The organism is Agromyces sp. PvR057 (genome assembly GCF_040547485.1).
Lineage (GTDB): Bacteria > Actinomycetota > Actinomycetes > Actinomycetales > Microbacteriaceae > Agromyces.
In genome coordinates, this window is the sequence record NZ_JBEPPT010000001.1 from 792480 (window position 1) to 848622 (window position 56143).

Annotated in this window: 50 protein-coding genes and 1 pseudogene (2 of these 51 only partly in view); 30 read left to right on the plus strand and 21 right to left on the minus strand. The window is 72.3% G+C overall.

The window, feature by feature from the left end; translation table 11 throughout:
- Window positions 1-475, plus strand: the 3' portion of a protein-coding gene (locus ABIC29_RS03565) for a class I SAM-dependent methyltransferase (protein WP_199471315.1). Its footprint begins 116 nt before the window's first position; only the last 475 of its 591 coding nucleotides appear in the window; its start codon lies beyond the left edge, outside the window; its stop codon occupies window positions 473-475.
- A gap of 54 nt (window positions 476-529) precedes the next feature.
- Here the strand turns inward: ABIC29_RS03565 and ABIC29_RS03570 are convergent, their stop codons facing one another.
- Window positions 530-1291, minus strand: a complete 762-nt coding sequence (locus tag ABIC29_RS03570; RefSeq protein WP_354242801.1) for an EI24 domain-containing protein — start codon at window positions 1289-1291, stop codon at window positions 530-532.
- 69 nt (window positions 1292-1360) lie between these two features.
- On the opposite strand from ABIC29_RS03570, the gene ABIC29_RS03575 reads away from it, so the two are divergent.
- Window positions 1361-2206 carry an alpha/beta fold hydrolase gene (locus ABIC29_RS03575; protein WP_354242804.1) on the plus strand — a complete coding sequence of 282 codons (846 nt, stop codon included), beginning with the start codon at window positions 1361-1363 and terminating at the stop codon, window positions 2204-2206.
- A gap of 25 nt (window positions 2207-2231) precedes the next feature.
- The gene (locus tag ABIC29_RS03580; protein WP_055855585.1) at window positions 2232-2579 is read left to right on the plus strand and encodes a DUF2834 domain-containing protein; all 348 of its coding nucleotides are present in this window, start codon (window positions 2232-2234) and stop codon (window positions 2577-2579) included.
- On the opposite strand, the gene ABIC29_RS03585 is transcribed toward ABIC29_RS03580, so the two are convergent.
- Window positions 2576-3661 carry a trans-sulfuration enzyme family protein gene (locus tag ABIC29_RS03585; protein ID WP_354242807.1) on the minus strand — a complete coding sequence of 362 codons (1086 nt, stop codon included), beginning with the start codon at window positions 3659-3661 and terminating at the stop codon, window positions 2576-2578. The two genes, ABIC29_RS03580 and ABIC29_RS03585, sit on opposite strands and share 4 nt — an antisense overlap.
- Window positions 3662-3826: 165 nt before the next feature.
- Between ABIC29_RS03585 and ABIC29_RS03590 the strand changes: the two genes are divergently transcribed.
- Entirely contained in the window at window positions 3827-4234 is a 408-nt protein-coding gene (locus tag ABIC29_RS03590) for a DoxX family protein (protein WP_055855588.1), read from the plus strand.
- Between the two features lie 368 nt (window positions 4235-4602).
- On the plus strand, window positions 4603-4908 hold the full coding sequence (locus tag ABIC29_RS03595) for a DUF1540 domain-containing protein (RefSeq protein WP_354242810.1): 306 nt from the start codon (window positions 4603-4605) through the stop codon (window positions 4906-4908).
- Window positions 4909-4983: 75 nt separating this feature from the next.
- On the opposite strand, the gene ABIC29_RS03600 is transcribed toward ABIC29_RS03595, so the two are convergent.
- Complete coding sequence (locus ABIC29_RS03600; protein WP_354242813.1) at window positions 4984-5817, minus strand: MBL fold metallo-hydrolase; 834 nt, start codon at window positions 5815-5817, stop codon at window positions 4984-4986.
- 89 nt (window positions 5818-5906) lie between these two features.
- Here ABIC29_RS03600 and ABIC29_RS03605 point away from each other — a divergent pair, with 89 nt between their 5' ends.
- From ABIC29_RS03605 to ABIC29_RS03615, 3 genes are all read left to right on the plus strand, one after another.
- Window positions 5907-6635: an NUDIX hydrolase gene (locus tag ABIC29_RS03605; protein ID WP_354242816.1), complete on the plus strand. Its 729-nt coding sequence runs from the start codon at window positions 5907-5909 to the stop codon at window positions 6633-6635.
- A gap of 4 nt (window positions 6636-6639) precedes the next feature.
- Window positions 6640-8109: a phytoene desaturase family protein gene (locus ABIC29_RS03610; protein ID WP_354242819.1), complete on the plus strand. Its 1470-nt coding sequence runs from the start codon at window positions 6640-6642 to the stop codon at window positions 8107-8109.
- Between the two features lie 95 nt (window positions 8110-8204).
- Window positions 8205-9659: a lipase maturation factor family protein gene (locus ABIC29_RS03615; RefSeq protein ID WP_354242822.1), complete on the plus strand. Its 1455-nt coding sequence runs from the start codon at window positions 8205-8207 to the stop codon at window positions 9657-9659.
- A 6-nt stretch (window positions 9660-9665) separates the two neighbouring features.
- Here the strand turns inward: ABIC29_RS03615 and ABIC29_RS03620 are convergent, their stop codons facing one another.
- Complete coding sequence (locus ABIC29_RS03620) at window positions 9666-11048, minus strand: MFS transporter (protein ID WP_354244583.1); 1383 nt, start codon at window positions 11046-11048, stop codon at window positions 9666-9668.
- A 208-nt stretch (window positions 11049-11256) separates the two neighbouring features.
- On the opposite strand from ABIC29_RS03620, the gene ABIC29_RS03625 reads away from it, so the two are divergent.
- From ABIC29_RS03625 to ABIC29_RS03635, 3 genes are all read left to right on the plus strand, one after another.
- A complete protein-coding gene (locus ABIC29_RS03625) occupies window positions 11257-11823 on the plus strand; it encodes a MarR family winged helix-turn-helix transcriptional regulator (RefSeq protein WP_354242825.1) in 567 nt (188 codons plus the stop codon).
- A gap of 143 nt (window positions 11824-11966) precedes the next feature.
- The gene (locus tag ABIC29_RS03630) at window positions 11967-13082 is read left to right on the plus strand and encodes a serine/threonine-protein kinase (RefSeq protein WP_116080883.1); all 1116 of its coding nucleotides are present in this window, start codon (window positions 11967-11969) and stop codon (window positions 13080-13082) included.
- 73 nt (window positions 13083-13155) lie between these two features.
- Window positions 13156-14277, plus strand: coding sequence for an AI-2E family transporter (locus ABIC29_RS03635; protein ID WP_116080884.1), 1122 nt, complete (start codon window positions 13156-13158; stop codon window positions 14275-14277).
- A gap of 61 nt (window positions 14278-14338) precedes the next feature.
- Here the strand turns inward: ABIC29_RS03635 and ABIC29_RS03640 are convergent, their stop codons facing one another.
- Window positions 14339-15886 carry a peroxidase family protein gene (locus tag ABIC29_RS03640; RefSeq protein ID WP_158551754.1) on the minus strand — a complete coding sequence of 516 codons (1548 nt, stop codon included), beginning with the start codon at window positions 15884-15886 and terminating at the stop codon, window positions 14339-14341.
- A 245-nt stretch (window positions 15887-16131) separates the two neighbouring features.
- Window positions 16132-17490, minus strand: coding sequence for a GNAT family N-acetyltransferase (locus tag ABIC29_RS03645; RefSeq protein ID WP_158551755.1), 1359 nt, complete (start codon window positions 17488-17490; stop codon window positions 16132-16134).
- 45 nt (window positions 17491-17535) lie between these two features.
- Between ABIC29_RS03645 and ABIC29_RS03650 the strand changes: the two genes are divergently transcribed.
- Window positions 17536-19371, plus strand: a complete 1836-nt coding sequence (locus ABIC29_RS03650; RefSeq protein WP_116080887.1) for an ABC transporter ATP-binding protein — start codon at window positions 17536-17538, stop codon at window positions 19369-19371.
- Window positions 19372-19960: 589 nt separating this feature from the next.
- Here ABIC29_RS03650 and ABIC29_RS03655 read toward each other — a convergent pair.
- From ABIC29_RS03655 to ABIC29_RS03670, 4 genes are all read right to left on the minus strand, one after another.
- On the minus strand, window positions 19961-20839 hold the full coding sequence (locus ABIC29_RS03655) for a sugar phosphate isomerase/epimerase family protein (protein ID WP_354242830.1): 879 nt from the start codon (window positions 20837-20839) through the stop codon (window positions 19961-19963).
- Window positions 20836-22179 carry a dihydrodipicolinate synthase family protein gene (locus ABIC29_RS03660; protein ID WP_354242833.1) on the minus strand — a complete coding sequence of 448 codons (1344 nt, stop codon included), beginning with the start codon at window positions 22177-22179 and terminating at the stop codon, window positions 20836-20838. The genes ABIC29_RS03655 and ABIC29_RS03660 overlap by 4 nt, the downstream gene beginning before the upstream one ends.
- Before the next feature lie 2 nt (window positions 22180-22181).
- Window positions 22182-23375: a Gfo/Idh/MocA family protein gene (locus tag ABIC29_RS03665; RefSeq protein ID WP_354244586.1), complete on the minus strand. Its 1194-nt coding sequence runs from the start codon at window positions 23373-23375 to the stop codon at window positions 22182-22184.
- Window positions 23376-23876: 501 nt separating this feature from the next.
- Window positions 23877-24944 (minus strand): LacI family DNA-binding transcriptional regulator, encoded by a 1068-nt coding sequence (locus tag ABIC29_RS03670; protein WP_116080889.1) that lies wholly within the window; start codon window positions 24942-24944, stop codon window positions 23877-23879.
- Window positions 24945-25187: 243 nt separating this feature from the next.
- Between ABIC29_RS03670 and ABIC29_RS03675 the strand changes: the two genes are divergently transcribed.
- On the plus strand, window positions 25188-26543 hold the full coding sequence (locus tag ABIC29_RS03675; protein ID WP_354244589.1) for a Gfo/Idh/MocA family protein: 1356 nt from the start codon (window positions 25188-25190) through the stop codon (window positions 26541-26543).
- 135 nt (window positions 26544-26678) lie between these two features.
- On the opposite strand, the gene ABIC29_RS03680 is transcribed toward ABIC29_RS03675, so the two are convergent.
- The 4 genes from ABIC29_RS03680 to ABIC29_RS03695 are packed head-to-tail and all read right to left on the minus strand — an operon-like array spanning window position 26679 to window position 31366.
- The gene (locus tag ABIC29_RS03680) at window positions 26679-28205 is read right to left on the minus strand and encodes an aldehyde dehydrogenase (NADP(+)) (RefSeq protein ID WP_354242836.1); all 1527 of its coding nucleotides are present in this window, start codon (window positions 28203-28205) and stop codon (window positions 26679-26681) included.
- 58 nt (window positions 28206-28263) lie between these two features.
- Complete coding sequence (locus tag ABIC29_RS03685) at window positions 28264-29328, minus strand: mandelate racemase/muconate lactonizing enzyme family protein (protein WP_116080891.1); 1065 nt, start codon at window positions 29326-29328, stop codon at window positions 28264-28266.
- The gene (locus tag ABIC29_RS03690) at window positions 29325-30380 is read right to left on the minus strand and encodes a 5-dehydro-4-deoxyglucarate dehydratase (protein WP_116080892.1); all 1056 of its coding nucleotides are present in this window, start codon (window positions 30378-30380) and stop codon (window positions 29325-29327) included. Before ABIC29_RS03690 ends, ABIC29_RS03685 begins: the two co-directional genes overlap by 4 nt.
- Entirely contained in the window at window positions 30377-31366 is a 990-nt protein-coding gene (locus tag ABIC29_RS03695; RefSeq protein ID WP_354242840.1) for an NAD-dependent epimerase/dehydratase family protein, read from the minus strand. Before ABIC29_RS03695 ends, ABIC29_RS03690 begins: the two co-directional genes overlap by 4 nt.
- A 182-nt stretch (window positions 31367-31548) precedes the next feature.
- Between ABIC29_RS03695 and ABIC29_RS03700 the strand changes: the two genes are divergently transcribed.
- Both ABIC29_RS03700 and ABIC29_RS03705 read left to right on the plus strand, forming a co-directional pair.
- The gene (locus ABIC29_RS03700) at window positions 31549-32571 is read left to right on the plus strand and encodes a LacI family DNA-binding transcriptional regulator (RefSeq protein WP_354242843.1); all 1023 of its coding nucleotides are present in this window, start codon (window positions 31549-31551) and stop codon (window positions 32569-32571) included.
- Window positions 32571-33695 (plus strand): M24 family metallopeptidase, encoded by a 1125-nt coding sequence (locus ABIC29_RS03705; protein WP_502915461.1) that lies wholly within the window; start codon window positions 32571-32573, stop codon window positions 33693-33695. Before ABIC29_RS03700 ends, ABIC29_RS03705 begins: the two co-directional genes overlap by 1 nt.
- Window positions 33696-33733: 38 nt before the next feature.
- On the opposite strand, the gene ABIC29_RS03710 is transcribed toward ABIC29_RS03705, so the two are convergent.
- Entirely contained in the window at window positions 33734-34537 is an 804-nt protein-coding gene (locus tag ABIC29_RS03710; RefSeq protein WP_354242849.1) for a CPBP family intramembrane glutamic endopeptidase, read from the minus strand.
- A gap of 130 nt (window positions 34538-34667) precedes the next feature.
- Window positions 34668-35075, minus strand: a complete 408-nt coding sequence (locus ABIC29_RS03715) for a TetR-like C-terminal domain-containing protein (protein ID WP_354242852.1) — start codon at window positions 35073-35075, stop codon at window positions 34668-34670.
- Window positions 35076-35186: 111 nt separating this feature from the next.
- On the opposite strand from ABIC29_RS03715, the gene ABIC29_RS03720 reads away from it, so the two are divergent.
- The 14 genes and pseudogenes from ABIC29_RS03720 (at window position 35187) to ABIC29_RS03785 (ending at window position 49422) form a co-directional block, all read left to right on the plus strand.
- Window positions 35187-36137, plus strand: coding sequence for a DUF6807 domain-containing protein (locus tag ABIC29_RS03720; RefSeq protein WP_354242855.1), 951 nt, complete (start codon window positions 35187-35189; stop codon window positions 36135-36137).
- On the plus strand, window positions 36134-36889 hold the full coding sequence (locus tag ABIC29_RS03725) for a cupin domain-containing protein (RefSeq protein ID WP_354242858.1): 756 nt from the start codon (window positions 36134-36136) through the stop codon (window positions 36887-36889). Before ABIC29_RS03720 ends, ABIC29_RS03725 begins: the two co-directional genes overlap by 4 nt.
- Complete coding sequence (locus ABIC29_RS03730) at window positions 36886-37992, plus strand: Gfo/Idh/MocA family protein (RefSeq protein WP_354242861.1); 1107 nt, start codon at window positions 36886-36888, stop codon at window positions 37990-37992. Before ABIC29_RS03725 ends, ABIC29_RS03730 begins: the two co-directional genes overlap by 4 nt.
- Window positions 37989-38309, plus strand: coding sequence for a glycoside hydrolase family protein (locus ABIC29_RS03735; RefSeq protein WP_354242864.1), 321 nt, complete (start codon window positions 37989-37991; stop codon window positions 38307-38309). The genes ABIC29_RS03730 and ABIC29_RS03735 overlap by 4 nt, the downstream gene beginning before the upstream one ends.
- Before the next feature lie 251 nt (window positions 38310-38560).
- Complete coding sequence (locus tag ABIC29_RS03740) at window positions 38561-39874, plus strand: ABC transporter substrate-binding protein (RefSeq protein ID WP_116080900.1); 1314 nt, start codon at window positions 38561-38563, stop codon at window positions 39872-39874.
- Between the two features lie 168 nt (window positions 39875-40042).
- Window positions 40043-40951, plus strand: coding sequence for a carbohydrate ABC transporter permease (locus ABIC29_RS03745; protein WP_354244592.1), 909 nt, complete (start codon window positions 40043-40045; stop codon window positions 40949-40951).
- The gene (locus ABIC29_RS03750) at window positions 40948-41862 is read left to right on the plus strand and encodes a carbohydrate ABC transporter permease (protein ID WP_354242867.1); all 915 of its coding nucleotides are present in this window, start codon (window positions 40948-40950) and stop codon (window positions 41860-41862) included. Before ABIC29_RS03745 ends, ABIC29_RS03750 begins: the two co-directional genes overlap by 4 nt.
- Window positions 41863-41869: 7 nt before the next feature.
- Window positions 41870-42595 (plus strand): hypothetical protein, encoded by a 726-nt coding sequence (locus tag ABIC29_RS03755; protein ID WP_354242870.1) that lies wholly within the window; start codon window positions 41870-41872, stop codon window positions 42593-42595.
- Between the two features lie 3 nt (window positions 42596-42598).
- The gene (locus ABIC29_RS03760; RefSeq protein ID WP_354242873.1) at window positions 42599-43801 is read left to right on the plus strand and encodes an alpha-L-fucosidase; all 1203 of its coding nucleotides are present in this window, start codon (window positions 42599-42601) and stop codon (window positions 43799-43801) included.
- Window positions 43802-43986: 185 nt separating this feature from the next.
- Window positions 43987-44262: pseudogene (locus ABIC29_RS03765) on the plus strand (Crp/Fnr family transcriptional regulator); the annotation flags it as partial.
- 290 nt (window positions 44263-44552) lie between these two features.
- Window positions 44553-46649 (plus strand): beta-galactosidase, encoded by a 2097-nt coding sequence (locus ABIC29_RS03770; protein ID WP_199471322.1) that lies wholly within the window; start codon window positions 44553-44555, stop codon window positions 46647-46649.
- On the plus strand, window positions 46646-47761 hold the full coding sequence (locus ABIC29_RS03775; RefSeq protein WP_354242876.1) for a glycerate kinase: 1116 nt from the start codon (window positions 46646-46648) through the stop codon (window positions 47759-47761). Before ABIC29_RS03770 ends, ABIC29_RS03775 begins: the two co-directional genes overlap by 4 nt.
- 279 nt (window positions 47762-48040) lie before the next feature.
- A complete protein-coding gene (locus ABIC29_RS03780; RefSeq protein WP_354242879.1) occupies window positions 48041-48394 on the plus strand; it encodes a GntR family transcriptional regulator in 354 nt (117 codons plus the stop codon).
- A complete protein-coding gene (locus ABIC29_RS03785) occupies window positions 48391-49422 on the plus strand; it encodes a DUF1648 domain-containing protein (RefSeq protein ID WP_116080905.1) in 1032 nt (343 codons plus the stop codon). The genes ABIC29_RS03780 and ABIC29_RS03785 overlap by 4 nt, the downstream gene beginning before the upstream one ends.
- A 118-nt stretch (window positions 49423-49540) precedes the next feature.
- Here the strand turns inward: ABIC29_RS03785 and ABIC29_RS03790 are convergent, their stop codons facing one another.
- The 5 genes from ABIC29_RS03790 to xylA form a co-directional block, all read right to left on the minus strand.
- Window positions 49541-50836 (minus strand): sugar ABC transporter permease, encoded by a 1296-nt coding sequence (locus ABIC29_RS03790; RefSeq protein ID WP_354242883.1) that lies wholly within the window; start codon window positions 50834-50836, stop codon window positions 49541-49543.
- On the minus strand, window positions 50833-51585 hold the full coding sequence (locus tag ABIC29_RS03795; RefSeq protein WP_116080907.1) for an ATP-binding cassette domain-containing protein: 753 nt from the start codon (window positions 51583-51585) through the stop codon (window positions 50833-50835). The genes ABIC29_RS03790 and ABIC29_RS03795 overlap by 4 nt, the downstream gene beginning before the upstream one ends.
- Before the next feature lie 118 nt (window positions 51586-51703).
- Window positions 51704-52762 carry a sugar ABC transporter substrate-binding protein gene (locus tag ABIC29_RS03800; protein WP_354242886.1) on the minus strand — a complete coding sequence of 353 codons (1059 nt, stop codon included), beginning with the start codon at window positions 52760-52762 and terminating at the stop codon, window positions 51704-51706.
- Between the two features lie 294 nt (window positions 52763-53056).
- On the minus strand, window positions 53057-54451 hold the full coding sequence (locus tag ABIC29_RS03805) for an FGGY family carbohydrate kinase (protein ID WP_354242889.1): 1395 nt from the start codon (window positions 54449-54451) through the stop codon (window positions 53057-53059).
- A gap of 95 nt (window positions 54452-54546) precedes the next feature.
- Entirely contained in the window at window positions 54547-55737 is a 1191-nt protein-coding gene (gene xylA, locus ABIC29_RS03810) for a xylose isomerase (RefSeq protein ID WP_116080910.1), read from the minus strand.
- Between the two features lie 113 nt (window positions 55738-55850).
- Here xylA and ABIC29_RS03815 point away from each other — a divergent pair, with 113 nt between their 5' ends.
- Window positions 55851-56143, plus strand: the start of a protein-coding gene (locus ABIC29_RS03815) for a LacI family DNA-binding transcriptional regulator (RefSeq protein WP_199471325.1). 742 nt of this gene lie beyond the right edge of the window; only the first 293 of its 1035 coding nucleotides appear in the window; its start codon is at window positions 55851-55853; its stop codon lies beyond the right edge, outside the window.

The window sequence follows — 56143 nt, forward strand, 5'->3', positions numbered from 1 at the left end:
CCCGGATGTCACGTGGACCGGCCTCGAACCCGACGCCGGCCGTCGCACCGAACTCGCGACGCGCGCACGCGAGTGGCGGCACGCGTCGACCCCGCTCGACGCGACGGCCGAGCGCATCCCGCTGCCAGACGCCTCGGTCGACGCGGTCGTCGGCACGTACGTGCTCTGCTCGGTGACGGATGTCGCGGCCGCCCTCGCCGAGGTGCGCCGGGTGCTCGTGCCGGGCGGTCGGGTCGTGTTCGTCGACCACGTCGCCGCGCCGCGGGGCACCGTCAAGCGCGTCGTGCAGAACGTGGCGACCCCGATCTCGACGTGGCTCGACCACGGATGCCACTGGAACCGCGACCCCGAACCCGAGCTCGCGGCCGCCGGGTTCGCGAGCGCCGACGTGCGGCGCCTGCGGGTGCGCTCGATGCCGTTCGGCCCCGTGCCCGTGCTGCTCTACGAGGGCGTCGCTCCCGCGCCGGTCGAGTAGCGGAGCGCATCGAGACCCTGTTCGTCGGCGCTGGTCTCGATGCGGCGCAAGCGCCTACTCGACCGGCGGCGTCGCCGCTCGTGCGGCGACGTCGTCGAGCACGGTGCGCGCGAGCATCGTGGCGCCGGCGACCGCCGCGGGCATCGTGAAGATCGCGCCGAGGGGCACCATGAAGCAGAGCTGCGTCGCGATGCCGAACCCGAGCAGGCGCACGCGGTGGCCGCGCAGCAGCGCCGCGCGCTCGGCGGCCTCGATGCCGCGTGCCTCGAACGCACGGCCGGTGAGCTCCCAGGCGAGCAGCCGGCCCGAGAGCACGACGCCGAGCACGGGGGCCAGCACGCCGCCGATGAGCGGGATCAGGCCGCTGAGGCCGACGCCGAGCGAGACGAGCACGCCGAGCGCGATGAACGAGACCGCATCGCCGGCCGAACGCCAGAACCCGATGCCGTCGCCGGTGGGTTCGCCGCCGAGATCCTGCTCGACGGCGAGCCAGATGCGCTCGTAGAACGGGTCGCCGACCATGAGGGTGAGCCCGGTGAACGTCACGGCGGCGAGCACGGTGGCGCCGCCGAGCAGGAGTGCGCCGATGGCGGTGCGGGTGAGCGTCGCCCACGGCTCGACCCAGTCTGCGGCGAACGGGGTCGCCCAGACGGTGATGCCCGGCAGGCTGACCCCCAGCGCCACCAGGCCCGCGAGCACCACGACCCAGACGATCGCGGCGGGCACGAGTCCGAGCAGCATGGCGCCCGGCTGCCGCCGCCAGAAGCCGAAGCCGCGCAGCAGCATGCGCACGCCGAGCAGGAACCGTTGCACCATCGGGGAACAGCCTAGGCTGGCCCGGTGACGGCCAGCCACCGCAGCACCCACCCCGATCGAGGAAGCCGAATGCCGAGCCCAGTGCCGATCGCGCTCGACGTTCCCCTCGCCGACGGGCGCGTGCTTCGCGCCTACGACACCGGTCCGGTGGCGGATGCCGCGGGCGGGCGAGTGCTGATGTGGCACCACGGGTCGCCGCAGACCGGTGCCCCGCTCGAGCCGGTGGTGGCCGCAGCGGCGGCGCGCGGCATCCGCGTGATCTCCTACGCCCGGCCCTCGTACGGCGGATCGTCGCCGCGGCCGGGTCGCGACGTCGCCTCGGCGGCCGACGACGCGGTGGCGGTCGCGGATGCGTTCGACGTCGACCGGTTCGCGAGCATGGGCGCCTCGGGCGGCGGCCCGCATGCGCTCGCGGGCGCGGCGCGGCATCCGGATCGCGTCACCGGCGTCGTGACCCTGGCGGGCATCGCCCCGTTCACCGACCGCTTCGACTGGTTCGCCGGCATGCGCTCGCCGGGCGGACTGCACGCCGCGCAGCAGGGGCGCGCCGCGCGCGCACGCTTCGCCGAGGTCGACGAGTTCGACCCCGAGCAGTTCCTGCCGGTCGACTTCGCGGCCCTCGACGGCGCCTGGTCCGACCTCGGGGCGGATGTCGCGAAGTCGGCCGCGTTCGGCGACGACGGGCTCATCGACGACGACGTCGCGTTCGCGAACCCCTGGGGCTTCGAACTCGCCGAGGTCGCCTCGCCCGTGCTCGTGGTGCAGGGCGAGGGCGACCGGGTGGTCCCGCGCACCCACGCCTCGTGGATGCTCGCGCACCTGCCCGACGCCACGCTCTGGATGCGCCTCGACGACGGGCACGTCTCGGTGCTCGGCGTCGTGCCCGACGCGATGGACTGGCTGCTCGCGCGCTGACCCGAGCCGCACCAGACTGGGTCGCATGAGACCCCGATGGACGCCGCTCGCGATCACGTACCTCGTCATCAGCATCGCCGGACTCGTCGCCGCGATGACCTTCAACGTGCTCGCGGCGGTCGCGATGCAGGACTTCCTCGCGGCGTGGTTCGGCGGCGGGCCCGCCGTCTCGTCGCTCACCGTCGACCTGCTCGGCGTGGCGGTGGCCGGCAGCATCCTCATCATCGTGGAGGCGCGGCGCCTCGGCATGCGCTTCGGCTGGCTCTACGTGGTCGGCTCGGCGCTGACCGCGTTCACCTTCACGTTCCCGCTGTTCCTCGCGATGCGGGAACGGCACCTCGCCGGGCTCGACGCGGCGGCACGAGAGGGCTAGGCGCCGAGCGAGTCGAGTGCCGAGACGAGGTCGCGGTACAGGTCGTCGACGTGCTCGAGGCCGACCGAGAGGCGCACGAGGCCGTCGGGAATGGTCGGCTGCTCGAGCTGCCAGCGACGACGGCGCTCGAAGGTCGACTCGACGCCGCCGAGGCTCGTGGCGTGCACCCACAGCGCGGTGCGCTGCACGAGCGCGTCGGCGGGCTCCTTGCCGCCGTGCACCACGATCGAGATGATGGCGCCGAAGCCGGGGTAGCGCACCTCGTCGAGGGCGGGGTGGCCCTGCAGGCGGGCGGCGAGCTCGGCGGCCGAGGCCTGCGCGCGCTCGAGGCGCACGGGCAGGGTTCGCAGGCCGCGCAGCGCCAGGTAGGTCTCGAAGGGCCCGGGGATCGCGCCGAACATCGACCGGTAGGCCGTGACCTTCTCGGCGAGCTCGTCGGATGCCGCGACCACGGCGCCCATGAGCACGTCGCTGTGGCCCGAGATGTACTTCGTCGCCGAGTGCACGACGAGGTCGGCGCCCGACTCGAGCGGACGCTGCAGGAGCGGCGTCGCGAACGTGTTGTCGACGGCGACGAGGGCGCCGTGCTCGTGCGCCGCGGCGACGAGCGCCGGGATCTCGGCGAGCTCGAGCGCGGGGTTCGTGGGCGACTCGATCCAGACGAGCGCGGCGCCCTCGATGGAGGCGGCGACGGCGGCCGTGTCGCTGATGTCGACGTAGACGACCGAGAGGCGGCCCCGCACCGCGAGCTGGTCGAGCTGCGCGACCGTGCCCGTGTACGAGTGGCGGGGCGCCACGACGGTGCCGCCCTCGGGAACCAGGTCGAGCACCGCGGTGATCGCGGCCATGCCCGAGGCGAAGGCGACGGCCCGGCCGCCCTCGAGCCCGCCGAGCGCCTCCTCGAACGCGGTCCACGACGGGTTGCCGTAGCGCGCGTACTCGAGGTCGCCGCCCGCGACGTACGTGGAGGTGAGGTGCACCGGCACGTTCATGGGCTGGTCGGGCACGTGCGGCGGCCGACCCGCGATGATGAGCCGCGTCTCGGGGTGCAGCGCGGGCGCCGCGGTCGTCGGTTCGTGCACGGTGGCCTCCGGAAAGCGCAGGGGTGGGATGCCGCGGCAACGGCGTGCGCGGCTCCGCCAGCGTAACCCGGCCGCCGCCTGCGAGACGACGCGGGATCGATGCAGCCCGCCGTCGCCCGGCGCAAGGGGGTGACAACCACCCGCCCGCCGCCCTAGCGTCGGAGCATGACCTCTGACGTTCGCACCTCGACGGTTCCGCGCAGCATCGGCCGCTGGTTCCTCGCCGGCAGCCTCGTCTTCGCGGGGGTGAGTCACCTGTTCTGGGCGCGCAAGGAGTTCCGCGCGCAAGTGCCGACCTGGGTGCCGATGGACGCCGACGGGGTCGTCGTCGCCTCGGGTGTCGTCGAGGTCGCGCTCGGCTCGGCGCTCGTCGTGCTGCCCAAGGAGCGCCGCCGCATCGGCTGGATCGTCGCGGCGTTCTTCACCGCCGTCTTCCCGGGCAACATCGCGCAGTGGCGCGAGCGCCGCGACGCGTTCGGCCTCACGACCGACCGGTCGCGATTCGTCCGGCTGTTCTTCCAGCCGCTGCTCGTCGCGCTCGCGATCTGGTCGACTAGGCCGCCGAAGCGCTGACGAGCGCTCAGCGCCGAGCGCTCAGCGCGGAGCGCGGATGAGCGAGATGATCGAGGCGAGCAGCCCGATGCCGCCCACGGCGGCGATCAGCCCGAGCACCGACCAGATCACGGCTTCAGTCGACATGGCGCACTCCTTCGAGATGGTGCAGATGGTGCTCCCATTCTGGCGGCACGACCCGCATCGGTAAAGGCCCGTCAGCGGCGGGTCCCGGGCCGAACGGCAGCGACGCCGACGCCCGGATAGGTGAGGCTCGCCTAAAAAGAAAACCGGTCTTGATCTGGGGAAAAGCGGCCCTTGTTCATGGCGGATCTCGGATGCTCGGGCGTAGCATCACCGGTACCCAGCCGAGTCACGTGGAGGCCACCATGAGCATGACCCTCGATGAACTGCCCGCCGTCGCCGAGTGTTCGGTGAGCGGCTGTTCGTACAACGACCACTCGCACTGCCACGCCGCAGCCGTCACCATCGGCGGTGCCGTCGGCGATGCCGAATGCGCGACCTTCATTCCGCTCGGCGTTCGCGGCGGCCTCGACAAGGTGGTCACCCACGTCGGCGCCTGCCAGCGTTCCGAATGCGTGCACAACAGCTCGCTCGAGTGCACCGCGCCCTCCGTGCGCATCGGCGCCGGCTCGGTCGACGACGCCGACTGCCTCACCTACGAGGTCGTCTGATCGCGACGAGGTCGCCGGTGCGCCTGAGCGCCTGAACCTCGAACCTCGAGCCCGGCGTGCGTTGGCGCGCCGGGCTCAGCCGTGCTCGCGCAGGTACGCCAGCTGGGCTCGGACGGAGGCCTCGGCAGCCGGCCTGACCGCGGCATCCGTGTCGGCGTAGACCGTGTCGACGACGCGCGCGACCGTCGCCGGATCGGCCGGGTCGGCGCCGAGCGAGGCGAGCACCGCCCGCACCTGGCCGAGCCGCTCGGCGCGGTGCGCGAGGTACTCGTCGCAGATCTCGGCGAGGTCGCGCAGCACCGGCCCGTGCCCGGGCAGCACGGCGACGTGGCCGCCTCGCGAGCGTGCGATGGCGCGCAGCCGCTGCAGCGACTCGAGGTACGGCCCGAGCGCGCCGTCGGGGTCGGCGATGATCGTGGTTCCGCGACCGAGGATCGTGTCGCCCGTGAGCACCGAGCCGTGCGGCGAGTCGTCGGCGAGCCCGAAGCAGACCGAGTCCGCGGTGTGACCGGGCGTGAGCAGCACGTCGATGGCGAGGCCCGCGGCCTCGATGCGCTCGCCGTCGACGAGCGGGGCGCCGTCGATGCAGAACGCCGCATCGACCGCGCGCACCGGGGCGCCGACGAGCTCGGCGAACCGCGCCAGCCCGTCGCGGTGGTCGGCGTGGTGGTGGGTGAGCAGCACGAGCTCGACCGGGCCCAGGGCCGCGAGGCGCTCGAGGTGCCCCTCGTCGAGCGGTCCGGGGTCGACGACGATGGCCCCTGCGGCTCCGGGCGCCCGCAGCACGTACGAGTTCGTGCCGTCGAGCGTCATCGGTCCGGGGTTCGGCGCGAGCAGGCAGGTGGCCAGGCTCGAGACCGATGAGGGGCGGATGCCGCGGCGAGCGTGGTGGGGCAGCGGGTCGGCCATGTCCCGAAGTGTACGCGCGGGCCGACGGTGCCGGTGGGGCGCGGGTTCGCCCGGTGCGGTTTCGCGCGCTGCGTCATAGTGTGGAGGTCATGTCCGCCGAGCTCGACGCCGTGATGCGCGACACGGTCGACGGCTCGGCCGCCACCGTCGTCCTCCTCCGAGACGGAGAGCGCGGGGTCGAGGTGCTCCTCGCCGAGCGCCCCCAGCGCGGCTCGTTCGCCGGCGCCTGGGTGTTCCCGGGCGGCGCCGTCGATGAAGCGGATGCCGCCGGCGGCCCGCTCGACGACGAGGCCGCCGCGCGCCGTGCCGCCGTGCGCGAGACGCACGAGGAGGTCGGGCTCGTGCTCGGTCAGCAGGAGCTCGTGCCGTTCTCGCACTGGACCCCGCCGCCCGGATCCCCGAAGCGCCTGCGCACCTGGTTCTTCGCCGCCCGCATGCCCGAGGGCGAGCTCGTGCTCGCACCAGACGAGGTCGTGCGTGCCGAGTGGTTCCGCCCGATCGACGTGCTCGAGCGGCATGCCGCCGGCAGCATGACGCTGTGGCCGCCGACCTGGGTGACGGTGCACGGACTCACCGACGCGGCATCCGTCGACGAGGCGCTCGCCGCGCGCGCGGCCGGTGAGGTGCGCCCGTACGTCTCGCGCTACAACGACGACCGCACCGCCGTCATCTGGCAGGAGGACGAGGCGTTCGACGGGGAGCGCCCCGACACGCACGCCGTGCCCGACGAGGCATCCAAGGCCCCGGGCGCGCAGCACCGGCTCATCGTGGGCAGCCTCCCGTGGGTCTACACGAACACCCTCGGCGCCGGGAGCTGAGCACATGACCGACGTCACGGTCGTCGGCAGCGGTCCCAACGGGCTCGTGGCCGCGGTGGTCGCGGCACGCGCCGGGCTGTCGGTGCGCGTGCTCGAGGCGTCGTCGACGCTCGGCGGCGGCGTGCGCACGGCCGAGCTCACGCTGCCCGGATTCCGGCACGACGTCGGATCCGCGGTGCATCCGGCCGGCCTCGCGTCGCCGGTGTTCCGCCGGCTCGGGCTGCTCGACCGGGTCGACTGGATCGTGCCCGAAGCGTCGTACGCGCACCCGCTCGACGGCGGTCGAGCCGGCATCGCCTGGCGCGACCTCGACCGCACCGTCGACGGGCTCGGCGCGGCCGGCCCTGCCTGGCGCCGGCTCGTCGCGCCGCTGCTGGCGCACGAACGGGGCGTCGTGCAGTTCACGGGCTCGCAGTTGCTGCGCGTGCCGCGCGACCCGGTGGTGGCCGTGCTGTTCGGGCTGCGTGCACTCGAGCAGGGCGTCTCCCCGCTGTGGAACCTCAGGTTCGGCGGCGGAGTCGGCGCCGAAGCGCTCGACGGCGAGGTCGCCGAGGCGCTGCTCACGGGCGTCGTCGCGCATGCCGCCGGGCCGATGCCCTCGCTCGCCTCCGCGGGCGCCGGCCTGCTGCTCGCGATGCACGGCCACGGCGTGGGCTGGGGCTTCCCGCGCGGCGGATCGCAGGCCATCGCCGACGCGATGCTCGACGAGCTGCGCGAGCGGGGTGCCGAGATCGTGACGGATGCCGCGGTCGAACGACTCGCCGACGTGCGCGACTCGCGCGTGGTGCTGCTCGACACGACCCCCGAACTGCTGCTCGGCGAGGACCTCCCGCCTGCGTACCGGCGTGCACTGCAGCGCTACCGGTACGGCTCCGGCGTGGCCAAGGTCGACTTCGCGCTCGACGGACCGGTGCCGTGGGCGAATCCACTCGTCGCCCGCACGGCGACGGTGCACCTCGGCGGGACGCGCGCCGAGATCGCGGCGGCCGAGAACGCCGTGCACCGAGGGTTCCAGCCGGGGATCGGCGGTGCGCCGCGGCATCCGTACGTGCTCGTGACCCAGCCGAGCGTGCTCGACCCGACCCGCGCACCGGCGGGAAAGCACGTGCTGTGGGCGTACACGCACGTTCCCGCGGGTTCGCGCTTCGACGCGACCGAGCTCGTCACCGCCGAGGTCGAGCGGTTCGCGCCCGGCTTCCGCGACCTCGTGCTCGGGTCGGCGTCGAGCAGCGCGGCCCAGATGGCGGCGCGCAACGCGAACCACGTCGGGGGCGACATCTCGGCGGGTGCGCTGACGCTGGCCCAGCTCGTCAAGCGGCCCGTCGTCTCGCCCGCACCCTGGCGCACGCCGCTGCCCGGCGTGTACCTGTGCTCGAGCGCGACCCCGCCTGGGCCGGCCGTGCACGGCATGAACGGCTGGTGGGCGGCGAGGCTCGCCCTGCGCGAGCGGTTCGGCATCCGGTCGGTCGAGTAGCGGAGCGTATCGAGACCCTGGCGCGTGGTTGGCGTCGATACGGCGCTGGCGAGCCTACTCGACCGGCGGAAGACGTGCGCGCGTAGCCTGAGGGCGTGGACTGGTTCGGCTGGTTCGATGCGCACGACTCCGAGGTCGCCCGCGAGGTGCTCCAGCGCGGGGTCGCCGCGCTCGCGCTCGTCGCGTTCGTCTCGACGCTGAACCAGTTCCGCCCGCTGCTCGGCGAGCACGGGCTGCTGCCGGTGCCCGAGCTGCTGCGGAGGTCGTCGCGCCTGCGCGGTCCGAGCGTGTTCCGCTGGGGGTACACGGACCGCCTGCTGGTTGCGGTGGCGGTCTCAGGCGCCGTGCTCGCGGCATCCGTGGTGCTCGGCCTGCCCCAGCTCGGCCCGCCGTGGGTGCCGCTCGTCGTGCTGCTCGCGACCTGGCTCCTGTACCTCTCGATCGTGAACGTCGGCCAGACCTTCTATGGCTTCGGCTGGGAGATGCTGCTCTGCGAGGCGCTCTTCACGGTCGCGTTCCTCGGCTCGCAGCAGGTGCCGCCTCCGATCACGATCGTCGTGGCCGTGTGGTGGCTCGTGTTCCGCCTCGAGTTCGGGGCGGGCATGATCAAGATCCGCGGCGGGCGCGAGTGGCGCGACCTCACCGCGCTCATGTACCACCACGAGACGCAGCCGATGCCGGGGCCGCTCAGCCGCCAGGCGCACCTGCTGCCGGCGTGGTTCCATCGCGGCGAGGTGCTCGGCAACCACGTGGCGCAACTCGTCGTGCCGTTCCTGCTCTTCGTGCCGTGGATCGGCCCGGTGCCCGTCGGCGCGATCGCCGCCGCCGTGGTGATCCTCACGCAGCTCTGGCTCATCGTCACGGGCAACTTCGCGTGGCTCAACGCGATCACCGTCGTGCTCGCGGCCGCCGCCATCCCCGATTCGGTGTGGCACGCGGTGATCCCGGCGATCCCGGCGACGCTTCGAACGGATGCCGTGGGGTCGCCGCCGTGGTGGATCGTCGTCGTGCTCGCGGCATCCGCCCTGCTGCTCGTGCTCAGCTGGTGGCCGCTGCGCAACCTGCTGGCGCGTCGCCAGCTCATGAACGCGAGCTTCAACCGGTGGATGCTCGTGAACGCATACGGCGCCTTCGGCACGGTGACGAAGCGCCGCATCGAGATCGTCGTCGAGGGCACGCTCGACGCTTCGCCGGGCGACGACGCCGACTGGCGCGAGTACGGCTTCAAGGGCAAGCCGGGCGACGTGCGCGCGATCCCTCGCCAGTGGGCGCCGTACCACCTGCGCCTCGACTGGCTCATGTGGTTCCTGCCGCTCGGGCGCATGTGGGAGCCGTGGTTCGAGGTCTTCCTGCTCCGTCTGCTGCAGGCGGATGCCGCGACGCTGCGCCTGCTCGCCAGGGACCCGTTCGACGGCGCGGCGCCCCGCTGGCTGCGGGCCCGTGCCTACCACTACCGGTTCGCGACCCGGGCGGAGTTCCGCGAGGCGGGGGAGCGCTGGGTGCGCACCCTCGAGGGCGAGGTCGTGGGGCCGACGTCGCTGCGGGGCTGAGACGGGTCAGGCTGTTGCGGCCTCGTCGGCCGGGCGGTGCTCGACGTCGTCGACGTGGGCGGCGGGCATGGCGATGCCGCCCGCGATCGTGACGACCGCGGCGACGAGCACCGCGACGAACACGGCCGTCGATGCCGCGTGGATCGCGACGGGCGACTGCTCGCCGAGGCCCGACCGTGCGATCACGCCGTTGGCGACGGCGCCGAAGATCGCGACGCCGACGGCGCTGCCCATGGACCGCAGGAACATGTTGGCGCCCGTGACGACGCCGCGCTCCGACCAGGGCACCGACGACTGTGCCGCGATGAGGGTCGGGGAGGCCACGAGCCCCAGGCCGATGCCGACGACGAAGCAGGCGATCGCGGTCGTCCAGACGTTCGGGGTGAGGGAGGCCGCGACGAGCGCGGCCGCGCCGAGCACGGCGACCGCGAGGCCGATGAGGGCCGTGCTCCGGAACCCGATGCGCAGGAACAGCCGCCCCGACTGGCTTGCGGCGATCGGCCAGCCGAGCGTCAGCGCGGCGACGGCGAGCCCCGAGACGATCGGGCTCGCCCCGGCGGTCGCCTCGAGGAAGGTCGGCACGTACGAGGTCAGCCCGATGAGCACGGCGCCGACGCCGAGCGAGATGAGGGAGGTCGTCACGATGAGGCGGCGCGAGAAGACCCACAGCGGCAGCACCGGTTCGGCGGCCCGGCGCTCGATGAACACGAACGCGACGAGGAGCAGCGCGCCGACGGCGAACGCGCCGATCGACTGCCACGAGAGCCACGCCCAGGCCTGGCCGCCCTCGAGCACCGCGAGGATCAGCAGTGTCGACGCGATCGTCAGCACGCTCGCACCCGCGTAGTCGATGCGGTGCTTCTCACGTGCGACGGACTCGTGGTAGCTGCGGATCAGCATCCACGCCGCGAGCAGGCACAGCGGGATGTTGACGAAGAAGATCCAGCGCCACGACGCGAACTCCGAGAACAGGCCGCCGAGCGTCGGGCCGACCACCGAGGAGATCGCCCAGACGCTCGCGACGTAGCCCTGCACCCTGGCGCGCTCGCGCACCGTGTAGATGTCGCCCGTGATCGTGATCGACACGGGGAGCACGGCGCCGGCGCCGAGGCCCTGCACGGCGCGGAAGACGATGAGCGAGGTCATGTCCCACGCGAAGCCGCAGAGCACGGAGCCGACGAGGAACAGGCCGATGCCGATGAGCATGATCGGCTTGCGACCGACGGTGTCGGCGAGCTTGGCGTACACCGGCACCGAGACGGCCTGCGCGAGGAGGTAGATCGAGAAGAGCCACGGGAACTGCGTGAACCCGCCGAGGTCGGCGACGATCGAGGGCACCGCGGTCGCGAGGATCGTCGAGTCGATCGCGATGAGGCCGGTGGCCAGCATGACGGCGATGAGCACGGGCCCACGGTCCGAACGGAATCCCACGGCGGTCGTCTCGGTCACGTTCACCTCTCGCGTGCGGGCGCGATCGACCGCGCACACAGAAGGGCAACGCCATGGCGCCGGAATCATTCCGGGCGCGCGGCATCCGCTTCGATGACGATCGGATTCCGCTAGACGGTCTAGTTACCAGTTTGCGTAGGATGTCGCCATGGGTGAACCGCAGTCCTCGCACTACTGGTACGCGGACGACCGCACCCGACGCAGCGTCGCGGTACTCGACGCCCTGCGTGAGTATCGTGCGGCGGAGTCCGCGATGCGACGCCGCACGCGCTCGGCGATGCGCATGGGGGAGACCGACCTGCTCGCCATCCGGTTCCTGCTCAAGGAGCGGTCGGCCGGTCGCATGGTGAGTCCGAAGGACATCGCCGCGCACCTCGGCATCTCGACGGCATCGACGACCGTGCTCCTCGACCGGCTCGTGCGCAGCGGGCACGTCGCTCGTCGACCGCATCCGACCGACCGCCGAGGGCTCGTCATCGAGGCGACGATCGACAGCGACGAGGAGGTGCGCGCGACCCTCGGGGACATGCACCGGCGCATGATCGACGTCGCCGAGTCGCTCGCGCCCACCGAGGCTGCAGCCGTGATCGGGTTCCTGGAGCGCATGCGGGAGGCCGTCGACAGCGTGCCGAAGCCCGACGAGGCGACGGTCGGCGCTGCGGCGGCGGCGGATGCCGCGGTGCGATCCGGTGCGGATGCCGCAGGCCGGGCGTGACCTCCCGTCAGCGCCGAGGACATACCGCGATCGAGTTGTCAAGGCCCTCCGGCGGATCAAGTAGTTAGATAAACTAGCGAAAACGCGAGGGGCAACCGGTGCCTGCGCCACCCATTCACGAGGTACGACCGCAGGAGCCAGGCATGACCGATCCGATCCCCGCCGACCCGGTGGTCGATCCGCCGACGAGACCTCGATACGACGTGCTCGGACACCTCGGCTCCGGCGGCATGGCCGACGTGTATCGAGCCCGCGACACCGAACTCGGTCGCGAGGTCGCGATCAAGTTCTTCCGCGACGAGGACGGCACGATCGCCGACCAGCAGCGTCGCGAACGCGAGATCCACCTGCTCGGCGTGCTGAGCCACCCTGGTCTCGTCGGCGTCCACGACGCGGGCACGATGCTGCACGGCGGGCGCCCCCGAAGGTTCATCGTCATGGAACTCGTCGAGGGCCGCTCGCTCGAGCACCGCCTCGCACGGTCGCCGATGAAGCCGCGTCAGGTGGCGGACCTCGGCGCGCAGCTCGCCGACGCGCTCAGCTACGTGCACTCCCGTTCGATCGTCCACCGCGACGTGAAGCCCGAGAACGTGCTGCTCGACGAGACCCCTGCCCTCGGCTACACGCTGATCGCGAAGCTCGCCGACTTCGGCGTCGCGCAGTTCGTCGAGGGATCCCGCCTCACGAACGACGGGGCGATCATGGGGACGGCGGCCTACATCTCGCCCGAACAGGCGCGAGGCGAGACGGTCGGCCAGCCGAGCGACGTGTACTCCCTCGGCCTCGTCCTGCTCGAGGCGCTGAGCGGTGAGCGGGAGTACACCGGCACCCCGATCGAGGCGGCGCTCGCCCGGCTGCACCGGCCTCCGGCCGTGCCCGACGAACTCGGCGACGAGTGGCGCGACCTGCTCCTGGCCATGACCGACGACGATCCCGCAGCCCGACCGAGCGCGCACGATGTCGCCGCCACGCTGCGCGACCTCATCCGCTCGATGATCATCGAGGGGCGCGGCAAGCGAGGGCGCGGTGGCGAGCGCCGCCGTGCGGTGGGCGCGTCCCGCAGGGCCGGGGCGTCTCGCGCGGCCCGATCGACGGGCGGGCTCCTGACGACGGGCCCGCTCCGCCCGAGCGGCTCCGGGCGCGCGAGGACCGCGAATCGCACGACCGGGGCGGCCGTCGTCGCCAGTTCGGTGGCGGGCGGCCTCATCGTCCTCGCCGCCCTGATCGTCGGCATGGTGGCCGGTGTCACGGCCCTCTGACGACCCGCGGTCGCGGCCGGTTCGCGGCGCGGCATCCGATCGCGGGGGCGTGCCGAAGCGTAGCGTCGCACCCATGTGGAGACGCGCACGACCGCAGACGCCCAGGCCGGCGGCCGAGATCACGACCGACAGCACGGTGCACGCGCCCGAGGTGAAGATCCGGTCGTTCCGCATCGGCTTCGTCGGTGCGCTCGGCGTGCTGCTCGCCATCCTGCTCGGCGGCATCGTCTCGCAGCTCGGCACCGTGCTCCTCTACGTGGCGCTCGCGCTGTTCCTCGCGCTCGGCCTCGACCCCGTGGTCAGCTGGCTGCAACGGCGCAGCCTGCCGCGATGGGCGGCGATCCTCATCGTGTTCGCCGCGGTCATCGGCATCTTCGTCGGTCTCATCGCCACGATCGTGCCCATCGTCGTCGAGCAGACCAAGATCATCGTCGAGAACTGGGACGACATCCGCGAGAACGTCCTGAACAGCGACTTCGTGGCGTGGCTGAACGCGCTCGGCGGCGGCGACCACGCGATCGACGACGCGATCGCCTCGGCCGGCGACTGGCTCGCCGATCCCGCGAACCTCGGCGCCCTCGGCGGCGGCATCCTCGCGGTCGGCGTCGGCATCGCGGGCGGATTCACCGGGGCCACGATCGTGCTGATCCTCACCCTCTACTTCCTCGCCTCGCTCGACTCCATGAAGCGCTACTCGACCAAGTTCGTGCCGGCCAGCTCGCGCAGCAAGTACCGCGAGGTGACCGAGGAGATCACCGGTTCCGTCGGCCGCTACGTGATCGGGCAGTTCAGCCTCGGCGCCGTGAACGGCGTGCTGAGCCTCATCTTCTTGACGATCATCGGCGCTCCGGCGCCCATCCTGCTGGCGTTCATCGCGTTCCTGCTCTCGCTCGTGCCCCTCGTCGGAACGCTCACGGGCGCCGTGATCATCTCGCTCGTGTGCCTCGCCGCGTCGCCCGCGACCGCGCTCGCCGCGGCGATCTACTACCTGGTCTACATGCAGGTCGAGGCCTACGTGCTGAGTCCTCGCATCATGAACAAGGCGGTCGCGGTGCCCGGCGCCCTCGTCGTCATCGCGGCGGTCGCTGGCGGCACGCTCGGCGGCGTGCTCGGCGCGCTCGTCGCGATCCCGGTGGCGGCCTCGCTCATCATCATCGTGGAGAAGGTCATCTTCCCGAGGCAGGACGCCCACTGACGTCGACGGCCCGCCCCGCGTGGGGCGGACCGAGACGCGTGGGCGGGCGGGCGTCGTCGGATCAGGCGAACAGGTCGGCGATGGCCTGGCCGTCGACCGGAACGCCCGCGGCCGCGAGCAGGTCGGTGATCTCCCACTTCTCGGGATCCGCCGTCGAGATCTTCTCGAAGAGCGCGACGCCGCCGACCTTCTCCTTGGCCGGCGTCCAGTGGGGATCCCGGTTCAGGTAGGAGAACGCGTCACCTCGCAGCAGCCCCGAGAACACCGCCGCGACGATGGTCGAGCCGACCGCGCCGAGGTGCTCGCCATCGGCGGGGGCCTCGCTCGCCTCCTTGAGGATGTAGACCCAGAGGGATTCCTCCATGGGGTCGAGATTCTCGATCGGGCGGATGTGCAGCGCGTGGGCGACGTCGGTGGCCGACGGCAGTTCCATGCGCCAGCCGCGACGGATGTTGAGCTCCGCGAGCGGGTTCGGCGTCGGTCCGCCAGGGATCGTGAACACCGACTTGCTGAGATGCGTGTCGATCTTGTGCGCCCTCTGCGGGAACGGCCCGCCCGAAGACGGGAAGTCGAAGTACCAGTCCCATTGCAGCGAGTGCCGGTCGGGCAAGGGTGAGCCGCCGCGCAGGTCGGGCGGGCCGGGTACCGGGACGGACGGCTGGGTCACTCCCGGGGTGGCGAAGATCGGCTTGCCGAACTGGGTTCCGATCGGCGGCGAGACGCCGACGCTGCGCTGCAGTTCGATGTTGAGCTGGTACTCGGCGCGGATCATCGAGTGCCCGAACCGGTACGCGGCCACCGAGAACTCCACCGGCATGAACGGGTTCTCGCTCCAGTCGTACACGTCCTCGAGTCCGTAGGTGACCGAGTAGAACGGGCCGCCGGCATCGCCGCCGTCCTCGTCGAACGAGATCGCCTTGGCGAAGACCTTGTCGTCGACGATGCGCGAGACGAAGTCGTTCCAGACGACGTACTGGTAGAACCACACGGTGATGCGCTGAGCCTCGAGGAACAGCTTCCGTCCGGTCGGCGCGATCTCACCAGCCGGAACCGGGGCGTCCGCCAGCTTCTGCAGCGTGCTGTTGTGCGCGAGCGCGAATGCGAGCTGCAGTTGCGAGACGATGCGGTTCTCGTCGTTGCGCGGGTCGCCGATGAGTGCGATGCCGTCGGCGTTTCGCTGCACATCGGGTTCCTTCGGCGATTCGCCCGTGCCGACCTTGAGGAACCCGGGGAACCCGTCGGGCAGCACGCGAACGTGGTCGTAGAGGTACGGCTGGTCGTCAGGGCCGCGCCCGTAGAGGCTGTCGAGATCGAACCTCGGCGACCTGAAGTTCTGCAGGCCGTCTGGGTCGTTGTGCCTCGTGAGGCTCGACTGCGGGTCGAACGTGATGTCGTGGTCGATGAACTGGCCGAGATACGTGTAGCCGACCGGCGTGGCGCTGTCGGGCGGGGCGCCGTCGGCGAACATCTCGTCGATCGCGAAGGTGCGGATCGCCGCCTCCTTCTCGGCGTCGGTGGCCCCCGGAGGCGACCACGGGGTGAAGCCGCGGCCGAAGAGGCGCCCGAAGCGCCCCTCGTGACTGCGGGAATGGGGCACGTTCAGTGGCACGATCGAATGCTTGCTCGTGTGTTGCATGGTTCTCGCCCTCCAGCGATGGGGCCCGTCGGCCACGACGGCTCGGCATCGCCATCACAGCGTCGGCGGGGGTGAACACGGCGAGTGTAGGTCGATGCTGAGCAATGCTCATCAGTGATGGCACTGATGCCGGGAGGGGCGCACGGGAGGGCGCCACGGCACGGGCGCGCGGCAGCGGCGCGCGGATCCGAGCCCGAATGCCGACCGGCGGGCCGGGTTCAGAACCAGATGCTGAGGTGCGGGGTGCGCGGTGCGGCGAACAGGCGGTCGGCGAGGGCGAGCGAGCCGGGCGACAGTTCGTCGATGCGTCCGGCACGGGCCAGCACCGATGGGCGCACGCCGCCGAGGTACACCGAGCCGAGTTCGCGCACGTCGAGCCGCAACCCGTGCGCGGCCTGCCCGCGCGAGCGGCGACCGGGGCGTGTGGCGGCGGCCGCGGCATCCGGAGCCTCGTCGGCCCGGCGCACCTCGGCGTGCCCGTCGCCCGAGGCGTCGAGCACGTAGGTGCCGGCCGCGTGGCCGAGTGGGTCGACGACCTCGAGCGTGAGCGTGCCCGACGCGCCGTACTCGCGCGCCGAGAGCGCCACGACCGGGTCGAGCACGCGCAGCCACAGGTGATCGACGACATCGTGCATGCTCACGGCGCGTGGATCCTCGAGGAGCCAGGGGAGCGTCTCGTCGACGCTGCGCAGGCGCGCGTGGATCTCGGTGACGAAGTCCAGCTCGACGAGGAAGTGCCAGAGTGCGCGCTCGGCCTCGTCGGTCGCGGCGACGAACACGTCGCACTCGACGACGCCCGGCTGGTTCGGCTCTCGCCCGACCGTGTAGGCGATGAACCCCTGCGCCTGGCCGGACCGGTCGTCGTACCTGGCCACGCGCAGGGCCCGCGATGCCGCGCTGTCGGGGTCGACGACACGGAGCTGGCGTTCGAGCAACCCCGGCCAGCGGTCGATCTCGCCCGGCGTGCGCGCGACGGCGCGGCGGGCGATGGCGGGCGCCTTGGCGATGAGATCGGCGGGTTCGACGAACTGCACGCGGCCGGGCGCGCCCGGGCCGATCCAGTGCACGCGACGCCGGTCGACCTTGATCGTGGCTGCGGATGCCGCGGGGCCGAACCCGTAGCGCCCGTAGATGGTGGCCTCGGTGAGCGTGAGCATGGCGAGGGCGGCGCCCGCCTCGCTCGCGTAGCGCAGCTGCGCCTCGAGCAGGGCGCGGGCGATGCCGCGGCGGCGGTGCGTGGGGGAGACGGTGACCGCGCTCACGGCCCAGGCGTCGACGCTGCGACCGCCGGGCACGCTGAGGCCCGACGGCCAGCCGTCGACGGTCGCGACGGGCACCGCGGCATCGTGTGCGCTCGGGTCGTAGACGCCCCGGACGCTGCGCTGCTTCGCGACCTGCAGTTCACGTCGGAGCTCCGCAGCCTCGGGCCGCGCGTGGTGGAATCCGCGGGTCTCGGCCTGGGCCCATGCCTGCAGCGCGGCCTCGTCGGCGGGGTCGACCTGGCGGTAGTCGAGTCCGCGGCCTCGGAGGGCGTCGATCGTGGACTGATCGGCCGGAATGCTGCGGGGATCGAACATCACTCCAGCGTACCCATCGGCGCGCATCCGGGGCAGAATGGAACCATGACTGGGCAAGCGCTTTCCCGAATCGGACACGCGATCGACGGACAGCACCCGGCACGGTCGGTGTTCCGGCTGCTCGACCTGCACCGCAGGAGCGTGGTCGCGGCCGTCGCGTTCTTCACCCTCAAGGACACCCCGCTCTGGCTCCTTCCCGTCATCACCGCGGCCATCATCGACGTCGTCGTGGCCGGCGGGCCCGTCTCGACGCTCATGATCTGGGCCGGCGTCGCCGTCGTCGCGCTCGCCCAGAACTACCCGAACCACGTGCAGTACACGCGGCTGTTCATGGGCGCCGTCCGCGCGATCGGCGCCGACCTGCGCAACGCGCTCGCGGCCAGGCTGCAGGCGCTCTCGATCGGCTTCCACTCGCGCGCGAACTCCGCCGTCGTGCAGACCAAGGTGGTGCGCGACGTCGAGAACGTCGAGGTCATGCTGCAGCAGGCGGCGCATCCGCTGCTCTCGGCGACCATGGTGCTCATCGGCGCGGTCGTCATGACGGCGATCAACGTGCCCGCGTTCCTGCCCGTCTACGCGCTCGCGATCCCGCTCGCGGTGCTGCTGCGTGCGATCCTCAACCGGCGCAGCGCGATGCGCAACGCCTCGTTCCGCCGTGAGGTCGAGCAGTTCTCGGCCCGCGTCGGCGAGATGGCGACGCTCCTGCCCATCACGAGGGCGCACGGCCTCGAGCAGACCGCCGTCAACCGGGTCGCCCACGGTGCCGAGGGCGTGCGCGCGGCCGGCTTCCAGCTCGACCTGCTCAACGGGCGCTTCGCGTCGCTCTCGTGGGTGAGCCTGCAACTCCTGGGCGTCGGATGCCTCGTGCTCGCCGCGTGGGTCTCGATCACGGGGCTCATCGCCATCACCCCCGGCCAGGTCGTGCTCCTGAGCTCGTACTTCGCGCTGCTCACCGGGGCGGCGACGAACCTGCTCATGCTGCTGCCGATCATCGCCCGCGGCACCGAGTCGATCCGCTCCATCGGCGAGGTCATGCAGGACCCCGACCTCGAACGCAACGAGGGCAAGCGGCCGGTCGTCGAGGTGCGCGGCGACCTCACGCTCGAGGGGGTCGGCTATCGCTACGACGACGGGGCGGATGTCGCGGCCGACGGTGCCGGGGCCTCGGGCCGCGTCGAGCTGTCGGGCGGGAGCCGCCCGCGGCGGCCCGCGCTCTCGGACCTCGACCTCGACATCCGTGCCGGGGAGACGATCGCGTTCGTCGGGTCATCCGGATCCGGGAAGTCGACGCTGCTGAACCTCGTGCTCGGGTTCCTCCGGCCCACGAGCGGACGCGTACTGCTCGACGGCGCCGACATGGAGGAGCTCGACCTGCGCACGTTCCGCAGCTTCGTGTCGGTCGTGCCGCAGGAGTCGGTGCTGTTCGAGGGCAGCATCCGCGAGAACATCGCGTACGGACTCGGCGACGTCGACGACGACCGCGTGCTCGACGCCCTGCGCGACGCCAACGCGCTCGAGATCGTCGACGCCCAGCCCGAGGGCTGGAACACGGTCGTCGGCGAACGCGGCGCCCGCCTGTCCGGCGGCCAGCGGCAGCGACTCTCGATCGCCCGAGCGCTCGTGCGCGACCCCCGCGTGCTGCTGCTCGACGAGGCCACGAGCGCCCTCGATCCCGAGTCGGAGGCGAAGATCAAGGTCGCGCTCGAGCACCTCATGCGCGGACGCACGACCCTCGTCGTCGCCCACCGCCTGTCGACGATCCGTTCGGCCGACCGCATCGTCGTGCTCGAGCAGGGCCGCATCGTCGAGATCGGGTCGCACGCCGAGCTCATCGCCGCCGGCGGGCGCTACGCCGAACTCGATCGGGTGCAGTCGGCGTAGCGGATGCCGCGGGCGGCCGCAGTCGGGCCCCGCCCCGTCCGGTGGGGCGACCCTGTTGCGTGCGTGCTCGGCCCTGCTCGACTCGACTCCGCTCGACCCGGCTCGGCGCGGGTCGCACGGAATTCAGGCGAACGTCGCCGTGTCCGGCCGTTCGGTCGGGTTTCGGCCTGAGCAGCCTCCGTATGCCTGAATGGCGTGTGTGTGGCGTGTGTGTGGCGGGTGGGCATGCCGGCGTGCGGGCGTGCGTGGCGGTTGAGCGACATGGTGGGAGGAGTTCGGCGGCTCGGGAGGGTGATTCCGGAGGACGGGGCCTCCCGACGCCACGATCCCCTCCCGTCGAGGCGACGAGAGGGGATCGGAGTCAGGCATCCGGCCGCTGCTCAGGCCGAACTCCCGTGGATCGGCCTGAGCACGCGCCGTTCGCCTGAGCAGCGTTCGCCTGAGCGGCGTTCGCCTGAGCGGCGGGAGGAGTTCGACGGCTGGGGAGGGCGATCCCGGGGGACGTGGCCTCCCGACGCGACGATCCCCTCTCGTCGCCTCGACGAGAGGGGATCGAGAGGCTCGGCGGCTCGGGTCCGACGTTCGGCGGCTACGCGGTCACGGATGCCCGCAGGTGCGGCGCGACGGCGGCGCCGAATGCACGGGCGGTGCGCTCGACGACGTCGGGCCACGCGGCATCCCAGATCTCCTGGTTGAAGATCTCGACCTCGATGTCGCGGTCGTAGCCGGTGGCCTCGACCGCCGCGGTGAGGCTCGCGAAGTCGATGACGCCGTCGCCGGGCTCGTGCCGCGAGAGCAGCACGTCGGCGGCGAGCGGCGTGTTCCAGTCGCACACCTGGTAGGTCGCGATGCGGCCGGATGCCCCGGCGCGGGCGATCTGCGGCAGCACGTCGGGGTCCCACCACACGTGGAACGTGTCGATTGTCACGCCGACCACCGACGGGTCGAACGGCTCGGCGAGGTCGAGCGCCTGGCCGAGCGTCGAGACGACGGCGCGGTCCGACGCGTACATCGGATGCAGCGGCTCGATCGCGAGGGTCACGCCGACGGATGCCGCGTACGGGGCGAGCTCTGCGAGGGCGTCCGCCACGCGCGAGCGGGCGCCGACGAGATCGGTGGATCCCTCGGGCAGGCCGCCCGCAACGAGCACGAACACGGGCGTGCTGCCGGGCGCGCCGGCCGCCGCGAGGGTCGCCGTCTCGTCGATGCCCCGACGGTTGTCGTCGATCGACGCGCGGCGGGCCGGGCCCTCGGGCATCGTGAAGAAGCCGCCGCGGCAGTACGTCGACAGGCGCAGCCCCGAGCTGGCGAAGCGGCGGGCCGCCTCGTCGAGCCCGACGGCTTGCACGGGCTCGCGCCAGAGGCCGATCGACTCGTAGCCGCCCTCGGCGGTGACGCGCAGGGCGTCGTCGAGCGGCGCGTACTTGATCGTCGCCTGGTTCATCGACAGGCGGGGGTGCGCGCTCATGCGTGCACCTCCTCGTCGACGGATGCCGCGTCGACGGCGTCCGCCGACGCGGAGTCTTCAGTCGCAGGGGCCGCGTGGGCGGCATGACCCGCCGGTGCGGCGGGCGCGATCGCGCCGGCCGCGGCATCCGTCTCGGCCGCGGCATCCGTCTCGCCAGCGGCATCCGTCGTCGTGACCGCCGTGACGTCGACGCCGTTGAGCGTGAGCAGCGAGTGCCAGCGCGCCGCCGCGAGCTCGGGGCGCTCGAGGGCGCCCGACGCGTTCGCGAGCTCGACGATGCGCGAGAGGTGCGGCAGGCTGCGGGCCGCGTGCAGGCCGCCCACCATCTGGAACGCCGCCTGGTGGCCGTTCAGCCACGACAGGAACGCGACGCCCGTCTTGTAGTAGTACGTGGGCGCGGCGAAGACCTGCTGCGAGAGCGGCTCGGTCGGCGCGAGGATCTCGCGGTAGCCGGCGACGTCGCCCCGGTCGAGCGCCTGGATCGCGGCCGACGCGTTCGGCGCGAGGCACGAGAACGCGCCGAGCAGGGCGTCGGAGTGCCCCTGCTCGTCGCCCTCGATGAGTCCGACGTAGTGGAAGTCGTCGCCCGTGAACATGCGCGCCGACTCCGGCAGGCGGCGCCGGACGGCGATCTCCGCGTCGGCGTCGAGCAGGCTCATCTTGACGCCCTGCACCTTGTCGCCGTTGTAGCCGATGATCTGCAGGAGGGTCTCGGCCGCGGCATCCGTGTCGTCGGATCCGAAGTAGCCGGCGAGGCTCGGATCGAAGGCCGTGCCGAGCCAGTGCAGCACGACCGGCCCGCCCGCCGCGGCGAGCACCTCGCGGTACACGCGGCGGTAGTCGTCGGCGTTCTGCGCGGCGCGCGCGAGGTGACGGCTCGCCATGAGCACGACGCCGGCTCCGGCATCCTCCGTGCGATGCAACTGCTCCTTGTAGGCGTCGATGACCTGGTCGAGCGAGATCTGCTCATCGTCGACGTGGTCGGTGTTCACGCCCACGACGAGCCTGCCGCCGACGGATGCCGCCTCGGCCGCACTGCGCGAGATCAACTCGCGCGTGGCCGCCGCGTCGAGCCCCATGTTGCGCTGGGCGGTGTCCATCGCATCGGCCACGCCGAGACCCCACGACCACACGTGGTGGCGGAACGCGAGCGTCGCATCCCAGTCGATCTCGGCCGGCTGCCCCGGCGTGTTGTCGGCGTGGGCCTTGGGCACGACGTGCGCAGCCGCGTACGCGACCCGGCTGGTGAGCGGATGCCGCGGCTTGGCGAACGTCGGCGCCTCGGCGAGGTCGACGGCGCGCCGTGCGCCGCCGGCGTCGAGGAGGGTGAGCGTGGTCATGGTCAGCGGGCCCCGGCGAACTCGGGAGCCTCGACGGCGGCCGCGACATCCGCGGTGCTCAGGCCCGAGTCGAGCGTGACGACCGGGATCTCGATGCGACGGCCCTCGCGGCTCGACGCGAGGCCCTGCTCGGCGAGGAGCACGCCGCGGGCGCCGGCGAGGAAGTCGAACTCGTTGGGGGCGTCCTCGACGACGTGGCGGATGAACTCCTCCCACTGCGTCTTGAAGCCGTTCTCGAACTCGCGGTTGCCGGGGCTCTCGATCCAGTCGCCGGCGTAGTCGTGCGCGTCGGCGAGGTCGGGGTTCCACACGGGCTTCGGGGTCGCGTTGCGCGGCTGGATCTTGCAGCCGAAGAGGCCCACGACGGCCGAGCCGTGCGTGCCGTCGACCTGGAACTCGACGAGCTCGTCGCGGTTGACGCGCGTGGTCCAGCTGGAGTTGAGCTGGGCGACCACGCCGCCCTCGAGCTCGAAGATCGCGTAGGCCGCGTCATCCGCCGTGGCCGCGTAGGTCTCGCCGCGCTCGTCGACGCGCTCGGGGACCTCGGTGACGGCCTTCGCGTAGACCGACTCGACGCGGCCGAAGAGGTTCTCGAGCACGTAGTTCCAGTGCGGGAACATGTCGACGATGATGCCGCCGCCGTCCTCGGCGCGGTAGTTCCAGCTGGGGCGCTGGGCGGGCTGCCAGTCGCCCTCGAAGACCCAGTAGCCGAACTCGCCGCGCACGCTCAGGATGCGGCCGAAGAAGCCCGAGTCGATGAGGCGCTTGAGCTTCTGCAGGCCCGGCAGGTAGAGCTTGTCGTGCACGACGCCGTTCTTGATGCCGGCCTCGTCGGCGAGGCGGGCGAGCTCGAGCGCCTCCTCGAAGGACTCGGCAGTGGGCTTCTCGGTGTAGATCGCCTTGCCCGCGGCGATGGCCTTCTTGATCGCGACCGCGCGCGCCTTCGTCACGAGGAAGTCGGCGTAGATCTGCCAGCGGTCGTCGGCGAGCGCCTCGTCGAGGTTCGTCGTGTAGTGCTCGATGCCGTGCTTGGCCGCGAGGTCGGCGAGCTTCTTCTCGCTGCGGCCGACGAGGATCGGCTCGACCTGCACCCGGGTCTCGCCGTCGGCGAGGAGCACGCCGCCCTGCTCGCGGATCGCCAGGATCGAGCGCACGAGGTGCTGGCGGTAGCCCATGCGGCCCGAGACGCCGTTCATGATGATGCCGATGGTCTGGGGCGCCGGCGGTGCGGAGGCTTCGGTGCCTGCGGGGGCTGCGGTGTCTGCCACGGTGGTTCCTGTTCGACGGGGCGGAGGCGGCGGTCGGTGCCGCGTCCCGCGGTGGGAAAGCGTTTACCCGAGTGTGCCACACGGGTCGCGGTCGCGCAAGACCCGGTGCGCTTCGCTGCCCCGACGGGCGCAGGTCGCGGAACGCGCGTCGGTCGCCGGTCGCCGGTCGCCGGTCGTCGCCGAGTCGCAGGACGAACCCGGCGCCACGCCGACGCGGCTCGGCGTGGCGCCACCATCCTCCTGCGACTCGGCGAACGCCGCGGGTGCGGTGCGGGGTGCGGGGTGCGGGGTGCGGGGTGCGGGGTGCGAGGCAGGGTGGCGAGGCGGGCGGGTGGCGAGGTGGGCGGGTGGCGAGGCGGGCGTGGTGCGCCGGGGCGCCCGGGGCGCCGATCCACACGGGCGGCAGGCGGCTCCGGCCGGGCGGGCCGACTAGGACGCGAGGCGGGGCGTGCTCTCGCGGATGACAACCTCGGTCGAGACATCCGCCGACGCGGCACGGGCGGATGCGGCATCCGCTTCGTCGTCGAGGGCGAGGCGCAGCGCCTGCTCGCCGATGCGCTCGAGGGGCATGCGCACGCTCGTGAGGCGCGGGGTGACGTCGCGCACGGTCGGGATGTCGTCGAAGCCGGCGACGGCGAGGTCGCGGCCGGGCTCGAGGCCGGCGTCGCGGATCGCCGACATCGCGCCCATGGCCATGACGTCGTTGAGGGCGAATACGACCGTGGTGTCGCCGATGCCGGCCTCGAGGAGGCGCCGCATGCCGTCGTATCCGCCGTCGCGCGTGAAGGCGCTGCGCACGAGCCGGTCGTCGGGCAGGCGTGCGCCATGCGCGGCGAGTCCTTCGGAGAAGCCGGCGATGCGGTCGTGCGCGGTGCGCAGCGTCTCGGGGCCGGTCAGGGCGGCGAAGGTGCGGTAGCCGAGGCCGTGCAGCTCGATTGCGAGGTCGCGCGCACCCGCACGGTTCGCGAGCGGCAGGGTGCGGAAGGGCAGGTCGCTCTCGCTGATGAAGACGGCGCGGCCGCCGGTCTGCTCGTAGGCCGTGAGCTCGGCCTCGAGCGCGGCGGCGTGGGGGTCGCCGATGTTGCGCGAACCCGAGAGGATCATCACGCGCGGTCGCTGCCCGCGCATTGCCCGCACGAGTTCGAGCTCGCGTTCGGTGTCGCGCTTGGTCTCGGCCATCGTGACGATCAGGCGGTCCTCGCCGGCGGCGCCGACGACGCCCGCGGCGATCGACGAGAAGTACGGGTCGGCGATGTCGGCCACGAGCAGTGCGACGGTGGTCGACGTGCCGCGCGCGACGGCCTGGGCCGAGAGGTTGGGCGTGTAGCCGAGCTTCGCGGCGGCGGCGAGCACGCGTTCGCGGTACTCCTCGTTCACCTTGCGAGCGCTGCCGTTCAGCGACCGGGACGCGGTGGCGAGCGAGACGCCCGCCTCGCGGGCGACGTCGTGCAGGGTGGCCGGCGTCGATCGCCGGGTCTGGGGGCCGCCCTCAGCCATGGGTCCTCCTGGGTCGCACGTCGGCCGTGCCGCGTGGGGTTGGTCGCGTCGTCACCGGCCGAGCGCCTCGACTCTACCGTGGGCGTCGGGTGGCGGGGTTTTGCATCGCCCGGCGTTGCTGGTAGAACTGTACTGCGGCACGAGATAGCGCTTTCCCGCCCGATTCCAGTCGATCGAGGCGCAGAACGGATGACGCTGAGCAAGCGGTTTCTCGAGCGCGGGCGCCGCACCACCAACGACGCGATGGAGCACAGGATGGCGCAGCACGAACGGTACGCACTCGTCGGAACGGGCAGCCGCGCCGGCATGTACATCGCCGCGATGTCCGGAACCGCGTTCGGTGCCGAGCACGTCGCCGAGGTCGCCGACCTCGTCGCCTGGTGCGACGTCAACCCCGGCCGCCTCGACGTCTACGAGCGCGAGGTCGTCGAGTCGGGACATCCGGCACCCGTGCGCTACCCGGTCGACGACCTCGAGCGCATGATCGTCGAGGAGCGCATCGACCGCGTCGTCATCACCACGCCCGACTTCACCCATGCCGAGTACGTCGTGCGCGCCCTTCGCGCGGGCGCCGACGTGGTCGTCGAGAAGCCGCTCACCATCGACGCGGAGAGCGTGCGACGCATCGGCGAGGCCATCGCCGAGACCGGCCGCGAGGTCATCACGACGTTCAACTACCGCTACAGCCCCCGCAACTCGACGCTGCGCCAGGTCATCGCCGACGGTCGCATCGGCCGCGTCACGAGCGTGCACTTCGAGTGGGCGCTCGACACGGTGCACGGGGCCGACTACTTCCGTCGCTGGCACCGTCAGAAGCAGAATTCGGGCGGCCTGTTCATCCACAAGGCCTCGCACCACTTCGACCTCGTCAACTGGTGGATCCAGGCGACGCCGGTGCGGGTCTTCGCGAGCGGCGGCCTGCGCTTCTACGGCGCCGAGAACGCGGAGGCGCGCGGCCTGGGCGCGCGTCCGTCGCGCGGCACCGGCGCGAGCGGCGACCCGTTCTCGCTCGACCTCGCGGGCGACCCGCGCATGAAGGAGCTCTACCTCGATCAAGAGCACCACGACGGCTACCTGCGCGACCGCGACGTGTTCGACGCGGGCATCACGATCGAGGACAACCTCGCCGCCCTCGTCGACTACGACTCCGGCGCGACGCTCAGCTACTCGCTGAACGCGCACGCTCCGTGGGAGGGCTACCGCGTCACCGTGAACGGCACCGAGGGTCGCGCCGAGCTCGAGGTCGTCGAGCGCGGCGCCGTGCTCATCGGCGACGACGGCCGGGTGATCGTCGATCCGTCGATGCATCCGGATGCCTCGGCCACCGACGACGTGCGCCCCCACGGCGAGCGGCTCGTCGTGCAGCGGCACTGGGAGGGGGCCGAGGTCGTGCCCATCCCCGACGGCATCGGCAGCCACGGCGGCGGCGACGCGTTCCTGCTCGACCACCTCTTCCGGCGGGTGACGGATGACGCGCCGCTCGGCCGCGTGGCCGGCTACGCCGACGGCGTGCGCGCCGTGTCGGTCGGCATCGCCGGAAACCGGTCGCTCGCCACGGGGCAGCCGGTGCTGATCAGCGAGCTCGAGCTCGGGGTCTGAGCGAGGACCGCCCGCCATCGAGATGACAGCTGTTGTCGGGTGCGCGGTGGCGCAGGCGGCAAGTCGTGCCATGTCGGTCAGGTGTGCGAGCGTGCGGGCGACGCGTCAGGGCAGCGCGAGCGTGCGGGCGACGCGTCAGGGCAGCGCGAGCACGCCGTCGACCCGGCGCGGGATGCCGAGCGGGTTGTCCTCGCGGAGCTCGGCCGGCAGCGCGGCATCCGGGGCCTCCTGGTAGGCGACCGGCCGCAGGAACCGGCGCATCGCCGTGACGCCGACCGAGGTGTGGATGGTCGTCGTCGAGGGCCAGGGGCCGCCGTGCTGCTGAGCCCAGCTCACCGCGACGCCGGTCGGCCATCCGGCGAAGAGCACCCGGCCGGCGATCTCGGTGAGCACCGCGAGGATGCCGGCGAGGTCCTCACCGGCTTCGGCGTGGACGGTCGCCGTCAGGCTGCCGCCGATCGCGTGGATCGCCGTGAGGGCATCGTCGACGTCGGTGTACTCCACGATGAGCGTCGCGGGGCCGAAGCACTCGGCGAGGAGCGCGCCGGGGTCGGCGAGCACGGCGGAGGTGGTCGTCGACAGCACGACGGCGGAGCCGGTGCCCGGCTGCTGCGCGGGGTCCCCGGCGACGATGGTCACGTCCTCATGCCGGGCGAGACCGGCGATCCCGTCGGCGAATGCGGCGGCGATGCCGTCGGTGAGCATCGGCACGGCACCCGGCTGCCCGAGCTGCGCGGCGACGAGCTCGGCGAAGCCGGAGCCGGCCGGCACGAAGACGACGCCGGGGTTCGTGCAGAATTGGCCCGCGCCGAGCGTGAACGACCCGGCGAGGCCGGACGCGAGGTCGTCGGCGCGCGCCTCGACGGCGGCCGGCGTGATGAGCACGGGGTTCACGGCGCTGAGCTCGCCGTAGAACGGGATCGGGTCGGGCCGGGCCGACGCGAGGTCGAACAGCACGCGTCCGCCATGGAGCGAGCCGGTGAACCCGACCGCGCGGATCTCGGGGTGCTGCACGAGCGCGACGCCGGCCGCTCGTCCTTCGACGTGTCCGAAGACCCCCTCGGGAGCGCCGGCGGCGGCCAGCGCGTCGGCCACGATCTCGGCGGTGCGACGCGACAGGCGGGGGTGCGCCGAGTGGCCCTTGACGACGACGGGGCATCCGGTGGCGAGCGCCGACGCGGTGTCGCCGCCCGCGACCGAGAACGCGAACGGGAAGTTCGACGCGCCGAACACCGCGACCGGCCCGAGCGGGCGCAGCATGCGGCGCAGGTCGGGCGTCGGCGGGATCGTGGTCGCATCCGGGTGGTCGATCGTCGCCTCGAGGTAGGAGCCTTCGACGATGGCCCGCGCGAACAGCCGCAGCTGCGAGGTCGTGCGGGCGAGCTCGCCCGTGAGGCGAGTGGTGCCGAGGTGGGACTCCTCGTCGGCGAGCGGCACGAGCTCGTCATGCGCCGAGTCCAGGGCGTCGGCGACGGCCGTCAGCCAGGCGGCGCGCTCCGCGGCGGTCGAGGCGACGGTCGTGGCGAAGGCTCGGCGGGCGGCGGCGGCGGTCTCGTCGACGGACGGCGAGCCCGCGGCATCCGTGATCGAGGTGCCGGGGGTGGCTGACGTGCCCGACGTGGCTGACGTGCCCGAGGCGGTGGTGGCGGTGTCGGTGGTCATGAATCCTCCGTGGTTCGGATCGATCGAGCGGATGCCGCGGCATCCGAGGTGTGAAGGGTCAGGCGAACTCCAGGCCGAGGCCGAGCTGCCCCGTGGTGCGCACGCGGCTGCCGTCGACCTCGACGGGCGAGGGGGAGGCCAGCGCGCCGAGCGCCTCGAAGGAGGCGTCCTCGACGGCCTCGACGAGGTGGTCGCCCGGCAGGGCGAGCGCGAGCTGCGCCGAGAGCTCGAGCAGCAGGTGCGGCGCGAGGTCGACACCGCGCGCGGCCGCCAGCGAGGCGATCTCGAGGAACGGCGTGATGCCGCCCACGCGAACGATGTTCGGCTGCACGAGGTCGACCGCGCCGGCGTCGATGAACTCCGCGAACCGGTAGCGCGTGTGCACGTTCTCGCCGAGCGCGATCGGCACATCGATGCGCGCACGCAGGGTGACGTGCCCGGCGAGGTCGTCGGCGCGCAACGGCTCCTCGATCCACGTGAGGTCGAACGCCGACAGCTCGCCGATGGCGCGCTCGGCCTGCTCGAGGTTCCAGCGCTGGTTCGCGTCGATCATGAGCCCGCGGTCGGTGCCGAGCACGTCGCGCACCGCGCGGATGCGGGTCACGTCGTCGGCGAGGTCGGGGCTGCCGACCTTGACCTTCACGGCCTCGAAGCCCGCGTCGACCCAGCGCTCGGCCTGCGCGACGAGCTCGGGCAGCGGGTAGTGCAGGTTCACGCCGCTGCCGTAGACCGTCGCGGTCTCGTGCTGCCGGCCGAGGTGGTCGGTGATGCCGAGGCCCGCGCGGCGTGCGGCGAGATCCCAGAGCGCGAGGTCGAGGCCCGCCATCGCGATCGTCGTGATGCCGCCGCTGCCGCCCTCGTGCAGGTGCGCCCAGAGCGGATGCCACAGGGTCGCCGCGTCGGCGTCGCGCTCGAGCGCGAACGCGGCGATGTCGTTCGCCAGGTGCGCCTCGACCGCAGCGGCGCCGATCGACGGCGTCCACGAGAAGCCGCGCCCCCGCGCGCCGTCGGAATCCTCGACGACGACCTCGACGAGCGAGAGGTCGCGCACGTCGGGTCCCCACGGGCGGGTCAACGGAACGCGGATGCGCCGCGTCGAGAGGCTCCGGATCGCCGCGGTCACCGGGCCGGCACCGCTTCCGCGCTCGCGGCGGTGGCGTCGCCGACGCCCGTGAGACCGGCAGTCGACGCGTCCGACGCGTCCGACGCGTCCGCCGAGCCGCCGAGCCGCTCGGCGAGCTCCAGCCCGCGCTCGAGGATCGCGCCGAGGCGCTCCTCCTGTTCGGGCGTGGGGTCGACGAGCGGAGGCCGAACGGATCCGACGGGCAGGCCGCGCAGGCGCAGGCCGGCCTTGATGAGCGACACGCCGAAGCCGGGCGTCTCGTCGCGCAGGTTCACGAGCGGCCGGTAGAACTCGGCGAGCAGGGTCAGGCGCGTCGCCTCGTCGCCGTCGGTGTAGGCGCGGTAGTGCAGGGCGGCCAGTTCGGGGATCATCGCGAACGCCGCGGACGAGTAGAGCGGGATGCCGATGCCCCGATACGCGCCCTGGCTGAGCTCGGCCGTGAGCAGGCCGTTGAAGAACGCGAAGTCGCGCCCCGAGGCATCCGCCGCGAGCACGATCTCCTGCGCGAGGCCGATGTCGCCCGTGCCGTCCTTGAAGCCGACGACCTTCGGGTTCGCGGCGAGCCGGGTGATGGCCTCGGCGGTGTAGCGCGCGGTGCCGCGGTGGTAGACGATCACGGGCAGGTCGGATGCCGCGGCGACCGCCTCGACCCACGCGACGAGCCCGTTCGTGGTGCCCGAGACGAGGTACGGCGGGAGCAGCAGGAGGCCGTCGGCCCCCGCCGCCTCGGCGCCGCGCGCGAGTTCGATCGCGTGGCCGAGGGGGCCGCCCGCGCCGGCGATGACGGGCACCCGCCCGGCGACCGCGTCGACCGTGGTGCGCACGACGTCGATCGCCTCGCCGGCCGAGAGCGCGTGGAACTCGCCCGTTCCGCAGGCGGGGAACACGCCGCCGGGACCGAACGGCAGGCGGGAGGCGACGTGCTCGGCGAGCAGGTCGTGGTCGGGCGCCCCGTCGGCCCCGAACGGGGTCACAGGGAAGAACAGCACACCGTCGAACTCGGGTGCGGCGAGCGGGGCGGCGCTCGGCGCCGCAGCGGTGGTCGTGGTCATCTGGCCCTCGTTTCGAGTCGGTCGGAATGGGCGTGGTCGGAATGACCGCGGTCGGAGCCGGCGCGGTCGGAGCCGGTCGCGTCGGTCGCCGCGAGCACGCGTTCGAGCGTGGCGGCGTCGAGTTCGGTGCGCCAGGTGCGTTCCGGCCGCCAGCCGAGCAGGCGCTCGGCCTTGTCGACCGCGAACACGGGGCGGCCGTGGCCGAGGGCGTCGGCCCCGTCGCCGAGGGCGGGGGCGAACTCGCGCCAGAGGTCGGCGACCTCGTGCACCGCGAGCGCGTCCGCCGCGCCGACGAAGAACCCCTCGCCGTCGACGACCTCGGCAGGCGCGGCGAGCCAGGCGTCCACGAAGGCGGCGGCGTCGCGGGCGTCGAGGTAGTTGAACAGGCTCACGGCCGCGAGCGCCGGATCGAGCAGGCGCTGCTCGATCGTGTGGCCCTGCTGGGTGGGCGCGCCGGCCCATTCCTCGGGGGAGACGACGTAGCAGGGGCGGAAGGACCCGAACGCGCCGGGGGAGGTGCGCGCGAACATCCGCACGGTCTCCTCGATCACGAGCTTCGAGAGCGCGTAGGCGTTCGCCGGCTCCGGGGCGGTCGCCTCGTCGAGCGGCAGCCGGTCGGCCCGCCACGCGGGCGAGCTGTAGCCGAGCACGGTCGGGCTGCTCGCCGCGAGCACGCGCGTCGCGCCGGCGTCGACGGCCGCGGCCAGCACGGTGTGCACGAGCGCGGTGTTCGTCATGAGGATGCGGCGTTCGGGAGCGCTGAACGGCACGGCGATGCCCGCGAGGTGCACCACGGCGTCGGGGCGCATCTCGTCGAAGAGGGTTCGCGTGGCGAGGGCGTCGATGAGGTCGGTCCTGCGCTCGTCGACCCCGGCGAGGCCGGCGGTCGTGCGATCGACCCCGATGACGTCGTGGCCGGATGCCGCGAGCCCGGTGGCGACGCTGCGCCCGAGGCGCCCGGCCGATCCGGTGACGATGACCCGCATGTCGCTCCTTCGCTGGGATGGTGAGGCCGGTGGCCGTGGCTGCGGTTGGGAAACCGCTTTCTGGTCGCTACCATAGGTCACGACCGAGGCCGCCGACAACTCCCGCTCCGATTCGGGGAATCGGTTTCTCGGAACGGCGGCAGGTGTCGGCGCCGGCCCCGGTCGCGAACGAGAGGATCCACATGGGCCAGCGCAGCCGGGCGACCACGATCGCCGATGTCGCCGCGCACGCGGGCGTGTCGCAGGCATCCGTCTCCCGCGTGCTGAACGGGCGCTCGACGGTCGATCCCGACATCGTCCGGCGCGTGCAGGCCTCGATCGCCGAGCTGGGCTACCGCCCGAGTCCCACGGCCCGAAGCCTCGTGAACGGGCGCAACGACACCGTCGCGATGGTCGTGCCCGACCTCGAGAACCCGCTCTTCCAGGGCATCCTCAAGGGGCTCAGCCTCGCCGCCGCCCGCGACGGCTACCGCGTGCTCGTCGCCGACACGGCCGAGAACGTCGACGACGAGGAGTCGATCGCCCTCGAGGCGAGGCAGCGCTGCGACGCCCTCGTGCTCTGCGCGCCGCGCATGCCGGAGGCGAGGCTCCGCGCCCTCGTCGACCAGGTGTCGCCGGTCGTCGTCGTGAACCGTCCGCTGCCGGGCGCCGACGTGCCCGTCGTCGGCGTCGACTACGTGCGCGGCATCCGCGACCTCGTCGACCACCTGCACGACCTCGGCCACCGACGCATCGCCTACGTCAGCGGTCCGCCGACGAGCGCGTCCAACGCCGAGCGCCGGCGCGGCGTCGCCGAGGCGCTCGCCGCACGCCCCGACGTGCGCATCGAGGAGGTGCCCGGCGGCTCGCGCCTCGACGACGGCTACGCGGCATCCGATGCGGTGCTCGCCGCCCATCGCGACGGCTGCACCGCGGTCATCGCCTTCAACGACCTCGTCGCCCTCGGCCTCATGACCCGCCTGCACGAACTTGGCGTCGAGGTGCCGCGCGACCTCTCGATCGCCGGATTCGACGACGTGCCCATGGCCGGCTTCGCGACGCCTCCGCTCACGAGCATGTCGGTGCCGCGCGGCGAGATCGGCGGCCAGGTGTGGCTGCGACTTCGCACCCTCATCGACGGCGGGCCCGTCGAGCACTCGGTGCTCTACAGCCCGAGGCTCGAAGCACGCGGCAGCACCGGGGCCATCGCCGGGGCGCGCGCATGATGGCGGATGTCGCGACGGATGCCGCGGGCACGGTGGCGTCGACGACCGCCACGTCCGAGATCGCGCCGCCCGAGACATCCGTCGCCGATCGCGCGGCCAAGCGCGCCCGCGTGCTCGACCTGCTCGAGCGCCGGGGGGCGACCTCGATCGTGCTGCGGTCGCACACGGCGGTCTCGTGGTACCTCGACGGCGCCCGCACGCACGTGTCGCTCGCGGGCGACCCGGTGGCCGCGATCGTCGTGCGCCGCGACGGCGACGAACTGCGGGTGTTCGCGAACGAGGCCGACCGCCTGCTCGCCGAGGAGCTGCCCTCGCGTGAACGCCTCGACGTCGTGCGGGTGCCGTGGCACGAGGCCCTCGCAGCGCCCGGCGTCGCCGAGCTCGACGAGGCCGACGTCGTCGCCGACCTCCGTGCCGCCCGGGCCGGCCTGCTGCCTGGCGAGCTCGGCCGCTATCGCCGGCTCGGCCGTGAGGTCGCCGAGGTGCTGACGGATGCCGCGTCCGCCGCGCTTCCGACGACGACCGAGCGGCAGCTCGCCGCCCGCCTCGCGGGGGAGCTTGCCGAGCGCGGCATCGACCCGCTCGTGACGCTCGTGGCCTCGCGCTCGAGGCTCGCGCACCGGCATCCGCTGCCCACCGAGGCGCCGATCGGGGACCGCGCGATGCTCGTGGTCTGCGGGCGGCGGCACGGGCTCATCGCGAATGCGACGAGGTGGCTGCGCTTCGGGCCGGGCGATGCCGGGGAGGCCGATGCGATGCGGCGGATCCTCGACGTCGAGGCCGAGGTGCTCGCGGCGACGCGACCCGGTGCGACGTTCGGCGACGTGTTCGCGATCGGCGCCGCCGCGTATGCGCGCCACGGATTCGATGCCGACGAGTGGCGACGCCACCATCAGGGCGGCGCGGCCGGATATGCCGGGCGCGACCCGCGGGCGGTGCCGGGGCTCGCCGACGTCGTGCACGCGGGCCAGGCGTTCGCGTGGAACCCGACGGCCCCCGGCGCGAAGGTCGAGGACACGGTGGTCGTGGGTTCCGGCCGCCTCGACGTGCTCACGGTCGATCCGCGCTGGCCGACGGTGTCGGTGGCGGGCCTCGACCGCCCGGACGAGTTCGCGCACCGCTGACGCGTGCGGCGCGATCGGCCCCCGCTCCCGTCAGCCCGTCAGCCGGCGGTTGCCGGGGCCGCCGTCCGCGAACGCCGGCGCGGGTCCGGCTCGAAGCGGAGCGTCGCGATCGACCCGCCGGGGTTGCGCCGCTTCAGGTAGACGAAGAGCAGGGCGATGATCACGAATCGCGCGAGCATGCCGGGGATGCCGGCCTCGGGGCCGTAGGCGCCACCGGTGAGGATCTCGGGGCCGAGGTCCTGCGTGCTCGCGAACCCGGGAACGGTGTGCCCGCTGATCGGGAACCCGAACAGGCCCTGCGAGACGTTCCAGGAGAAGTGCAGCGCGATCGGCAGCCAGATGCTGCGGGTGGCGAGGAACGCGATGCCGTAGATGACGCCGCCGAGCCCCGTGCCGACGGCCGCGACCCAGCTCGCGCCCTCGTTGCCCAGATGGGCCGCTCCGAACAGCGCACCCGTCGCCAGGACCGCGATCCATCGGCCGTAGGGCACGCGGTCCAGCGCGGCGGCCACGCCGCTGAGCAGGCCGACCCGGTAGATGAGCTCCTCGAGGACGGCCGCGATGAGGAGTTGCCCGAGCACGTCGTTCAGCAACCCGGACCAGGTCGTCGTTCCATCGGACACCCCGATCGCGCCGAGTGCCCACTCGACGACGAAGACGAGCCCGATCGAGACCGCCGGGATCAGCAGCCCGACGCCGAGGTCGGCGAGCGTCCACCGGGAGACCGAGAAGCCGAAGCTGCGGAACACGGGTTGCCGGCGCCGGAGGAACAGCACGAGCGCGACGATGGCGAAGACCAGCGGAAGCCAGCCGGACACGACGGTGAGGAGATCGGAGAGCATCGGCTACCTCGGCTTCTCGGCTGGGCCACGGGATCGGAATCGATTTCAGCCTATTTCGTCGGTCGATGCACTCGCGTTCGGCGCGTTCGGCGCGTTCGGCGCGTTCGGCCCGTTCGGCGTGTTCGCGACCTCACCGAACCTGTCGGATGCCGTCGAGCAGAACACCCGCGAGCAGCACGGTGGGCTCCGAGCGCGGCGAGCGGAGGAACACCGAGTAGAGCGTCGCGCCCATGAGCGCGTCGGCGACGACCTGGACCGGCGCACCCGGGCTGAGTTCACCCGAGTCGATGGCCCGCTGCAGCCGCTGCACGAGGCCGAGACGATACGGCCCGGCGACCCGCGCCTCGAATGCGCGAGCCACGATCGCGCTCTCCGCGGTCGCCGCGGTGAGCAGGCGGGCACGGGTCGCGGCGTGCTCCTCGTCGAGGCCGCGAGCGAACCCGGTGAGCCAAGATGTCAGGTCGGCTCGGATGTCGCCGGTATCGGGAATCGGCAGCTCGGTCGGCCGGTCGACCCCCGATCGACGCCGAATGACCATGGCAGCGCGCGAACGGTGGCGAAAGCCGAGTGGCCGTGTACGCTTGGATAACGCTTTCCCGAGGTGAGGGAACAACGCCACCCCCGGATCGATGACGACCGAAGGAGACCGATGCCCGACATCCGCATCGACGAGGCCGACGACCGCCTGCTGATCCGCGGTGGCGAGGCGGTGCTCGCCGAGTACGTGTTCCGGCCGACCGACGTGCGCCTCGAGTCGCCGCGTCCCTACTTCAGCCCGATCCGCACGCTCGGCGGCGAGGTCGTCTCGCTCTTCCGCCCGCACGACCACGTGTGGCACAAGGGCATCGCCTGGTCGCTGCCGGTCGTCGGCGACGAGAACTTCTGGGGCGGTCCGACCTTCGTGCGCGGCGAGGGCTACGTGCAGCTTCCGAACAACGGCGAGCAGCGGCACCGCGGGTTCGACGTCGTCGACGAGACGAGGGCCGAGGCGACGGATGCCGCGGCATCCGCTCGTCGCACCGAGCGCCTCGACTGGGTGACCGAGGCCGGGGGGCACGTCTTCGCGGAGGAGCGCACGATCGCCGCGGCGACGCTCGACGGCGAGCCCGCCGCCTGGCTGCTCGGCTTCGCCACCCGGCTCCGCAACGTGGGCGATCGGGCGATCCCGATCGGCTCGCCGACGACCCGCGGCCGCGAGAACGCCGGGTACGGCGGGCTCTTCTGGCGCGGTCCCCGCTCGTTCACGAACGGCACCGTGCTGGCGCCGGGCGTCGCGGGCGGCGATGAGCTGCGCGGCACGCGCACCCCGTGGATGGGCTTCAGCGGGCGCCACGACGGCACCGGCACGGCGTCGACCGTGGTCATGGTCGACCACGCGATGAACGTGCAGCATCCGCCGCAGTGGTTCGCCCGCGCCGAGGAGTTCGCGTGCCTCTGCCCGGCGCCGTTCTTCAGCGAGGAGCACGTCGTCGAGTCCGGTGCGACGCTCGAGCTGCGGTACGGCGTCGTGATCGCCGACGGCGCGAGCGATCCCGAGCGGGCCGCTGTGCTCGCCGCGGCCGCGACCGCCGCGCTCGACGAGCTGCTGAGCGGCGCATGAGCCGCGAACCGCGATTCCCAGGCGCCACGTCGGTCAGTCGGCTCGAGGCGTATCCGGATGCCGCGCCCGACGGCCTCGCCGGCGGAACGCCGCACCTGCACACCGCGTCGAGCGAGGCGTACCTCGTGGTCGCCGGATCGGGCGTGCTGCAGACCGTCGACGGCTCCGGCTTCGCCGAGCACGCGCTGGAGCCGGGTGCGCTCGTCTGGTTCGAGCCGGGCGTCATCCACCGGGCGGTGAACCACGGCGGCCTCGACGTGCGCGTGATCATGGCGAACGCCGGGCTGCCGGAGGCGGGCGACGCGGTGATGACCTTTCCCGACGACGTGCTCGCCGACGCGGAGGCGTATCGCGCCGCGGCGATCCTGCCCGGCCCGGACCGGCCGGCCGACGAGCGGCGAGCCGCGGCCGCCGCGCGCCGCGACCTCGCCGTGCGCGGATTCGTCGACCTCTTCGACGACGGCGTGCTCGATGCCGCGCACCTGGACCGCGGCCGGCTCGACCGCCTGCACGCACGTGCCGTCGCGCTCGTCGCGCCGAAGGCGGCGGCCTGGCGCGAACGGTGGCAGCAGGGCGCGCTCGCCGAGGCGACCGCGACCGGCGCGCGCCTCGACGCGCTGGAGGCCGGTCGCGACCCGGGTCTCGCCGCGGCACGGGTGAGCTCGGCCGTGCCCGAGCCCGCGAGCCTCGGCATGTGCGGCATCCTCGACCGATACGACCTCGACCCCCGCCACCCGGAAGGAACCCGATGACCGAGACGCAGGCAGCACCCGCACCGCTCCGCGCCGCCCTGGTCGGCACGGGCGCGATCGCCGACGCCCACGCCGCGGCGCTCGCCGCCTCGCCCGACGCCGAGCTCGTCGCGATCACCGACCGCGACCCGGCGCACGCCCGGCGCTTCGCCGACCGCTGGAACGTGGCGCGCGTCGACGACTCGCTCGCCGCCATGCTCGAGCGCGGCGGCATCGACGTGCTACACGTGCTCACCCCGCCCGGGGTGCACGCCGAGCAGGCCATCGCCGCGCTCGACGCGGGCCTGCACGTGGTCTGCGAGAAGCCCGCGGCGCTCAGCCTCGACGAGCTCGACGCGATGACGGATGCCGCGGCCCGCAACGACCGCCGCCTCGCGGTCGTGTTCCAGCAGCGCACGGGCACGGCTCCCGCGCACGTGCGCGACCTGCTGCACTCGGGGGCGCTCGGGCGTCCGCTCGTGGCGACCTGCAACACGCTCTGGTACCGCGACCCGGCGTACTTCGCGGTGCCGTGGCGCGGCAAGTGGGCGACCGAGGGCGGCGGGCCGACGCTCGGCCTCGGCATCCACCAGATCGACCTGCTCGCGTGGCTCCTCGGCGACTGGACCAGCGTGCACGGTCAGCTCTGGCGCCTCGACCGCGAGACCCAGATGGAGGATGTCTCGACGGCGGTCGTGACGTTCGAGGGCGGCGTCGTGGCATCCGTGGTCACCAGCGCGCTCTCGCCGCGGCAGACGAGTTCGGTGCGCATCGACACCGAGCTCGCGACGATCACGGTCGACCACCTCTACGGCCACGCGCACGAGCACTGGCGCATCACGCCGGCGCCGGATGTCGCGCCGGAGGTGCAGGCGGCCTGGGCGCTGCCCGAGGTCGAGGAGGGCAGCGGCCACGATCCGCTCGTGCGCGACATCTACGCCGCGCTGCGCTCGGGCGGCCCGCTCCCGTCGACCGCGACCGACGTCGCGCGCTCGTTCGAGATCGTCACGGCCATCTACTCGTCGGCCACGAGCGGGCAGGTGGTCACCCCCGAGACCCTGCGAGCGGATGCCGCGCACCGCCGCAGCCTCGAGAGCCCGGTGGTCGACCTGCGCCGGGCGTGACGGACGCGACGGCCGACCCCGAGCGCCGGCCCGCGGCATCCGGCATCGGCGACGGAGCGATCGACGGCGCGGTCTTCCACGACCCCGGGCGGCGTGCCGGCGACGGCGCCTTCGGCCGGCACGGCGACGTCGTGGTCGACGGCGATCGGGGCGTGCTCGTCTCCTTCACGCATCCGCACCGGGACGGGAGCGAGCTCGGCTCGAGCGATGAGCCGGCGGCTCGGGCGAGCGCGATCTTCGCGGAGGAGCTTCGCATGGAGCGTGGCAGGCTGGTGTGCGACCGCGATGCGCCGGTCTCGGCCCTGCCCGAGGCCTGAGCGAAAGCCTTCGAGCATCGGCGACGACCCCGACGATGAACCGTCTTGGCGGACGGATTGGCGCCTTGGTCAGGGATTCTCGTGGAATCGCGGCGGCCGCGACATCTGATGGAGATCACGGATTGAAACGATTTTGCGATTTCAGTTGACCGCTCGCCATCGCTCGGTTACATTTGGGCAAGCGCTTTCCCGCAGGCAGCGGCAAGCGCAGCAGGCACCAGGCAGACACTGACGTTTCCGGGAGGACAACGATGTTCAACATTCGTACGCGACGCACGGCGCTCGCCGCGGCGGCCCTGGCCGCGAGCGCGGCACTCGTGCTCACGGGGTGCTCGGGTGGCGAGGCCGAACCGGCCGCCACCTACGACCCCGACGAGAAGGTCACGCTCAACCTCGCCTTCTGGGGCAACGACGTGCGCGCCGAGCTGTACGACAAGGCGATCGCATCCTTCAACGAGGAGTACCCGAACATCACGGTCAACACCTCGTTCCTCGGTTTCCCCGAGTACTGGGAGAAGCGTCAGACCGAGGCGGCCGGCGGCGGCCTGCCCGACGTCATGCAGTTCGACTACTCGTACCTCCGCCAGTACTCCGAGAACGGGCTGCTGCTCGACCTGACGCCGTACCTCGGCAACATCATCGACACCGAGCCGCTCGCGCAGAACATCCTCGACATCGGCGTCGTCGGCGACGAGACCACCGGCATCCCGACCTCGACCAACGCGTGGGGCCTCTACACGAACCCGAAGCTCCTCGAGGAGGCCGGCGTCGACGAGTTCGCCGGCGGCGACTGGGAGGACTACGACGCCTGGATGAAGGAGGTCACCGACGCGGCGACCGCCAAGGGCGTCGAGCTCTGGGGCGGCACCGACTGGACCGGCCGCATCCAGAACTTCGAGGTGCAGCAGCGCGCCAAGGGCGAGGACCTCTTCACCCAGGACGGCGAGCCGAACTTCACCGAGGACGACCTGAAGGAGTTCTGGGAGCAGGGCGACGCCATCCGCACGGACGGCACCGTCATCGGCCAGCAGCGCCTCGAGGAGATCTACCCCCTCTCGGGCTTCGACTCGGCCCTCACCGCGAGCGAGCTGACCTGGGACAACTTCGGCGCCGGCTACCTCGGCAACCTGGGCGCGGACTTCACCGAGCTCGGCCTCGTCGCCCCGCCCGTGACCGAGGACGGCGCGAAGGACCTCTACCTCAAGCCGTCGATGCTGCACTCGATCTCGGCGAAGACCGAGCACCCCGAGGCCGCCGCCACCCTGGTGAACTTCCTCGTCAACAGCCCCGAGTCGGGTGCCGCGTTCGGTACCAACCGCGGCCTGCCGGCGTCGACGACCGCGCTCGAGGGTGCCGACCTCGACCCGCTGAGCCAGCAGATCGCCGACTACGAGGCGTCGATCGCCGACCGCCTCGGCGACGCCCCGCCCGTGCCGATCGTCGGCTACGGCACCCTCGAGGAGAAGTTCCGCCAGATCGGCCAGGAGCTCGGCTACGGCACGCTCACGGTGGACGACGCGGTCTCGCAGTTCTTCAGCGAGATGGACGTCGTCCTGAACCAGTAGTCGGCGCTCGCGCCGCAACTCCGGGCGGGGAAGGCAGCCCCGCCCGGAGTTCCCATTCGGGAGAGATCGGAGTTCCACGTGACCACCACCCAGTCCATCGTGACGGCGGGAGCCGACACGAAGGCCATGCGCCGAGAGTTGCGCCGCGCCGAGCGCGGCGGCCCCTCGATGAGTCCTGGCCGACGTCGTGCCGCCAGGCGCGAATCGATCGCCGGCTACGGGTTCCTCGTGCCGTGGCTGATCGGGTTCCTCGGGCTCACGCTCGGGCCGATGATCTACTCCCTCTACCTCGCGTTCACGAAGTACAACCTGTTCAAGGACCCCGAGTGGGTCGGGTTCGACAACTTCGTGCGCATGTTCACCGACGACCCGCAGTACCTGCAGTCGGTGCAGATCACCCTGATCTACGTGCTCGTCGGCACGCCGATCAAGCTCGCCGCGGCGCTCGGCATCGCGATGCTGCTGAACTACCGCAACAAGGGGTCGGGCTTCTTCCGCTCCTCGTTCTACGCCCCGTCGCTCATCGGCGCCTCGGTCTCCGTCGCGATCGTGTGGCGGGCCATGTTCTCCACCGACGGTCCCGTCGACAACAGCCTGAGCTTCTTCGGCATCGAGCTCGGCGGCTGGGTGGGCAACGTCGCCCTCGTCGTGCCGATGATGATCCTGCTCGCGGTCTGGCAGTTCGGCGCCCCGATGGTGATCTTCCTCGCCGGCCTGAAGCAGATCCCGCAGGAGCTCTACGAGGCCGCCGAGGTCGACGGCGCCGGGCCGGTGCGCAAGTTCCGCTCCGTGACGATCCCGATGCTCTCGAGCGTGATCTTCTTCAACCTGCTGCTCGAGCTCATCAACGCGTTCCAGATCTTCGCCTCGGCCTACATCATCTCGAACGGCTCCGGCGGCCCCGCCGGCATGACCAACTACTACACCGTGTACCTCTACAAGCGCGGCTTCGCCGACCTGCAGATGGGGTACGCCTCGGCGATGGCCTGGGTGCTGGTGATCGTGGTCGCGATCATCGCCTTCATCCTCTTCAAGACGTCGACGCGCTGGGTGCACTACGCAGGAGAGAACCGATGAGCACGATCGAAGTCCCCAGGGCCGAGTTCCTCGAGATCTCCACCGAAGCGAACCCCCCGCGCCGTCGCCGCATCAAGCGCAAGACCGTCAACACGGTCATCTGGATGGTCGTGCTGCTCGCGCTCACCGCGATCGTGCTCTACCCGCTCGTGTGGATGCTGTTCGCCACGTTCAAGCCGTCGAGCGAGTTCGGCCAGAACCCCGGCCTGATGCCCGACAACCCGACGGTCGACAACTACGTCAAGGTCGTCGAAGGCATCGCCGGCATCCCGCTCTGGCGGTTCTTCGCGAACTCGCTGTTCATCGCGGTGATGGCCGTGATCGGCACCCTGTTCTCGTCGGCGCTCGCGGCCTACGCGTTCGCCCGCATCACGTTCCGCGGCGTCGGCATCTTGTTCGCGGCGATGATCGGAACGCTGCTCCTGCCGTTCCACGTCATCATCATTCCGCAGTACATCATGTTCAACAAGCTCGAGCTGGTCGACACGTACTGGCCGCTGATCCTGCCGAAGTTCCTCGCGACCGAGGCGTTCTTCGTGTTCCTGATCGTGCAGTTCATCCGCAACATCCCGCGCGACATGGACGAGGCCGCGCGCATCGACGGTGCCGGACACATCCGCATCTTCTTCGCGATCATCCTCCCGCTCATCAAGCCGGCCCTGATCACCTCGGCGATCTTCACGTTCATCTGGACGTGGAACGACTTCCTCGGCCCGCTGCTCTACATCAACACGCCCGAGGAGTACCCGCTTCCGATCGCGCTGAAGCTCTACAACGACCAGACCTCGACGTCCGACTACGGGGCGACCATGGCCGTGTCGTTCCTGGCGCTGCTGCCGATCCTGATCTTCTTCATCGTGTTCCAGCGGTTCCTCGTCGACGGCGTCGCGACCCAGGGACTGAAGGGCTAGGTTCCGGATGTCTCGAGCAACCGAACGCGCCGCCCGCCACGCCGCGGCGACGGGCAGCGGTCCGACGCGCGACGACGGCGCCGGCCGGGCGCGGTTCCCCGGCGCGAAGAGCGCGTTCGGCCTGCTCGGCGAGGTGCTCGTCGTCGGCGTGCTGATCGCGATCGTCTCGCTGCCGATCGTCACGCTGCCAGCGGCGCTGGCCGCGGGCGTGCGGCACCTCCGGCGGTTCCTGACCGCGGAGGACTCCGGGCTCTCGTGGTTCTGGCGCGACGTGCGCTCGGCCCTGCTCGGGGGCACGGCGGTCGGGGCGGCATCCGCCGTGCTCGCGCTCCTGCTGGTGCTCGACCTCGACCTGGCCGGCTCCGGCGCGTTGCCCGGCGGGCAGCTCGTCGCGATCGTCGGCTGGGCCGGACTCGCCGGCCTCGTGCTCGCGCTGTTCGCGGCATCCGGTCGCTGGACCCCCGAGACCGGCTGGATCGCGGCGCTCAAGGGCGTCCCGGCCGCGCTGCGCGACGACCTCGCCGGAGCGGCGTACCTCCTGGCGACGGCGGTCTTCGCCGGTGTCGTGACCTGGCAGCTGTTCCCGCTCGTGATCCCGGCGCTCGGCTGCGTCGCCCTCGCGATCGTGGCCGTGCCCGAGCGACCTCGCCGCCGTCGTGATGATGTCGACGAAGCCCCCGGCGTCGGCGACACGTTCGATGCCGATTCCGACAGCGCTGTGCGCACCGGCTAGCGCATGACCGCAGGGCGACCCCTGCCCGAGTGGGCACGCGAGGCGAGCCTCGGCTTCTTCGTGCACTGGGGTGCGTACTCGGTGCCGGCCTGGGCCGAGCCGTCAGGCGCGCTCGGCACGGTGCCGGACGACGAGTGGTTCGCCCACAACGCCTACGCCGAGTGGTACGCGAACACGATCCGCATCGAGGGGTCGCCGGCCGCCGAGCACCACGCGCGCGAGTTCGGGGGTACGCCGTACGACGCGCTCCTCGACGAGTGGCGGGCGGAGTCGTACGACCCCGCCGACTGGGCGCGGCTGTTCCGCTCGGTCGGCGCCGACTACGTCGTGCCCACGACGAAGCACCACGACGGCATCGCGCTCTGGGACGCTCCCGGCTCCGGCGAGCTCACGACCGTCGCCCGCGGACCCCGTCGCGACCTCATCGGCCCGCTCGCCGAGGCCGTGCGCGCCGAGGGCATCCGCTTCGGCGTCTACTACTCGGGCGGCCTCGACTGGGCGTTCACCGGTGGCCCGCCGCACCGCTCGAGCGCCGACATCGAGCTCCAGCGCCCGAAGGACGCCGACTACAACGACTACGCGTTCGCGCACGTCGTCGACCTCATCGAGCGGTACGCGCCCGACCTGATCTGGAACGACATCGACTGGCCCGATGCGGGAAAGCAGCCCGGGCCGCGCTCGATCGAGGCGCTGCTCGCGCGGTACCGCGCCGCCGTGCCGGACGGCGTCGTCAACGACCGCTGGGGCGCGCCCGTCGGCGACTACGCCACGAGCGAGTACGCGCACGACACCGACCACGAGGCCGGCGCCGGATGGGAGCACTGCCGCGGCCTCGGCCTCTCGTTCGGCTGCAACCGCGTCGAGGACGAGTCGCTCACGCTGAGCCCGCGCGAGCTCGCCCGCCTCTACGCCGATGTCGTCTCGCGCGGCGGGCGCCTGATGCTGAACGTCGGGCCGTCGGCGGCCGGCGAGATCCCTGCGGTGCAGCGGCGCACGCTCGAGGGCGTCGCGCCGTGGATGACCGCGATCAAGCCGCACACGCTCGGTCGCCGCACACTCGGCGCCGACGAGGTCGAGGTGGCGGATGTCGCGTGGTGGCGCGCCTGGGCGACGCCGGACGGCGTCGTGGTCGTCGTCGACGGGCCCGCGGCATCCGCTCGGGTGCTCGACGGCCGCCCGGTGACCGTGGTCGCGCTGCCCGACTGAGCCGCCCGGCACGTGGGCGCCACCCGTGGTCACGCCCGCGATCTGGGGGTGCCCTCGGTCATTGACCGTGCCGTTCGCCGCGGATACGGTCGCAGGGTGCGAGAGACGGGCGGGGCCAGGACGAGGTCCGGATCGACGCGGTCCTGGGCGACGCGGTGCAGGGCGACGGCACCGGAGGCCCGCGCATGATCACCGCCGACGCGCTGCGGGCGATCCCGATCTTCGCCCCCCTGCCCGACGCGACGCTCGACTACGTGGCCGCTGCGGTCGAGGACATCCAGCTCGTGCCGGGGGAGTACTTCGCCCACGAGGGCGACGAGCGGGCGCTCTTCGTGGTCGTCGAGGGCGGCGCCGAGATCACGAAGGTCGTGAACGGCGACGAGCGCGTCATCGGCACGCGCAAGCCGGGCCAGTTCTTCGGCGAGGTGCCCATGACGCTGAGCACGCCGTTCCCGGCGAGCGGGCGCGCCGGGCACGGCTCGGCGACATCGCGCATCCTCAAGCTCGACGTGACGGCCTTCTCCACGCTCGCGGCCATGGCGCCGTCGGTGCCTGCGCGCGTCGCGTCGCTCGCCCGGCGCTACCTCGACTCCCTGCAGGTGATCGCCGCAGAGGTGGCGTCGGCGAGGGCGGCATGGCCATCGCCTTCGTGCACCAGTTCCTCGCGCTGCAGCGAGGACCTGTGCAAGCCTGATCGAACCCCGGGATACGATGGGGAATACGCTTTCCCATCCAACGACGGAGGACCAACGTGGAGTACGGCGCCGACTACAACCCGGAGCAGTGGCCAGAGGAGATCTGGCCGGACGACGTCGCGCGCATGCGGGAGGCCGGGGTCACCATGGTCAGCCTCGGCATCTTCTCGTGGGCGCGCATCCAGCCCCGCGAGGGCGAGTTCGACTTCGCCTGGCTCGACCGCGTGATCGACCTGCTGCACGAGGGCGGCATCGCCGTCGACCTCGCCACGGCCACGGCCTCCCCGCCGCCGTGGGCGAGCGCCGCGTATCCAGAGCTGCTCCCGCAGGACGAGAACGGCGCCACGTACTGGCCGGGCAGCCGCCAGCAGTTCGCCCCGTCGTCGCCGGTCTACCGGCGCCTCGCCGGCGAGCTCGTGAGCGCGATCGCCGAACGGTACTCGCGGCATCCGGCCGTCGTGATGTGGCACGTCAACAACGAGTACGGCTGCCACCTCAACATGGACTACTCGGATGCCGCGCGCGACGCGTTCCGTCGGTGGCTCGCCGACCGCTACGGCGACGTCGACGCGCTGAACCTCGCATGGGGCACGAACTTCTGGGCGCAGCGCTACCAGTCCTTCGACGAGGTCTTCCCGCCGCGCAAGGCGCCGTACAGCCTCAACCCCGGGCAGATGCTCGACTACCACCGGTTCACGAGCGACATGCTGCTCGAGTGCTACCTCATGGAGCGCGACCTCATCCGCGCGGCGGGGGCGACGCAGCCGATCACGACGAACTTCATGGGCGCGTTCAAGCCGGCGAACTACGAGCAGTGGGCGCCGCACCTCGACCTCGTGAGCGACGACTGCTACCCCGACCCGAACGACCCCGAGAGCTTCCGGGCGGCCGCGTTCCAGCGCGACCTCGTGCGCTCGTTCAAGCCCGACGTGCCGTGGTACCTCATGGAGCAGGCGACGAACGCGCTCAACTGGCGACCGTCGAACGCGCCGAAGGCTCCGGGCCAGATGGCGGCGCTCAGCGCGCAGGCGATCGGACGGGGCGCCGACGGCATCCTCTTCTTCCAGTGGCGGCAGTCGCGGGCCGGCGCCGAGAAGTTCCACTCCGCGATGCTGCCGCACGCGGGCACCGACACCCGCACCTGGCGCGAGGTCACGGCGCTCGGCGCCGACCTGGCGAAGCTGCCAGAGCTGCCGGTGGGCGGCCGCGACGCCCGTGTGGCGATCGTGTTCGACTGGGAGAACTGGTGGGCCGTCGAGGCCTCCGACCATCCCATGAACGGGCTCGACTACGTCGCCGTCGTGCGGCGCTGGCATCGCGCGCTGCACCGCCGCCACGTGCAGGTCGACCTCGTGCCGGCCGCGCGCGTCGACGGGCGCTACGACCTCGTCATCGCACCGCTGCTCGGGCTCGTGCGCGAAGCGGATGCCGCGGCGCTGACCTCGTTCGTCGAGGGCGGCGGGCACCTGCTCGCCGGGCCGTACACCGACGTCGTCGACGAGGCCGACCGGTTCCGCGATGGCGGGTTCCTCACGCAGCTCGGCGGCACGTTCGGCGTTCGCCTCGAGGACTTCGGCGCGCTCGTCTCGCCCGATGCGCCGGCCGGGGAGCCCGGTGAGCGCTCGGCGCCGTTCGGTCTCGCTGGCGACGCTGAGGGCGGCACCGCGGGGGGCCATGCGTCGGGGGTCGCCGAGTCGACCGGCACGCTGCTCGCCGAGGAGATCCACGTGACGGATGCCGCGGTCGAGGCCTCGTTCTCCGGCGGCCGCCTGTCCGGCCGGCCCGCGCTGACGGCTCGCCGTTCGGGGGCCGGAACCGCCCGCTACCTGGCGACGGTCCCCGATGAGCGCGGAACCCGGGCCGTCGTCGACCACGTGCTCGCCGATGCCGGCGTCGCCCCGGTGGTGGCCGGGCTGCCCGAGCACGTCGAGGTCGCACGCCGCGGTGACGTCGTGACCGCGGTCAACCACGGCGGTCCGCTCGCGAGCGTGCCGCTGACCGGAACCGACCTCGTCACCGGTGCCTCCGTCGACGGGCTCGAGCTCGCGGCGTGGGAGTGGGCGGTCGTGCGGGAGGCCCCGGCCGCCGCGAGTGCCGGGGCGGGTGCGGGTGACGGCGCGGGTGTCGAAACGACTGCCGGAGGTGCCGAGTGAGTCGACGGATCGTCGTCGCGCCCGACTCGTTCAAGGGCACCGTCGACGCGGCCGATGCGGCCGCGGCGCTCGCCCGCGGCTGGCGAGGGGTGCATCCCGACGACGACCTCGTGCTGCGGCCGATGGCCGACGGCGGCGAGGGCACGCTCGATGCCTTCGCGGCCTCGGTCCCCGGTGCGGAACGGATCCCGCTCCAGGTCGCGCCGCCCGCACCCGGCGCCCCGGCCGTCGGCACCTCGTGGCTGCGCCTGCCCGACGGCACCGCGGTCGTCGAGCTCGCGGCGACCTGCGGGCTCGGACTCGTGAACCCCCTGCAGCCGCTCGACGCGCACACGAGCGGCTTCGGCGAGGCGATCGGCGCCGCCCTCGAGGCCGGGGCGACGCGGCTGCTGCTCGGCCTCGGCGGCAGCGCGTCGACCGACGGCGGAGCCGGGGCGCTCGCGGTGCTCGGCGCGCGATTCCTCGACGACGACGGGCGCCCGGTGCTGCTCGGTTCGCGCGGACTCTCGTCCGTCGCCTCCGCCGACCTCTCCGGGCTCCGCGCGCTGCCGCCCGGCGGCGTGCTGATCCTCGGGGACGTCACGAATCCACTGCTCGGGCCTTCGGGTGCCGCCGCCGTCTTCGGCCCGCAGAAGGGCGCCGATCCGGCGACCGTCGAGGTGCTCGAGGCGAACCTCGCGCGCCTCGCCGGTGCCGTGGCCGCTGCGCTGCCGCAGGGCGAGGACCTCGCCGAAGCGCCGGGATCCGGGGCTGCCGGCGGCACGGGCTTCGGACTGCTCGCGTGGGGCGCGAGCATGGGGGCCGGCGCGCGGCTCGTCGCCGAGTCGGTGGGGCTGGCCGATGCCATCGCCGGAGCCGATCTCGTGATCACGGGGGAGGGGCGCTTCGACGGCCAGTCCGAGGCGGGCAAGGCGCCGACCGAGGTGGCCGCCATCGCGCGTGCCGCCGGCGTGCCGGTGGCCCTCGTGGCCGGGTCGATCACCGCGGATGCCTCCGGGTTCGCGGCGTCGGCATCCCTCACCGACCTGGCGGGATCCGGCGCGGCCGCCATGGCGGACCCGGCACGCTGGCTCGAGGCCGCCGGCGCGTCCCTCGCCGCAGCCGGGGCCTGACGCCGCCCGCGGACGCCAGGGGGTGCCGCTCCCGCCTGAGTCCGCCCGCTCCCGTCCGGCCTCGCCCGGTCCCGTCCGATCCCGCCCGCTCTTCGGCTCGCCCGTCGAGCCCCAGTCCGCCGAGTCGTCAGGGAATCCCGGCGACACGCCGTCGTCCCGAGGCCCGCGACGGCGTGTCGCCGAGGAACTCCGACATTTCGGAGAGACGCCCGCCTGCGGCATCCGCGAACCACGTGCGAAACTTGACTTGTTCTAGTGACAACTAGAACAATTGAACCCGTGATCATCCGCATCGACCCCGCCTCGAGCACCCCGCTGTTCGAGCAGCTCGCGCGTGCGATGCGCGGCGAGATCCTGGCCGGTCGCGTGGCCGCCGGTGAGCGCCTCCCGGCCGCACGCGACCTGGCGCAGTCGCTCGACGTCAACCAGCACACCGTGCTGCACGCCTACCAGACGCTCCGCGACGAGGGCCTGATCGAACTCCGCCGTGGGCGCGGCGCGGTCGTGCGCGTCGCGTCACCCGAACTCGAGCAGACGCGACGCCTCGCCGCAGAACTCGTCACCACCGCGCGCGAGCGCGGCATGCCCGCCGACGCCGTGCTGGCGCTCGTCAGAGAGGAACTCGACCGATGACCGACCCCACCGCCGTGACGCCAGCCGACCTCGCCGAGCGTCGGCGCGACCGCCGGATCCTGGCGGCCGTCGTCATCTGGATCCCGCTCGCGATCATCGCCGTCGCCACGATCATCCTCGTGCTCTGGATCCCGCGCCTTCCCGAGCAGGTCGCGATCCACTTCGACGCGGCCGGGCAGGCCGACCGGTGGACCTCGCCGTCGCGCGCGGTGCTCGCCTTCGTCGCGGTCTCGGTCTCCGTCACGGCGGCGATCGCCATCGCGTGCTTCGGCGGCGCCCGCGCGATGATGCGGCCCGCCGACGGCCGTCCGTCGCGGCTCCTCGCGCGGGTGCGCCCGACCGCGTCCTTCGGCCCGGCGGTCGCGACGCTCCTCGCCGTGGTCACGCTCGCGCTCACGGGCGCGCAGCTCGACGGCGCGGTGCCGTCGTCGTGGGTCGCAGCCGTCGCGGTCGGCGGCGGCATCCTGTTCGCCGGCCTCGTCGGGTGGGTCACGTGGCGCGCGCTCCCGGAACCGGAGCGCACGGCGGCGGATGCCCCGGCCGCGACTCCGGCGCTCGACCTCTCGCCGGGCGAGGTCGCCGTCTGGACCGCCACGGCCTCCGCGCCGTGGCCCGTGTTCGTGCTCATCGGACTCGCCCTCGCGGTCGTGCTCGTGCCGCTCGTGCTCGTGCCGGAGGCGTGGTGGCTCTGGGGCGTGCTGCTCGTCGTCCTGCTCGTGCTCGCGACCACCGCGTGGATCCGCGTGACGGTCGACCGCCGAGGGCTCACGGTGCGCACGATCCTCGGGTTCCGGCTCTCGCACGTGCCGCTCGCAGAGGTCGTGTCCGCGGCCGATGTCGACGTGCTTCCAGCCGAGTTCGGCGGCTGGGGGCTCCGCCTCGACGTGCGCGGGCGCCGCGGCATCATCCTCCGGTCCGGCGAGGGCCTGGAGGTCGAGCGAGCGGATGCCCCTCCGCTCGTCGTGACGGTGCCCGACGCCCGCACGGGTGCCGCGCTGCTCAACGCGCTCGCGGGCACCGGGCGCTGATCCGCGGGCCGGGCCGCGCCGGGCCGACGGGCCGACCCGGGCGACCCGCCGGCCGACACGGAACCGGCCCGCGCCCCCGGTCCGGGGCGCGGGCCGGTTCGCATCGGCGACCCGGGCGTCAGGTGCGCAGCACCGAGCCGCCCGCGCGCTTGCGCGACACCGCGTCGATGGTCGCCGCGAGGATCAGCACGCCGCCCGTGACCGCGTAGTTGACGCCGGCCGGCAGGTTCAGCAGGCCGAGGCCGTTCGTGATGACCGCGATCACCAGCGCGCCGATGGCGGCGTGGATCAGGCGACCGCGGCCGCCGAACAGGCTCACGCCGCCGACGACGGCCGCCGCGACGCCGCTCAGGACGATGTCACGGCCGGCCGCGGCATCCACCGAGCCGACCTTGCTGATGCTGAACAGGCCGGCGACCACCGCGAGCGAGGAGCACACGATGAACGCGCACCAGCGGATCGCGGCGACCTTGACGCCCGACCGTCGGGCGGCCTCGGCGTTGCCGCCGACCGCGTAGATGTAGCGGCCGAACTTCGTGCGGTCGAGCACGAAGGTGCCGAGCCAGAGGATCGCGAGGGTGATCGGCACGACGATCGGCACGCCCTCGATGGCCTTGAAGCCGGTTCCGCGGTTCTGGTTGAGGATGAACACGACGATGCCGCCGAGCACGGCGATCGCGATGAGCTTCGCCCAGACGAGCGCGATCGTGCGGTTGGGCACCCCGGCGCGCGTGCGCCGGGCGCGGTCGACGAACGACATCGTCGCGGAGATGCCGAGCATGACGAGGATCATCACCCAGCCCGCCCACGGCGGCATCGTGCTGTTCTGGATCGCGAGGATCTCGGGCGTCTCGACGCGGTACAGGCCGCCCGCGCCGATGATCATGAGCTCGAGGCCCTGGAACCCGAGGAAGAGGCCGAGGGTCACCACGAACGATGGAATGCCGACCTTGGCGACGAAGAACCCGATGAACGTGCCGATCGCGATGCCCGTGAGGAACGCGAGCGCGAGCGCCAGGATCCAGTTCAGGTTCACGACCGCGACGAGCACGACGAAGATGACCATCGTGAGACCCGCGGTGACGCCGGCCGACAGGTCGATCTCGCCGAGCAGCAGCACGAACACGAGCGCCATGCCGAGCATGACGAGCGTGGCGGCCTGCGTGAGCAGGTTCGCGAAGTTGCGCTCGGTGAAGAAGAACGGGCTGAGGGCGGTGAACAGGATGCTGAGCACGACGAACCCGGCGATGGCGGGCAGTGCGCCCATGTCGCCGCCGCGCACGCGCTGGACCCAGGCGTTCACCTGGTCGAGGAGCCCGCCTTCCTGCCCGCTGCCGATGAGCTGCTCGGTGCTGAGCGCCGAGAGGGCGGTCGTGGAGTCGGTCGCGGGCGTGCCGCCCTTCGGCGCGCTCATGCCGGCGTCCCGTCGTAGGTCTTGACCCCGGTGATGTAGCCGATGACGTCCTCGTTGTTCGTCTCGGTCGTCTTGACCGAGGCGACCATCTGGCCGAGGTAGAGCACGTTGATGTAGTCGGCGACCTCGAACACGTCGACCAGGTTGTGGCTGATGATGATCACCGACACGCCCTGCTCGGCGAGGCGCTTGACGAGCGCGAGCACCTGCGCGGTCTGGGCGACGCCGAGGGCCGCGGTGGGCTCGTCGAGGATGACGACCTTCGCCTTCTTCAGCACCGACCTGGCGATGGCCACGGTCTGCCGCTGGCCGCCCGAGAGCGACGAGACCTTCTGCCGCACCGACTTCACGGTGCGGACGGACAGCTGCCGCAGGGTCTCGGCCGCCTCGCGTTCCATGCGGCCCTCGTCGAAGGTGCCGGCCGAGAGCTCCTCGCGACCGAGGAACATGTTCTGCACGATGTCGAGGTTGTCGCAGAGCGCGAGGTCCTGGTAGACGACCTCGATGCCCAGTGCCGCGGCGTCGCGCGGGCTGTGCAGGTTGACGGGGGAGCCGTTGAAGAGCACTTCGCCGCCGTCGTAGGGCTGCACACCGGCGAGCCCCTTGATGAGGGTCGACTTCCCGGCGCCGTTGTCGCCGACGAGGGCCGTGATCTTTCCGGGGTACGCCGTGAGGTTCACGCCCTTCAGCACATCGACGGGGCCGAAGCTCTTCACAACCCCCTTCAGCTCGATGATCGGCATGTCCATGCCGGGTCCTTTCTCTGGGGAACAGCGCTGTCCCGTGGTGTTCTCATGCGGGAGCGGGAGGCTCCGGGACGAGTGTTCGTCCCGGAGCCTCCCGTCGTCCGGTGTCGGAGCGTTCCGACTAGCCCACGCCGTGGGCGGCGCAGGCGTCGGCGACCTCGTCGGTGCAGATCTCGGCGGCGTCGGCGTTGCCGTCGTCGATGACCTTCTGCACGTCATCGGGACCGACGAGGATCGGCGTCACCGCGATGTACGGCGTGCCGTCCTCGAGCTGCTTGTCGACCGTGGGCTTCTCGCCGTTCAGGAGCTTGATGGCGAGGTCCGACGCGGCGTCGGCTTCGAGCGCGAACGGCTTGTAGACCGTGGCGGTCTGCTTGCCGAGGAGCACGTTCTGCAGGCCGGCGACCGAGGCGTCCTGACCCGAGACGGGAACGGTGAGGCCGTTCTTGTCGAGGATCGTGATGACGCCGGCGGCGTTCGTGTCGTTCGCGACCCAGACGGCGTCGACCTTGCCGCCGAGGGCGGTCAGGGCCTGCTCGAAGTTGGTCGCCGACTTGTCGCCGTCCCAGACTCCCGGGGGCTCCTGGGCGGGCTTGATGCCTGCGGGCTCCATGACGCTCACGGCGCCGTCGTGGAACATCGCCGCGTTGCCGTCGGCGGGGTCGCCGCCCATGTAGACGACGGTCGCGGTCGCGGGGTCCTTGCCGGCCGCCTCGAGGCCGTCGAGGATCGACTGGCCCTCGAGGGCTCCGACCTGCTCGTTGTCGAACGACACGTAGTAGTCCGCGCCTTCGATGGGGCGGTCGTAGGCGATGACGGGGATGCCCTGCTCCTGCGCCTTGGCCGTCACGGCGACCGCTGCGCCGTTGTAGTCGACGAGGAGCATGACGCCGCAGCCCTTGCTGAGCTGCTGGTCGGCGATCGTGGCGTACTTGCTGGTGTCGCCCTGGGCGTTCTGGATGTCGGCCTCGAAGCCGGCGTCGGTGATCGCCTTCTCGAGCGCGGGACGGTCGCCGTTCTCCCAACGCGGCGAGGACGCGGCATCGGGCAGGATGACGCAGGCCCTGGTCGCGGTGGCGTCGTCGGTGCTTCCGCCGTCGCCTCCGCCCGAACACCCTGCGAGCAACAGCATCGATGCTCCGGCGAGGGCTGTGATCGAGATCAATGAAGCGTTCTTCATCGTTCTCCCCTTCTGACTGGTGAGTGTGCAGGACAATCACTACCGCCGGTGTCTGCACTGACATCGGCAAGACGAAACTTACGACCCTGTAAGCAATGCGGAAGGGCCGCGCTCATAACGATCGAGTAACGCGAATCCCGATGTGACACGTCACACGGAATCGGGAAATCGGTTGCCGACGAGCCGTCCGGCGCGGGCTTCGCCATGGGACTGTCACATGCGCCGGAGCGGGGTCGCCACGGGCCCCGATCGGCGCCGAAACCGGGTCGCGACGAACTTCCGGCTCGAATCGATTCAGCGCCCGGCGACGCGTGCGTACTGCTCCCGGATGAGCGCCCGGTGGTCGCCCGCCGGCCTCGCCGCGAGCTCGATCGGCCACGTCGGACGGGTGCCGGTGAGCGCCCACGCCGCCTGTCGTGCGGCGCCGTCGGCGACGTACTCCCCGGGCGCCGGGATCGCCACCGGCGCATCGAACACCTGCGCCGCGATCGCCCGGACGGCCGGGTTCTGGGCGGCGCCGCCGATGAGGAGCACCCGGTCGACGGCCACGCCGAGCCGCTCGACCGCCTCGAGGCCGTCGGCGAGCCCGCAGAGCATGCCCTCGATCGCGGCGCGCGCGAGGTTCGGGCGCGTCAGGCTCGCGAGGGTCAGCCCGTCGAGGTGCGCCGTCGCGTTCGGCAGGTTCGGCGTGCGCTCGCCCTCGAAGTAGGGCACGAGCACGGCGCCGGATGCCGCGGGCTCGGCCTCGAGCGCGAGCCGCCCGAGTCCGTCGTGGTCGACACCGAGCACGCGCGCGAAGGCGTCCAGCACCCGCGCGGCGTTGAGGGTGGCCACGAGCGGGAGGAACCGGCCCGTGGCGTCGGCGAACCCGGCGACCGTGCCGGCGGCGTCGGCGACGGCGGCATCCGTCACCGCGAAGACCGTGCCGCTCGTGCCGATCGAGACGACGACGTCACCGGATGCCGCGTCGAGCCCGAGTGCGGCGGCGGCATTGTCGCCCGCCCCCGCGCCGACGAGGATCCCGTCGGGCGTTCGGCCCGCGGCATCCGCCGGACCGAGCACGCGGGGGAGGATCGCGTCGTGTCCGAGCGCGCGAACGAACAGGTCGCGGTCGTAGCCGTCGGCGCCCCAGTAGGCCGTGCCGCTCGCGTCGGACCGGTCGGTCGTGAGCTCCTCGAGCACGGGGCCGAGCGGCGACTCGCCCGCCGGACCGTAGCCGCGCAGGCGCCAGGTCAGCCAGTCGTGGGGGAGGGCCACCGCGGCGACGCGCGCCGCGGCATCCGGCTCGGCATCGCGGAGCCAGCGCAGCTTCGTCGCGGTGAACGAGGCGACCGGCACGACGCCCGTGCGCCTCGCGTACTCGGCGGCCCCGACCTCGTCGATGAGGTCGAGCGCGGCCTGCGCCGAGCGGGTGTCGTTCCAGAGCAGGGCATCGCGGATGACGCGGCCCTCGGCGTCGAGCACGACCATGCCGTGCTGCTGGCCGCCGACCGAGATCGCCTCGACGCCGTCGAGCCCGCCGGCGTCTCCGATCGCGGAGAGCAGGGCGCCCCACCACGCGGACGGGTCCACCTCGGTGCCGTCGGGGTGCGGTGCGCGGCCTGAGCGCACGAGGGCCCCCGTCGCGGCATCCCGGATCACGATCTTGCATGACTGGGTCGACGAGTCGACCCCTGCGACGAGCGCCACGGCCCGCCCCCTTTCGATGAGGTGGTGCAGATACGAGTCGACCCCTGCGCCGTGTCGTCGAACACGGCGCAGGGGCGGTCTCTTCGGCTGCGCGCCTAGCGCGCGCCCAGCAGGTGCTCGGTCGCGAGCTGCTGCAGGCGCACGAAGCCGCCGCCCTTGCCGCCGAGGTACGCGTCGGCGTCGAAGTCCTCGTAGGCCGAGCGGTCGGCGAGGAACTCGTCGTACGTCTCGCCCTCGTTGAGCGTCGGGGTCGACAGCTCGAACACCTTGGCGGCCTCGAGCGCCTCCTGCACCTCGGGGTCCGCGCGGAACGCGGCCGCACGCTCCTTGAGGAGGAGGTAGGTGCGCATGTTGGCCGCGGCCGACTCCCACACGCCCTTCTCGTCTTCAGTGCGCGAGGGCTTGTAGTCGAAGTGGCGGGGGCCCTCGTAGGCGGGAACGCCGCCGGGGCCGCCGTTCTCGAGCAGGTCGACGAGCGCGAACGCGTTGTGCAGGTCGCCGTGGCCGAACACGAGGTCCTGGTCGTACTTGATGCCGCGCTGGCCGTTGAGGTCGATGTGGAAGAGCTTGCCGTGGTACAGCGCCTGCGCGATGCCGGCGGCGAAGTTCAGGCCTGCCATCTGCTCGTGGCCGACCTCGGGGTTGAGGCCGACGAGCTCGGGGCGCTCGAGCGAGTCGATGAAGGCGATCGCGTGGCCGAGGGTCGGGAGCAGGATGTCGCCGCGGGGCTCGTTGGGCTTCGGCTCGATCGCGAACCTGATGTCGTAGCCCTTGTCGGTGACGTAGTCGCCCAGCAGGTTGACGGCTTCGCGGTAGCGCTCGAGCGCCTGGCGGATGTCCTTCGCGGAGTCGTACTCGGCGCCTTCGCGGCCGCCCCACATGACGAACGTCTTCGCGCCGAGCTCGGCGCCGAGGTCGAGCTGGCGGAACACCTTGCGCAGCGCGAAGCGGCGCACGTCGCGGTCGTTGGCGGTGAAGCCGCCGTCCTTGAAGACGGGTGCGCTGAACAGGTTGGTGGTGACCATCGGGATGATGAGTCCCGTGTCGTCGAGGGCGCCCTTCAGGCGGTCGATCTGGTTCTGGCGCTCGGCGTCGGTCGAGCCGAAGGCGAACAGGTCGTCGTCGTGGAACGTCAGGCCGTAGGCGCCGAGCTCGGCGAGCCTCTCGACGGCGTGCACGACGTCGAGGGGCTCGCGGGTGGGGCCGCCGAACGGGTCGGTGCCGTTGTACCCGACCGTCCAGAGGCCGAAGGAGAACTTGTCGTCGCGGGTGGGCGCGCTGGCCATGGAGATCCGCCTTTCAGCGTCTTCGATGATTTGTTGGCACGTACAACATAAACCCGACGGGCCGTGCGGCGCAAGTCTCGTCTTCCGCAACTTTCGCGCCTATGATTCGAAACATGAAGACGGATGCCGCGGGCGAACGGGTCACCCTCGCCGAGATCGCCGAGGAGACCGGCGCGAGCCTCTCCACGATCTCGAAGGTGCTGAACGGGCGCACCGACGTGTCCAAGCCGACGCGCGAGCGCGTCGAGCGCGTGCTGCAGGAGCGCGGCTACGTGCGCCGCGGCGCCGGCCGATCGGAGTCCAGGCCCGAGCTGCTCGAACTCGTCTTCCACGGCCTCGACCCGATCTGGTCGATGGAGCTCATCGGCGGCGTCGAAGCCGTGGCCAAGGAGCACGGCCTGAGCGT

Excerpts from the sequence above, each read along its gene's own strand:
- ABIC29_RS03570 (WP_354242801.1), bottom strand. The coding sequence starts at position 1,291 with ATGGTGCAACGGTTCCTGCTCGGCGTGCGCATGCTGCTGCGCGGCTTC.
- ABIC29_RS03575 (WP_354242804.1), top strand. The coding sequence starts at position 1,361 with ATGCCGAGCCCAGTGCCGATCGCGCTCGACGTTCCCCTCGCCGACGGG.
- ABIC29_RS03580 (WP_055855585.1), top strand. The coding sequence starts at position 2,232 with ATGAGACCCCGATGGACGCCGCTCGCGATCACGTACCTCGTCATCAGC.
- ABIC29_RS03590 (WP_055855588.1), top strand. The coding sequence starts at position 3,827 with ATGACCTCTGACGTTCGCACCTCGACGGTTCCGCGCAGCATCGGCCGC.
- ABIC29_RS03595 (WP_354242810.1), top strand. The coding sequence starts at position 4,603 with ATGAGCATGACCCTCGATGAACTGCCCGCCGTCGCCGAGTGTTCGGTG.
- ABIC29_RS03600 (WP_354242813.1), bottom strand. The coding sequence starts at position 5,817 with ATGGCCGACCCGCTGCCCCACCACGCTCGCCGCGGCATCCGCCCCTCA.
- ABIC29_RS03605 (WP_354242816.1), top strand. The coding sequence starts at position 5,907 with ATGTCCGCCGAGCTCGACGCCGTGATGCGCGACACGGTCGACGGCTCG.
- ABIC29_RS03610 (WP_354242819.1), top strand. The coding sequence starts at position 6,640 with ATGACCGACGTCACGGTCGTCGGCAGCGGTCCCAACGGGCTCGTGGCC.
- ABIC29_RS03620 (WP_354244583.1), bottom strand. The coding sequence starts at position 11,048 with ATGCTGGCCACCGGCCTCATCGCGATCGACTCGACGATCCTCGCGACC.
- ABIC29_RS03625 (WP_354242825.1), top strand. The coding sequence starts at position 11,257 with ATGGGTGAACCGCAGTCCTCGCACTACTGGTACGCGGACGACCGCACC.
- ABIC29_RS03630 (WP_116080883.1), top strand. The coding sequence starts at position 11,967 with ATGACCGATCCGATCCCCGCCGACCCGGTGGTCGATCCGCCGACGAGA.
- ABIC29_RS03635 (WP_116080884.1), top strand. The coding sequence starts at position 13,156 with ATGTGGAGACGCGCACGACCGCAGACGCCCAGGCCGGCGGCCGAGATC.
- ABIC29_RS03645 (WP_158551755.1), bottom strand. The coding sequence starts at position 17,490 with ATGTTCGATCCCCGCAGCATTCCGGCCGATCAGTCCACGATCGACGCC.
- ABIC29_RS03650 (WP_116080887.1), top strand. The coding sequence starts at position 17,536 with ATGACTGGGCAAGCGCTTTCCCGAATCGGACACGCGATCGACGGACAG.
- ABIC29_RS03655 (WP_354242830.1), bottom strand. The coding sequence starts at position 20,839 with ATGAGCGCGCACCCCCGCCTGTCGATGAACCAGGCGACGATCAAGTAC.
- ABIC29_RS03660 (WP_354242833.1), bottom strand. The coding sequence starts at position 22,179 with ATGACCACGCTCACCCTCCTCGACGCCGGCGGCGCACGGCGCGCCGTC.
- ABIC29_RS03665 (WP_354244586.1), bottom strand. The coding sequence starts at position 23,375 with ATGAACGGCGTCTCGGGCCGCATGGGCTACCGCCAGCACCTCGTGCGC.
- ABIC29_RS03670 (WP_116080889.1), bottom strand. The coding sequence starts at position 24,944 with ATGGCTGAGGGCGGCCCCCAGACCCGGCGATCGACGCCGGCCACCCTG.
- ABIC29_RS03675 (WP_354244589.1), top strand. The coding sequence starts at position 25,188 with ATGGAGCACAGGATGGCGCAGCACGAACGGTACGCACTCGTCGGAACG.
- ABIC29_RS03680 (WP_354242836.1), bottom strand. The coding sequence starts at position 28,205 with ATGACCACCGACACCGCCACCACCGCCTCGGGCACGTCAGCCACGTCG.
- ABIC29_RS03690 (WP_116080892.1), bottom strand. The coding sequence starts at position 30,380 with ATGACCACGACCACCGCTGCGGCGCCGAGCGCCGCCCCGCTCGCCGCA.
- ABIC29_RS03695 (WP_354242840.1), bottom strand. The coding sequence starts at position 31,366 with ATGCGGGTCATCGTCACCGGATCGGCCGGGCGCCTCGGGCGCAGCGTC.
- ABIC29_RS03700 (WP_354242843.1), top strand. The coding sequence starts at position 31,549 with ATGGGCCAGCGCAGCCGGGCGACCACGATCGCCGATGTCGCCGCGCAC.
- ABIC29_RS03705 (WP_502915461.1), top strand. The coding sequence starts at position 32,571 with ATGGCGGATGTCGCGACGGATGCCGCGGGCACGGTGGCGTCGACGACC.
- ABIC29_RS03710 (WP_354242849.1), bottom strand. The coding sequence starts at position 34,537 with ATGCTCTCCGATCTCCTCACCGTCGTGTCCGGCTGGCTTCCGCTGGTC.
- ABIC29_RS03715 (WP_354242852.1), bottom strand. The coding sequence starts at position 35,075 with ATGGTCATTCGGCGTCGATCGGGGGTCGACCGGCCGACCGAGCTGCCG.
- ABIC29_RS03720 (WP_354242855.1), top strand. The coding sequence starts at position 35,187 with ATGCCCGACATCCGCATCGACGAGGCCGACGACCGCCTGCTGATCCGC.
- ABIC29_RS03725 (WP_354242858.1), top strand. The coding sequence starts at position 36,134 with ATGAGCCGCGAACCGCGATTCCCAGGCGCCACGTCGGTCAGTCGGCTC.
- ABIC29_RS03730 (WP_354242861.1), top strand. The coding sequence starts at position 36,886 with ATGACCGAGACGCAGGCAGCACCCGCACCGCTCCGCGCCGCCCTGGTC.
- ABIC29_RS03740 (WP_116080900.1), top strand. The coding sequence starts at position 38,561 with ATGTTCAACATTCGTACGCGACGCACGGCGCTCGCCGCGGCGGCCCTG.
- ABIC29_RS03745 (WP_354244592.1), top strand. The coding sequence starts at position 40,043 with ATGAGTCCTGGCCGACGTCGTGCCGCCAGGCGCGAATCGATCGCCGGC.
- ABIC29_RS03750 (WP_354242867.1), top strand. The coding sequence starts at position 40,948 with ATGAGCACGATCGAAGTCCCCAGGGCCGAGTTCCTCGAGATCTCCACC.
- ABIC29_RS03755 (WP_354242870.1), top strand. The coding sequence starts at position 41,870 with ATGTCTCGAGCAACCGAACGCGCCGCCCGCCACGCCGCGGCGACGGGC.
- ABIC29_RS03760 (WP_354242873.1), top strand. The coding sequence starts at position 42,599 with ATGACCGCAGGGCGACCCCTGCCCGAGTGGGCACGCGAGGCGAGCCTC.
- ABIC29_RS03785 (WP_116080905.1), top strand. The coding sequence starts at position 48,391 with ATGACCGACCCCACCGCCGTGACGCCAGCCGACCTCGCCGAGCGTCGG.
- ABIC29_RS03790 (WP_354242883.1), bottom strand. The coding sequence starts at position 50,836 with ATGAGCGCGCCGAAGGGCGGCACGCCCGCGACCGACTCCACGACCGCC.
- ABIC29_RS03795 (WP_116080907.1), bottom strand. The coding sequence starts at position 51,585 with ATGGACATGCCGATCATCGAGCTGAAGGGGGTTGTGAAGAGCTTCGGC.
- ABIC29_RS03800 (WP_354242886.1), bottom strand. The coding sequence starts at position 52,762 with ATGAAGAACGCTTCATTGATCTCGATCACAGCCCTCGCCGGAGCATCG.
- xylA (WP_116080910.1), bottom strand. The coding sequence starts at position 55,737 with ATGGCCAGCGCGCCCACCCGCGACGACAAGTTCTCCTTCGGCCTCTGG.